Source organism: Alsobacter ponti (assembly GCF_024294805.1).
In the GTDB taxonomy this organism is placed as follows: Bacteria; Pseudomonadota; Alphaproteobacteria; order Rhizobiales; family Beijerinckiaceae; genus Alsobacter; species Alsobacter ponti.
On record NZ_JANCLU010000022.1, the window covers coordinates 1 to 55,559 of the forward strand.

Sequence of the window (55,559 nt, forward strand, 5' to 3'; positions counted from 1 at the left end):
GCTCCCTCGAACCGGCCACCGCCCCCCACCCGCATCGGCCACGCTGCAGACGCCCCTTCCTCGGGTGAGGACGAGAGGAATATAGGCATAAATTCCTTCGCATGTCAAGCGCGGAATTGAGCGCCGGTCGATCTGCATCGCGGGCCTCCGGCCCGCCCGTTCCCGGACCGGTGCAGCGACAGCGGAACCGGAGCCGGGACCCAGCGCAACATGCCGCGCGTCAGCGCGTCCAAATGAAAAGGCCGATGAAGCGCCGCTTCGCGGCAACATCCATGCGCTGGCTCCCGGATACCCCTCCGCTACGCTGCGGGGTTCCGGGAACGGGCGGACGTCGTCCGCCTTTGCGCTCACGCCGCGGGGCTGGGGGGATGGGTGGACTGGCGTCCGCCCTTTGGGGCGATTGGGGCGCGGTCGCGGAGTTCGCGGCGGATGATCTTGCCGGTCGTGGTCAGCGGCAGCTCGGGGACGAACTCGATCTCGCGCGGATATTCGTGGGCCGAGAGGCGGGCGCGGACGAAGGCGCCGATGTCGGCGGCGAGCGCATCCCCCGGCGCGTAGCCGGCGTTGAGCACGATGAAGGCCTTGACGATCTCGGTGCGCAGCGCGTCCGGCTTGCCGACCGCCGCCGCCATCTTCACCGCCGCGTGGCGCAGCAGGCAGTCCTCGATCTCGACGGGACCGATCCGGTAGCCGGAGGAAGTGATCACGTCGTCGTCGCGGCCGAGGAAGCGGACATAGCCCTCCTCGTCCGCCACGCCCTGGTCGCCGGTCGTCATCCAGTCGCCGAGGAACTTGGCCCGGGTCGCCTCCTCGCGCCCCCAATAGCCGAGAAACATCACCGGGTCCGGCCGGCGCACCGCGATCTGACCCGTCTCGCCCGGCTCGCACAACGCGCCGTCGGGCCGGATGATGCCGACCGCATGGCCCGGCACGGCGCGCCCGATCGCGCCCGGCCTGACGACGCCGATGGCGGCGCAGGAGGCGAGCACGAGATTGCATTCGGTCTGGCCGAACGCCTCGTTGATGGTGAGGCCGAGCGCCTCGCGGCCCCAGGCCAGCGTCTCGGCCCCCAGCGCCTCCCCGGCCGAGGCGACGGTGCGCAGATCGAGGTCGAAGCGCTCGCGCGGTGACTTGACGGCGCGCAGCATGCGCAACGCCGTGGGCGGCGCGAAGACGTTGCGCACGCCGTGGTCCTGCAGCAGCCGAAAGGCCTCCTCGGGATCGAACTTCTCGAACTTCCGGGCCACCACCGTCACGCCGAAGTGCAGCGAGGGCAGCATGGCGTTGAGCAGGCCCCCGGCCCAGGCCCAGTCGGCGGGCGTCCACATGCGGTCGCCCGGCTGCGGGTAGAACTCGTGCACCATCCCGAAGCCAGGCAGGTGCCCCGGCAGCACGCGATGGGCGTGCAGCGCGCCCTTGGGCGCGCCGGTGGTGCCGGAGGTGTAGATCATCATCGCCGGATCGTCGGCGAGCGTGTCGACCGGCGCGAAATCGTCGCTCTCGCGCTCCATCGCCTCCCGGAAGCCGGCGGCGCTTCCCTCCGGCCCGTCGACGCTGAACACGGCGCGAAGATCCGGCAGCGCCGCGCCCGAGGCGGCGACCTTGGCGAGCCCGGCAGCGTTGGCGACAAGGCAGGACGCGCCGGCGTCCTCCAGCCGGTAGGCCAGCGCGTCGACGCCGAACAGCACGGCCAGCGGCAACGCCACCGCGCCGAGCTTGTAGACGGCGATGTGCGCGATGGCGAGGTCGAGCGATTGCGGCAGCAGCAGCGCCACGCGGTCGCCCCGGCCGACGCCGGCGCGGCGCAGCGCGTTGGCGAAGCGGTTCGACGCGGCGCGCAACTCCGCGAAACTCGTCGCCGTCGCCGCGCCGGAAGCATCGACCTCGAGGATGGCGATGCGAGCGGGATCGGTCGCGGCCCAGCGGTCGCAGACGTCGACGCCAATGTTGTAGCGGCGCGGAATCGACCAGCGGAACTCGCGCATCAGCGCGTCGTAATCGCGAACGGGGGGAAGCATGGCGTTGCGCATCTCGGAATAACGGGGCGAACCCTACGCTTGTTGCAGTGCAAACCCAAGTCCGCCTTCCGAGGGATGGTCCGCCTTGCGAAGGATGCTCCGCCTTGCGAGGGAGGACTTCCGCCTTTCGACGGGCGGAGACCGCGTCGCTTACGCTTTTTTCGGGCGGGCCCCTTGACGGCGAGCGCGGCCGTCACGATCTCCGCCGAGGCGACCGGGCCCCTCTGGCGGAAGCGAAGGCTTCCGCGATGTCGGCGCCATTGTTCCGGCAATGACGAGGGAGCCCTGGATGCCCGATTTCCTGACCATCGACCTGTTGGCGAAGCCGCTGTGGATGTGGCTCGTCTTCGGCGGCGTCGTGTCCGCCCTGCTCGCCTTCGATCTCGGCGTGCTGCACCGCGGCTCCAAGGAGATCTCGACGCGCGAGAGCCTGCTGCTGTCGGCCTTCTACATCACCATGGGCCTCGCCTTCGGCGGCTGGGTGTGGTGGTCGGTGTCGCCGCAGGCTGGCGTCGAGTACCTGACGGGGTTCGTCATCGAGAAAAGCCTCTCGATGGACAACATCTTCGTCATCGCCATGATCTTCGGCTATTTCGGCATTCCGCGCGCCTACCAGTACCGCGTGCTGTTCTGGGGCGTGCTGGCGGTCATCGTCATGCGCGGCGTGATGATCGGCGTCGGCGCGGCCCTGGTGTCGCAGTTCGGCTGGCTCCTGTGGCTGTTCGCGGCATTCCTGATCGCCACCGGCGTGAAGATGCTGCTGGCCGCCGACAAGGCCTACGATGTCTCCACCAACCCGGTGCTGAAGTTCATGCGCCGGCGCTTCCGCGTCACCGACGGCCTGCGCGGCGAGGCGTTCGTGGTGCGCGAGCGCGACCCGCGCACCGGCAGGCTCGCGACCGCCGTGACGCCGCTGTTCCTGGTGCTGGTGCTGGTGAACATCGCCGACGCGGTGTTCGCGGTCGACTCGGTGCCGGCCATCTTCGCGGTGACGACCGACACCTACATCGTCTTCACCTCCAACATCTTCGCCATCCTCGGCCTGCGGGCGCTGTACTTCGCGCTCTCGGCGATGATCGACCGCTTCGCCTACCTGAAATACGCGCTGGCCTCGGTGCTGATCTTCATCGGCGGCAAGATCGTCGTGGCCGACATGCTCGGCATCGCCAAGGTGCCGCCGGCGATCTCGCTGGGCGCGACCTTCGCCATCCTCGCCGCCGGCGTCGCGGTCTCGCTGTGGAAGACGCGCCACGAGCCGGAGGCGGCGCTGCCCGCCCCCGCCAAGGACTGAGGCGTCAGACCGGCAGCAGCCCGTCGGTCTTCACCTCCTCCATCACCGCGTAGGTGCGCGTCTCCTTGACGCCGGGCAGGGAGAGGAGGATTTCGCCAAGGAAATGGCGGTACGCCGCCATGTCCGCCACGCGGGTCTTGACCAGGTAGTCGAACCCGCCGGCCACCATGTGGCACTCCAGCACCTCCGGCGAACGGCGCACGGCGGTCGAGAACAGCTCGAAGACGTCGGGGGTGGTCTTGTCGAGGCTGACCTCGACGAACACCAGCAGGCCGCGCCCCAGCTTCACCGGGTCCAGCGTGGCGCGAAAGCCGGTGACGTAGCCCTCGCGAAACAGGCGCTTGACGCGCTCGCTGGTCGCGGTGGGAGATAGACCGATCCTGTCGGCGAGGTCGACGGTGGTGATCCTGCCGTCGCCCTGCAGCAGGTTGAGGATCTTGCGGTCGGTGCGATCGAGCTGATCCATGCGGCGATTTCGCTATCAAGAGGCTTCAACATAGGGAAAGACGCGGTCGTCTAGCACAAATCGGCATCGAAACGCCACCGCATTCCTTGTATTTTCCGCGAGTTCGCCTTCGCGCCGACGCCTTCCTGGAAACGTCCGAGGATTCGCCCCATGCCGACGCAGCCGTCCATCGCCCCGTTCCGCGCCGCCTACGCCCCGGACGACGCCGAGATCGCCCGCGTTTTGATGTTCGCCCCGGCGCCGACGCCGGAGGCCGAGGAGCGGATCGACCGGCGCGCGACGCGGCTGATCGAGGCGATCCGCGACCGCTCCGGCGGGCTCGGCGGGGTGGAGGAATTGCTGCGCGCCTACTCGCTCTCGAGCCGCGAGGGCTTGGCGCTGATGGTGCTGGCCGAGGCGTTGCTGCGCGTGCCGGACGCCGCCACCGCCGACCGGCTGATCGAGGACAAGATCGGCCAGGGCGACTTCCGCCGCCACGAGACGCGCTCCGACGCGCTGCTGGTCTCCGCCTCGGCCTGGGCGCTCGGCATCACGGCCCGCCTGATCCAGCCGGGCGAGACGCCGGAGGGCATCGTCGCCTCGCTCGCCAAGCGCCTCGGCGTGCCCACGGTGCGCACGGCGACGCGCCAGGCGATGCGCGTGCTCGGCAACCATTTCGTGCTCGGCCAGTCGATCGGCGAGGCTCTGGACCGCGCCCGCTCCGGGGAAGGCCGGCTGTTCCGCTACTCGTTCGACATGCTCGGCGAGGGCGCGCGCACGCAGGAGGACGCCGAGCGCTACGCGCGCAGCTACGCCGACGCGATCGAGGCGATCGGCAAGCGGGCCGGGAACGAGCGCCTGCCGAACCGCCCCGGCATCTCGGTGAAGCTGTCGGCGCTGCACCCGCGCTACGACGCCCTGTCGCGCGAGCGCGTGATGCGCGAGCTGACGCCCGTGGTGCTCGGCCTCGCCCGCAAGGCCAAGGAGCACGACCTCAATTTCACCGTCGACGCCGAGGAGGCGGACCGGCTGGAGCTGTCGCTGGACGTCGTCGCCGCCGTGCTCGCCGACCCGTCGCTGGCCGGCTGGGACGGGTTCGGCCTCGCCATCCAGGCCTACCAGAAGCGCGCCGCCGCGACGATCGACTGGGTCGTCGACCTCGCGACGCGGCTCGACCGCCGGCTGATGGTGCGCCTCGTCAAGGGCGCGTACTGGGACACCGAGGTGAAGCGCGCGCAGGAGCGCGGGCTGGACGCCTACCCGGTGTTCACCCGCAAGGCGATGACCGACCTCAACTACGTGGCCTGCGCCGGCAAGCTGCTCGCCGCCCGCCCGCGCATCTACCCGCAATTCGCCACGCACAACGCGCTGACCGTCGCTTCCATCCTGGAGCGCGCCGGCGACACCGAGGGCTACGAGTTCCAGCGCCTGCACGGCATGGGCGACGCGCTCTACCAGACGCTGATCGAGGACGAGCCGGGGCTTGCCTGCCGCACCTACGCGCCGGTGGGCGGCCACCGCGACCTGCTCGCCTATCTCGTGCGCCGCCTGTTGGAGAACGGCGCGAACTCCTCCTTCGTCTCGGTGGCCGCCGACCCCGCCGTTCCCGTGGCTGCGCTGCTGCAGCGGCCCGCCGACATCGTCGGCCGGCCCGAGGCGGCGCGCAACGTGCGCGTGCCGCTGCCGCGCGACCTCTACGGTCCGAAGCGGCGCAATTCGCGCGGCGTCGAGCTGGGACATCGCGACAGCCTGGACGCCCTGATGGCCGAAATCCGTGCCCAGCGCCGGGACGTGCTGGCCTCCTCGCTGGTCGACGGGGCTCCGCGCGGCGGCGCCGCCCGGCCCGTGCTCTCCCCCGCCGACGCGCGCACCGCAGTTGGCGACGTGGCTGAGGCCGACGCTTCGCTGGCCGTCGAAGCCATCGAGGCGGCGCGGCGCGGCTTCCGCGCCTGGGAGCGCACGCCCGCCCACGACCGCGCCGACGCGCTGCTGCGCGCCAGCGTGGCGCTGGAGGACCGCCGCGGCCTGCTGCTCGACCTGCTCCAGCGCGAGGCGGGCAAGACGCTCGACGACGCCGTCGCCGAACTGCGCGAGGCGGTCGACTTCCTGCGCTATTACGCGGCGCAGGCGCGCGAGCTGTTCGGCGAGGGCGAAGCGCTGCCCGGGCCGACCGGCGAGGACAACCGGCTGCTGCATCGCGGGCGCGGCGTATTCGTCTGCATCAGCCCCTGGAACTTCCCCCTCGCCATCTTCCTCGGCCAGGTCTCGGCCGCGCTGGCGGCGGGCAACGCCGTGGTGGCCAAGCCCGCCGAGCAGACACCGCTCATCGCCTTCGAGGCGGTGAAGGCGCTGCACGAATCCGGCGTGCCGTCCTCCGCGCTGCAGCTCGTGCTCGGGGACGGCGCTGTCGGCGCGGCGCTGGTCGGCGCGCCGGGGGTGGCGGGCGTCGCCTTCACCGGCTCCACCGAGACGGCGCGGCGCATCAACCAAACGCTCGCCGGCAAGGACGGGCCCATCGTGCCGCTGATCGCCGAGACGGGGGGCATCAACGCCATGATCGTCGACGCCACCGCCCTGCCCGAGCAGGTCGCGGACGACGTCGTCACCTCCGCCTTCCGCTCCGCCGGCCAGCGCTGCTCGGCGCTGCGGCTGCTGTGCGTGCAGGAGGACGTCGCCGACCGCATGATCGAGATGATCGCCGGAGCCGCCGCCGAGCTGAAGCTCGGCGATCCGACCGCGATTGACGTCCATGTCGGGCCGGTGATCGACGCCGAGGCCAAGGAACGCCTCGACGCGCACGTGGCCCGGCTGCGCCGTGACGCGATCACGCGCTACGCCGGCGACGCCCCTGCGCAGGGCTATTTCGTCGCGCCGCACATCTTCGAGCTCTCCGCTCCCGCCGAGCTGAAAGAGGAGATCTTCGGTCCCGTGCTGCACGTCGTGCGCTGGAAGGCGAACGAGCTGGACGGGGTGCTCGACGCCATCGAGGCGAGCGGCTACGGGCTGACGCTGGGCGTCCACTCGCGCATCGACACCACGGTGGCGCGCGTGCTGTCGCGGCTCGATGTCGGCAATTGCTACGTCAACCGCAACATGATCGGCGCGGTGGTCGGCACGCAGCCCTTCGGCGGCTCGGGCCTGTCGGGCACCGGCCCCAAGGCCGGCGGCCCCAACTACCTCAAGCGCTTCGCGCTGGAGCAGACGGTGACGGTCAACACGGCGGCCGCCGGCGGCAACGCCAGCCTGATCGCCATGGGTGAGTGAGGCGGGCGAGTGAAGCGGCGGGCTTCGCCCGCCGTCATGCGCGTTAAGCCGCTCCGTTCCAAACAAAAAGCCCGGCCTGTGGCCGGGCTTTCGCATGTCTCGACGGCGCGGCGGGAGAGCCCGCCGGCGGCCGGCCTACTGGACGTGGGTGCGCGACAGGAACTGGTCGCGCAGCGCCAGCACCTGGGCGAGGCGCTCCTGCGAGACGCGGCGCTCGTCCTCGGTGGAGGCGGCGGCGAACTCGTCCTCGGCGGCCTTCACCTCGACGGCGATGAACTCGTCCGTGATCTCCTGCACCGGTACGGCCTGCTCGGCCAGGATGGTGAGGCCCGACGGCGACACGTCGGCGAAGCCGCCGCGCACGAATAGGCGTTGCGTCTGGTTCTTGTCGTCGGTGACGACGATGACGCCCGGACGCAGCGACGACATCAGCGGCGCGTGGTCCTTCAGCACGGCGAAATCGCCCTCGGCGCCCGGCACCACCACCTGCTCCACCGGACCGGCGAACAGCAGCCTTTCGGGCGAAACCAGCTCGAAATTGAACGTGGCCATCAGGGTCTCCGACCGGAGCCGCGCGGCCCGACGCGCGGTCGGCCCTGCGGCTCGCTACAGCAAGGGGCCTCCCGCGCGGCGGCCGCGCGGGAGGGAACGGTTGCGATCAGGCGGCCTCGGCGGCCAGGCGCTGCGCCTTCTCGACCGCTTCCTCGATGGTGCCGACCATGTAGAAGGCGGCCTCGGGGAGGTGGTCGTACTTGCCCTCGACCAGGCCCTTGAAGCCCTTGATCGTGTCGGAGATCGAGACGAGCTTGCCGGGCGAGCCGGTGAACACCTCGGCGACGTGGAAGGGCTGCGACAGGAAGCGCTCGATCTTGCGGGCGCGGGCGACGGTGAGCTTGTCCTCTTCCGAGAGCTCGTCCATGCCCAGGATCGCGATGATGTCCTGCAGGGCCTTGTAGCGCTGCAGAGTCTGCTGCACGGCGCGGGCCACCCCGTAGTGCTCCTCGCCGACGATCATCGGCGACAGCATGCGCGAGGTCGAGTCGAGCGGGTCCACCGCCGGGTAGATGCCCTTCTCGGCGATCGAGCGCGACAGCACGGTCGTCGCGTCCAGATGCGCGAAGGACGTCGCCGGGGCCGGGTCGGTCAGGTCGTCGGCCGGCACGTAGATGGCCTGCACCGAGGTGATCGAGCCCTTGGTCGTCGTCGTGATGCGCTCCTGCAGCGCGCCCATGTCGGTGGCCAGCGTCGGCTGGTAGCCCACCGCGGAGGGGATGCGGCCGAGCAGCGCCGACACCTCGGAGCCCGCCTGCGTGAAGCGGAAGATGTTGTCGACGAAGAACAGCACGTCCTGGCCCTGGTCGCGGAAGTGCTCGGCGACCGTCAGGCCGGTCAGCGCGACGCGGGCGCGCGCGCCCGGCGGCTCGTTCATCTGGCCGTACACGAGGGCGCACTTGGAGCCCTCGCCGCCGCCCTTCTTGTTCACGCCGGACTCGATCATCTCGTGATAGAGGTCGTTGCCCTCGCGCGTGCGCTCGCCGACGCCGGCGAACACCGAGTATCCGCCGTGCGCCTTCGCGACGTTGTTGATCAGCTCCATGATCAGCACGGTCTTGCCGACGCCCGCGCCGCCGAACAGGCCGATCTTGCCGCCCTTGGCGTACGGAGCCAGCAGGTCGACGACCTTGATGCCCGTCTCGAGGATCTGCGCCTCGGTGGACTGCTCGGCGTAGGTCGGGGCCGCCTGGTGGATGGCGCGCTTCGCCTCGGCGGGCACCGGGCCGGCCTCGTCCACCGGCTCGCCGATGACGTTGATGATGCGGCCGAGCGTGCCCGCGCCGACCGGCACGGCGATCGGGGCGCCGGTGTCGGTCACCGGCTGCCCGCGCACCAGGCCCTCGCTGGTGTCCATGGCGATGGTGCGCACGGAGTTCTCGCCGAGGTGCTGGGCGACCTCGAGCACGAGGCGGTTGCCGCCGTTGGTGGTCTCGAGCGCGTTCAGGATCTCGGGCAGGTGCCCGTCGAACTGCACGTCGACGACGGCGCCGATCACCTGCGTGACGCGCCCGGTGGCGACGCCTGCCTGGAAGCTGTTGGCCATGGTCTCTGTCCCCGTCTGCTCAGAGCGCTTCCGCGCCCGAGATGATTTCAATGAGTTCCTTGGTGATCATCGCCTGACGCGTGCGGTTGTACTGCATCGTCTGCTTGCGGATCATCTCGCCGGCGTTGCGCGTCGCGCTGTCCATCGCGCTCATGCGCGCGCCCTGTTCGGAGGCGGCGTTCTCGAGCAGCGCCCGGAACACCTGCACCGCGATGTTGCGCGGCAGCAGCGCCTCCAGGATGTCGCTCTCCTCGGGCTCGTACTCGTACGACACCGAGGCGCCGCCGGCGGCGGCCGCGGGAATCTCGGCCGGGATGATCTGCTGCGCCGTCGGGATCTGCTGGATCACCGAGCGGAAGCGGGCGAAGAAGATCGTCGCGACGTCGAACTCGCCGGCGTCGAACAGGGCCGTGATCTTGCGGGCGACCATGTCGCCGTGCTCGAAGGCCAGCGTGCGGACGCTGCGCAGCTCGACCACCTCGATGATGTGCTTTGCGAACTGCCGGCGCAGAAGGTCGTAGCCCTTCTTGCCGACGCACAGGATCTTCACCGTCTTGCCCTGCGCCAGCAACGTGTTGGCGCGGTCGCGGGCGAGACGGGTGATGGAGGAGTTGAACGCGCCGCACAGGCCGCGCTCGGCGGTGAAGACGACGAGCAGGTGCACGTCGTCCTTGCCGGTGCCGGCCAGGAGGCGCGGGGCGCTGCTGGCGGTGACGCCGGACGCCACGTTGGCGAGCACCACGCCCATGCGCTCGGCATAGGGACGCGCCGCCTCGGCCGCCGACTGGGCGCGGCGGAGCTTCGCCGCCGCGACCATCTGCATGGCCTTGGTGATCTTCTGCGTCGCCTTCACCGAAGCGATGCGGTTACGCAGGTCCTTGAGAGACGCCATGGCTCGCCCCTACCTCTCCGGATCAGGCGAAGGATTTCGCGAAGGCGTCGACGACGTCCTTCAGCTTCTTGGCCGAGTCGTCCGAGAGGTCCTTCGACGTCCGGATGGCGGTCAGCAGGTCGGCGTGGTTGGCGTGCAGCGTCGCCAGCAGGCCGTCCTGGAAGGCGCGGACGCGGTTCACCGGCAGCGGATCGAGGTAGCCGTTGACGCCGGCGTAGATCACGCAGACCTGCTCCTCCATCTGCATCGGCGAGAACTGAGACTGCTTCAGCAGCTCGGTCAGCCGCGCGCCGCGGTTCAGCAGGCGCTGCGTGGTGGCGTCGAGGTCGCCGCCGAACTGCGCGAAGGCGGCCATCTCGCGGTACTGCGCGAGCTCGCCCTTGATCTTGCCGGCGACCTTCTTCATCGCCTTGGTCTGCGCCGACGAACCGACGCGCGACACCGAGAGGCCGACGTTCACCGCGGGGCGCACGCCCTGGTAGAACAGGTCCGTCTCCAGGAAGATCTGGCCGTCGGTGATCGAGATCACGTTGGTCGGGATGTAGGCCGACACGTCGTTGGCCTGCGTCTCGATGACCGGCAGCGCCGTCAGCGAGCCCGAGCCGTTGTCCTTGTTGAGCTTGGCGGCGCGCTCGAGCAGGCGGGAGTGCAGGTAGAACACGTCGCCCGGATAGGCTTCGCGGCCCGGCGGGCGGCGCAGCAGCAGCGACATCTGGCGGTAGGCGACGGCCTGCTTCGACAGGTCGTCGTAGATGATGACCGCGTGCATGCCGTTGTCGCGGAAATACTCGCCCATGGTGCAGCCGGTGAACGGCGCCAGGAACTGCATCGGAGCCGGATCCGACGCCGTGGCGGCGACGATGATCGAGTACTCCAGCGCACCCTGCTCCTCGAGCACCTTGACGAACTGCGCGACGGTGGAGCGCTTCTGGCCGACCGCGACATACACGCAGTACAGCTTCTGGCTCTCGTCGTCGCCCTGGTTCAGGGGCTTCTGGTTGAGGATGGTGTCGAGGGCGATGGCGGTCTTGCCGGTCTGGCGGTCGCCGATGATCAGCTCGCGCTGGCCGCGGCCGATCGGGATCAGCGCGTCGACCGACTTGAGGCCGGTCGCCATCGGCTCGTGCACCGACTGCCGCGGAATGATGCCGGGCGCCTTGACGTCGACGCGCATGCGCTTGTCGGCGACGATCGGGCCCTTGCCGTCGATGGGGTTGCCGAGCGCGTCGACAACGCGGCCCAGCAGGCCCTTGCCGACCGGGGCGTCGACGATGGCGCCGGTGCGCTTGACCGTCTGGCCTTCCTTGATGTCGCGGTCCGAGCCGAAGATCACGATGCCGACGTTGTCGGTCTCGAGGTTCAGCGCCATGCCGCGGACGCCGTTCTCGAACTCGACCATCTCGCCCGCCTGGACGTTGTCGAGCCCGTAGGCGCGGGCGATACCGTCACCGACGGACAGCACCTGCCCGACTTCGGTGACCTCGGCCTCAGAACCGAAATTCTTGATCTGGTCCTTGAGGATCGCGGAGATTTCTGCGGCGCGGATATCCATCAGCCGACCTCTTTCATCGCGGTTCGAATGCCATTGAGTTTGGTGCGGAGCGAAGCGTCGACCATGCGGGAGCCGAGCTTCACGACGATTCCGCCGATGATCGCGGGGTCGATCTTCACATCGACCGCCACGTTGGCACCGGCGAGGTCCTTGAGAGCCTGCTGGACGTCGGCCAGCACGCGGGCGGAGGGCGTCTCGGCCAGCGTCACCTCGGCGCGCGAGACGCCGCGGGACTTGTCGACCAGCGCGTTGAAGCCGCGAACCATGTCGCGGACCGCGAACAGCCGACGCTTGGCGGCGACGAGCCGCAGGAAATTGGCCGCCAGGCCGGAAATGCCCAGGGCGGCGAGAATGGGAACCAGCGCCTTCTCCTGCTCCTCGGCCGAGAAGACGGGGCTGCGCACGAAGCGCTCGACGTCGGGCTGGGTCGCGATGAGCTGGTCGAAGCGCGCCAGGTCCGCCGCGACGGCGTCGACCGCGCCGGCGTCGCGCGCCAGCTCGAACAGGGCGGTGGCGTAGCGCCCCGCAACGGCTGAAACGATCGTGTTCTCTTGAGCCACCGGCCGTCTCTCAGATGCCCCGAAGGTCGCGCCACGCCGCCGGACTCGCCTGATGCGAGGGGAACCGCAAACGCCGCCATCGGGAGTGGAACCGGGCCCCCGTCTCGGCATCGGCTCGCGCACGCGCAAGACCGCTCCCGGACGAAGCCCTGAAGGCGGGGGTGAACTAGCATGAGTGCCGGGGGCGCGCAACCCGACGCGGACGGAGCAGGGCCGCGACTTTCGGACGGACGCCGGCGCGCCGCGCGGGCGCAAAATCCAGGGCCGCCGGCACGGCGATTCGTCGAAGGCGGGCCGGGGGATGCGCCGCTCGCACCCCCCGGGGTCGTCAGTTTCAGCCGCCGAGCGCCTTGGCGGCCGCCTCCATCGCCTTGGTGTTCGGGTTCTTGGTGCAATAGTCCTTCATCTTGGTCTCGAGCTCGGCGGCCATCTTGTCCATGGTGGCGTCGCCGGTCTTCGGCGTCGGCCCCGCGGCCGCTGAGATCTTGAGATATTCAGCGCAGCTCATGTTGGGATCGGTGACCTGGGCCGAGGCGGACGAGGCCACGGCGATGCAGCCGGCCAAAACGGCCGCGCGGAAAAGCAGCATAAGCAACTCCTTGAAAATTAAGTAAAAAAAGCCGGAATCGTTCGGCGGGCCAGCGTGACGCAATCGGAGCCGCCGCACAAGCCCTGGGAGCCGATCCGGGCTACAGAAAGCTCATCGGGTCGACGTCCACGATGACCCGCGTGTTGCCGGTGAGCTTGGGCGCGCGGATCAGCCACTGGCGCAGCCAGGTCTGCATGTCGAACTCGCGCGGCGTCTTCACCAGCAGGCGGAAGCGGTGGCGGCCGCGCACCACGGCGATCGGCGCCTCGGCCGGGCCGAGCACCATCACCTCGGGCGGCGGCTCGGCGACGCGCGCCAGGCCGCGCGCCCATGATTCGGCGGCGGCGCGGTCGGCCGCCGAGACGACCAGCGCCGCCAGCCGGCCGAAAGGCGGCAGCCCCGCCGCCTGCCGCAGGCGGATCTCCTCGGCGTAGAATCGCTCGCTGTCGCCGGAGAGCAGCGCCCGCAGCACCGGATGGCCGGGCTGGAAGCTCTGCAGCAGCGCCCGGCCCGGCGCGTCGCCGCGCCCGGCGCGCCCCGTCACCTGCTGCAGGATCTGGAAGGTGCGCTCGGCCGCGCGCGGATCGCCCGAGGCGAGGCCGAGATCGGCGTCGACGACGCCGACCAGCGACAGGAACGGGAAATTGTGCCCCTTCGCCACCAGCTGCGTGCCGATGACGATGGCGAACTCGCCCTGCGCCACCGCCTCCATCTCGCGCCGCAGCCGTTCCGTGCCGCCCGGGAAGTCGGAGGAGAGCACCAGCGCGCGGAAGCCGGGGAAGAGCTCCGCCACCTCCTCCGCCAGCCGCTCGACGCCGGGACCGCACGCGGTGAGGCTGTCGGCCGCGCCGCATTCCGGGCACGTCTCGGGCCGCCGCTCGACATGGCCGCAATGGTGGCAGACGAGGGCGCGGCGAAAGCGATGCTCCACCAGCCAGGCCGTGCAGTTGGGGCACTGGAAGCGGTGCCCGCAGGCGCGGCACAGCGTCAGCGGGGCGTAGCCGCGCCGGTTGAGGTAGAGCAGGGTCTGCTCGCCGCGCTCCAGGGTGGCGCGCATCTCGGCGATCAGCCGGGGCGACAGCCAGCGCCCGCGCGGCGGCCCCTCGACGCGCATGTCGATGGCCTCGAGGCGCGGCATGGCGCGCCCCCCGAAACGGCTCTCCAGGCGCAGGTGCTTGTAGCGCCCGCGCTGGGCGTTGACGCGCGTCTCGACGGAGGGCGTCGCCGAGGCCAGCACCACCGGCGCGGCCTCGGCCTGGCCGCGCACCACCGCCATGTCGCGGGCGTGGTAGTGGACGCCGTCGTCCTGCTTGTAGGCGGCCTCGTGCTCCTCGTCGACGACGATCAGGCCGAGGTCGCGATAGGGCAGGAACAGCGCCGAGCGCGCGCCGGCGACGACCAGCGCCTCGCCGCTCGCCAGCGCCGCGAAGGTGCGCTCGCGCCGCCGCCCCGCCACGCCCGAGTGCCACTCCGCCGGCCGCACCCCGAAGCGGCGCTCGAACCGCTCCAGGAACTGCCCGGTCAGCGCGATCTCCGGCATCAGGATCAGGCTCTGGCGGCCCTGCCGCACGGCCTCCGCCACCGCCTCGAAATAGACCTCGGTCTTGCCCGAGCCGGTGACGCCCTCCAGCAGCGTCACCGAGAAGGCGCGCGCGGCGACGTCGGCGACGAGGCTGGCGGCCGCCGCCGCCTGGCCCGGCTCCAGGCTGGCGTGGCGGTGCGCGGGGTCGGGGCGCGGCGCGATCGGCGGCGGCGCGATGCCCACCGCCTCCAGCGCGCCCTCGTCGACGAGCCCGTCGATCACCGAGGCGCTGACGCCCGCGGCCTCCGCCAGCGCCCGCTTGGCGTGGACCAGCCCGCCCTCGGCGGCGGCGAGCACGCGGGCGCGCGCCGGCGTCAGCCGCGCCGGCGGCGGCCCGGCGATCCTCACGCCCGTCTGGATGCGCTCGGGCCGGTCGGCGTCGGGCAGGCGCAGGGCCATGCGCAGCACCGCGCCGCGCGGGGCCAGCGTGTAGCGCGCCACCCAGTCGACGAAGCGGCGCAGCGCCGGCGACAGGCGGGGCGCGTCGAGGAGGCCGGCGACGCTCTTCAGGTTCGCGCCGCCCGCGCCCTCGCGCAGCTCCCACACCACCCCCGCCGTCTCGCGCGGCCCGAACGGCACGCGCACGACGTCGCCCTCCGCCAGCGCGAGCCCGTCGGGGACGTGGTAGGAATAGGTCTGGTCCAGCGCCACCGGCGTCAGGATCTCGGCGATCATGGCGGCAGGGATAGCACCGATTCGCGCCGGGGCCTCGCCCGCCGTAAACGCGGCGTTCACCACGCGGGCGCACGCTGCCGGCATGCACGCCGCGCCCGACCTCGCCTCCGCCCTCGCCGATTGGCGCCGCCACCTCGACAGCGAACGGCGAATGTCGCCGAAGACGCTGGAGGCCTACGAGCGCGACGTGCGGCAGTTCCTCGCCTTCCTGACGGAGCGCAACGGCCGCGCCGCCTCGCTCGCCTGCGTCGACGCGCTGAAGCCGGCGGACCTGCGCGCCTACATGGCCGGCCGCCGCATGGACGGCGCGGGCAGCCGGACGCTGATGCGCAACCTCGCGGGCGTGCGCTCGGCGCTGCGTTTCCTGGAGCGCGAGGGGCTGGCCAAGGCCTCGGCGCTTTCGGCCATCCGCGGCCCGCGCATCGCGCGCGGCCTGCCCCGGCCGCTGCCGGCGGGCGCGGCGCGGCGGCTGACCGATCCCGACGCGCGCGCCGGCGAGGACCGCGAGACCTGGGTGCTGGTGCGCGACGCCGCCGTGCTGGCGCTGCTCTACGGCGGCGGCCTGCGTATCTCCGAGGCGCTGTCGATCAAGGCGAAGGACGCGCCGGTGGAGAGCGATGCGCTGACGGTCACCGGCAAGGGCGGCAAGACGCGCATGGTGCCCGTCATCGCACCGGTGCGGCAGGCGGTGCGCGACTATGTCGAGATGTGCCCCTATCCGCTGGCTCCCGAGGAGCCGCTGTTCCGGGGCGCGAAGGGCGGCCCGCTCAACCCGCGCATCGTGCAGCTCGCCATGGAGCGGCTGCGCGGCGCGCTCGGCCTGCCGGACAGCGCGACGCCGCACGCGCTGCGCCACAGCTTCGCCACCCACCTGCTGGCGCGCGGCGGCGATTTGCGGGCGATCCAGGACCTGCTCGGCCACGCCTCGCTGTCGACGACGCAGATCTACACGGAGGTCGACACGTCGCGCCTGCTCGCCGCCTACGAGGCGGCGCACCCGCGCGCCCGCTGAGGCTCAGCGCGGCGCGGCCCGCCGCCGGGCCTGCACCGTGCGCCGCCAGCGCCGTAGCTGCCGGCGCCAGCGCGGATCGGCCGCGAACCGGGCCCGCAGCCGCGCCATCGCGGCGCGCAGCCTGACGCGGAACGGCTCGACCTGCCGATGCGCCCAGGCGCGCACGCGCACGGCCAGATCGTAGACGCGCACGAACCAGGCGAGCCGCATCAGGTTGGGCCGGCACACCTCGAACAGGAAGGCGGCCGAGCCGAGCCCGGCCGTCTTGGCGACGAAGAAAGTGGCGACGCCGAGGATCGGGCGTCCCGTGCCGATCAGCCACAGCCCGAGCAGCTTGAACGGAAACACCACCAGCGCGGGGATGACGAATACGAACAGCGTCAGCCACGGCGGCAGGCGGGCGACGCCGCGCGCGATGGCCTCGCGCACGGGCTTCCACGGCAGCACGGCCAGCACGCGGTCGGCGAGCGCGGCGAAGATGTCCCACAGCCACGCCTCGAAGAGGAACAGCGCGGCGAGGACGAACCACAACGGGCGGAGCAGGCGTTGCATGGGCTCACCAAGCGCCGACATCGCGGCGAGAACATGCCGGACCCGCCCAAACGCGAAAGGCCGCCGGCCCGGTTCCCGAGCGGCGGCCTCGAACGAAGGACGGCCCGGCCGTCAGATGTGGATCGAGCGCTTCTCGACGCCCATGGCGGCTTCCTTCACCGCCTCGCTCATCGTCGGGTGGGCGTGGCAGGTGCGGGCGAGGTCCTCCGACGAGCCGCCGAACTCCATCAGCACGGCCGCCTCGTGGATCATCTCGCCGACGCCCGCGCCGATCATGTGGACGCCGAGCACGCGATCGGTGTTGGCGTCGGCCAGCACCTTCACGAAGCCGTCCGACTGGCGCATGGCGCGGGCGCGGCCGTTCGCTGTGAAGGGGAACTTGCCGACCGCGTAGGCGACGCCCTCGGCCTTCAGCTCCTCCTCCGTCTTTCCGACCGAAGCGACCTCCGGCATCGTGTAGACCACGCCGGGGATGACGTCGTAGTTGACGTGGCCGGCCTTGCCGGCCAGCAGCTCGGCCACCGCCACGCCCTCGTCCTCGGCCTTATGGGCGAGCATCGGCCCGCGCACCACGTCGCCGATGGCGAAGATGCCGGGGACGCTGGTCTGGAAATGGTTGTCGATGACGACGCGGCCGCGGTCGAGCGCCACGCCGGCCTGCTCCAGGCCGAGCCCGTCCGTGTAGGGCCGCCGTCCGGTGGCGACCAGCACCACCTCGGCGGTCAGCGTCGTCGGCTCGCCGCCGGCGACCGGCTCGAAGGTGACGCTCGCCCCGCCCTTGGCCTTCTCGACCTTGGTGACCTTGGAGGAGAGCAGGAACTTGACGCCCTGCTTCTCCATCAGGCGCTGGAACTGCTTCGCCACCTCGCCGTCCATGCCCGGCAGGATGCGGTCGAGATACTCGACCACGGTGACCTGCGCGCCGACGCGCCGCCACACCGAGCCGAGCTCCAGGCCGATGACGCCGGCGCCGATCACCACCATGGTGGCGGGGGCCTTTTCGAGGGCGATGGCGCCAGTGGAGGAGACGATGGTCTTCTCGTCGAACGCCACGGGGACGCCGGGCGGCGTCGCCACGTCGGAGCCGGTGGCGATGACGATGGCCTTGGTGTCGAGGGTCTGGACCTTGCCGTCCTCGCCCGTCACCCGCACCTTGCCGGGGGCCTCGATGAAGCCGACGCCGTGGAAGGCGTCGATCTTGTTCTTCTTGAGCAGGAAGCCGACGCCGGTGACGTTGGCCGCCACCGTGTCGTCCTTGTGCTTCATCATCGCCGGCAGGTCGAGCTGCGGCTTGCCGACCTTGACGCCGAGCGCCGGCAGGTCGTGCCCGGCCTGCTCGAACATCTCCGAGGCGTGCAGCAGCGCCTTGGACGGAATGCAGCCGACGTTCAGGCAGGTGCCGCCGTGCGTCTTGCGCTTCTCGACCACGGCGGTCTTGAGGCCGAGCTGCGCCGCCCGGATGGCGCACACATAGCCGCCGGGGCCGGTGCCGATGACGATCAGGTCGTAGGACATGGAGTTCATCCCCTCGGCGCGGCCGTCGGCTGACGCCGCCGTCGCGCTGCAATGTTCGGCGGAGAGCGACCCGGCGGACGCCGGCTCGCGAGGCACCTCAGAGATCCAGCACGAGGCGCGCCGGGTCCTCCAGCTCCTCCTTGACGCGGACGAGGAAGGTCACCGCCTCCTTGCCGTCCACGATGCGGTGGTCGTAGCTGAGCGCGAGGTACATCATCGGCCGGATCTCGATCTTGCCGCCGACGACCATCGGGCGCTCCTGGATCTTGTGCATGCCCAGGATGCCCGACTGCGGGGCGTTGAGGATCGGCGTCGACATCAGCGAGCCGTAGATGCCGCCATTGGTGATGGTGAACGTGCCGCCCTGCATCTCGTCGATCTTGAGCTGGCCGTCGCGGGCGCGCTTGCCGAAGTCGGCGATGGTCTTCTCGACGCCGGCGATGGAGAGGCGGTCGGCGTCGCGCACCACCGGCACGACGAGGCCCTTGTCGGTGCCCACCGCGATGCCGACGTGGTAGTAGTTCTTGTAGACGAGGTCCTGCCCGTCGATCTCGGCGTTGACCGCCGGCAGCTCCTTCAACGCCTGCACGCAGGCCTTCACGAAGAAGCCCATGAAGCCGAGCTTGGTGCCGTGCTTCTTCTCGAAGATGTCCTTGTACTTCGACCGCAAGGCCATCACCTCGGTCATGTCGACCTCGTTGAAGGTCGTCAGCATGGCGGCGGTGTTCTGGGCGTCCTTGAGGCGGCGCGCGATGGTCTGGCGCAGCTTGGTCATGCGCACCCGCTCCTCGCGGGAGGCGTCGTCCGGCGCGGAGGGCGCGCGGGCGGCGGCGGGCGCGGCCGGGGCCGCCGGGGCGGAGGCCGCGGTCGCCACGGCGGCCAGCATGTCGCCCTTGGTCACGCGACCGGCCTTGCCGGTGCCCGCCACGCCGGCGGGGTCGACGCCGGTCTCGGCGGCGATGCGGTTGACGGAGGGCGCGTTCGGCGCGCCGGCCGTCAGCGGCTTGGCGGCCGGGGCGGCGGCGGGGGCCGGAGAGGCGACGGCGGGAGCGGCGGCCGCGCCGGCGCCGGCGCCGATGGAGCCGAGCAGCGCGCCGACCCCGACCGTCTCGCCGTTCTTGGCGACGATCTCGGACAGCACGCCCGAGGCCGGGGCGTTGACCTCGAGGGTCACCTTGTCCGTCTCCAGCTCGACGATCGGCTCATCGGCCTTCACGGCGTCGCCGGGCTTCTTGAACCACTTGCCGATGGTGGCCTCGGTCACCGATTCGCCGAGGGTCGGAACGCGGATGTCTGTCGCCATGGTCGGACGAACCTCTTCTGGTCTGGGCTGATCCCGGCGGGAAGGTCGGGCGAGGGCCGGGATCGAGCCGCAACGCCGAGGGGAAGGGAGCGGACCGGGCGCGCCGGTCCGCGAAAGGACGCCGTCAGTCGGCGAAGCATTCCTCGAGGAAGGCCTGCAGCTGGGCGAGGTGCTTGGACATCAGGCCGGTCGCGGTGGCGGCCGACGCCGGACGCCCGGCGTAGCGCGCCCGCTTCACCTTGGAGCCGGCATGGCCGAGCACCCACTCCAGATACGGCTCGACGAAGCTCCACGAGCCCATGTTCTTGGGCTCTTCCTGGCACCACACCACGTCGGCGTTCTTGAAGCGCGCCAGTTCGGCGGCCAGCGCCTTCACCGGGAACGGATAGAGCTGCTCGACGCGCAGCAGGTAGACGTCGTCGACGCCGCGCTTCTCGCGCTCCTCGTAGAGGTCGTAATAGACCTTGCCCGAGCACAGCACGACCCGGCGGATCTTGTTGTCCTTGACGAGCTTGATCTTCTCGCCCTTCAGCGCCTGCGCGTCGTCCCATAGGATGCGGTGGAACGAGGAGCCCGCGCCCATCTCGTCGAGCCGCGACACGGCGCGCTTGTGGCGCAGCAGCGACTTCGGCGTCATCAGCACCAGCGGCTTGCGGAACTCGCGCTTGAGCTGCCGGCGCAGGATGTGGAAGTAGTTCGCCGGCGTCGTGCAGTTGGCGACCTGCATGTTGTCCTCGGCGCACATCTGCAGGAAGCGCTCCAGGCGGGCGGAGGAGTGCTCCGGCCCCTGGCCCTCGTAGCCGTGCGGCAGCAGGCAGACGAGGCCCGACATGCGCAGCCACTTGCGCTCGCCCGACGAGATGAACTGGTCGAACACCACCTGCGCGCCGTTGGCGAAGTCGCCGAACTGCGCTTCCCACATGGTCAGCGCGTTGGGCTCCGACAGCGAGTAGCCGTACTCGAAGCCCAGCACCGCCTCCTCCGAGAGCATCGAGTTGATGACCTCGTACTTGGCCTGGCCTTCCTGAATGTTGTTGAGCGGCGTGTAGCGCGCCTCGGTCTCCTGGTCGATCAGCACCGAGTGGCGCTGCGAGAACGTGCCGCGCTCGCAGTCCTGGCCCGACAGGCGGACGGGGTGGCCCTCGGCCACCAGCGTCGCGAACGCCAGCGCCTCGCCGGTCGCCCAGTCGATGCCCTCGCCCGCCTCGATCGCCTTGCGGCGGTTGTCGAGGAAGCGCTGGATCGTGCGGTGGACGTTGAAGCCCTCCGGCGGCGTGGTCATGCGCTCGCCGAGGCGGCGAAGCTCGGCCACGTCGACGCCGGTCTGGCCGCGCCGCGCGTCGTCGTCGCTCTCCTTCATCGCCTTCAGGCCGGCCCAGCGGCCGTCGAGCCAGTCGGCCTTGTTGGGCTTGTAGGCCTGGCCGGCCTCGTGTTCGGCCTCGAGGCGCTGGCGCCAGTCGGCCTTCATCTTGTCGACCTCGCCCTCGGTGACGACGCCCTCGGCGACAAGCTTGCGGGCGTAGATCTCCAGCGTGGTCTGCTGCTGGCGGATCTTCTTGTACATCACCGGCTGGGTGAAGCCGGGCTCGTCGCCCTCGTTGTGGCCGTAGCGGCGGTAGCAGAACATGTCGACGACCACCGGCTTGTGGAACTTCTGCCGGAACTCGGTCGCCACCTTGCAGGCGAACACCACCGCCTCGGGGTCGTCGCCGTTCACGTGGAAGATCGGCGCCTCGATCATCTTCGCCACGTCGGACGGATAGGGCGAGGAGCGCGAATAGCGCGGATAGGTGGTGAAGCCGATCTGGTTGTTGATGATGACGTGCACCGAGCCGCCGGTGCGGTGCCCCTTGAGGCCCGACAGCCCCAGGCACTCGGCCACGACGCCCTGGCCGGCGAAGGCGGCGTCGCCGTGGATCAGCAACGGCATCACCTGCGAGCGCTCGACCACGTCCTTGAGCTGGTCCTGCTTGGCGCGGACCTTGCCGAGCACGACGGGGTCGACGATCTCGAGGTGCGACGGGTTGGCGGTCAGCGACAGGTGCACCGTGTTGCCGTCGAACACGCGGTCCGACGACGCGCCGAGGTGATACTTCACGTCGCCCGAGCCCTCGACGTCGTCGGGGGCGTAGGAGCCGCCCTTGAACTCGTGGAACAAAGCGCGGTGCGGCTTGCCCATCACCTGGGTCAGCACGTTGAGGCGGCCGCGATGGGCCATGCCCAGCACGATCTGCTTCACGCCGAGATTGCCGCCGCGCTTGATGATCTGCTCCAGCGCCGGGATCAGCGCCTCGCCGCCGTCGAGCCCGAACCGCTTGGTGCCGGTGTACTTGACGTCGATGAACTTCTCGAAGCCCTCGGCCTCGACCAGCTTGTTGAGGATGGCGCGCTTGCCCTCGCGGGTGAAGGCGATCTCCTTGTGCGGCCCCTCGATGCGCTCCTGGATCCAGGCCTTCTCGGCCGGATTGGAGATGTGCATGAACTCGTAGCCGATGGTCGAGCAATAGGTGCGCTTCAGGATCGCCAGCATCTCGCGGATGGTGGCGAACTCCAGGCCGAGCACGTGGTCGATGAAGATCCTGCGGTCCCAGTCGGCCTCGGTGAAGCCGTAGGAGGAGGGGTCCAGCTCCTCGTGGTCGGTGCGCGTGGCGATGCCGAGCGGGTCGAGATCGGCGTGCAAATGGCCGCGCATGCGGAAGGCGCGGATCATCATCAGGGCGCGCACGCTGTCGCGCGTCGCCTGCATGATGTCGTCCGCCGACACGGCCGGGCCGCCCGCCTTGGCCGCCGCCTCCGCCTTGCCCTTCAGCTTGTCGCCGATGATCTTGTCGACGACGCCCCAGTTGCCGTCCAGCGCCGAAACCAGCTCGCCATTGGCGTGGATCGGCCAGTTCGGCTTGCGCCACGAGGCGCCGCGCGCCGACTTGGCGACCGCGGCCGAGTCGTCCTTCAGCGCGCCGAAGAAGGCCTGCCACTCGGCGTCGACCGACGAGGGATTCTCGAGGAAGCGGGCGTAGAGATCCTCGATATAGGCGGCGTTGCCGCCATAGAGGAAGGAGGTTTGCAGGAACGCGTCGTTCTGGTCCTGGCGTGCCATGTCGTTTCCTCGATGGGTGTTGTCGGTGGGCCGGGGCGGCGGCGCCGCCCCGCGCCGGACGCTTAGCCCTTCAGAACTTCGGACAGCGTCTTGCCGAGCCGCGCGGGCGACGGCGAGACGCGGATGCCGGCGGCCTCCATGGCCGCGATCTTGTCCTCGGCGCCGCCCTTGCCGCCCGAGATGATCGCGCCGGCGTGGCCCATGCGGCGGCCGGGAGGCGCCGTGCGGCCGGCGATGAAGCCGACCATCGGCTTGCCGCGGCCGCGCTTGGCCTCGTCGCGGATGAACTGCGCGGCGTCCTCCTCGGCCGAGCCGCCGATCTCGCCGATCATGATGATCGACTCGGTCTTCGGGTCGGCGAGGAACATCTCCAGCACGTCGATGAACTCGGTGCCCTTGACGGGGTCGCCGCCGATGCCGACGGCCGTCGTCTGGCCCAGGCCCTCGCGGGTGGTCTGGAACACCGCCTCGTAGGTCAGCGTGCCGGAGCGCGACACGATGCCGACATTGCCCGGCTTGAAGATGTTGCCCGGCATGATGCCGATCTTGCACGCGCCGGCGGTCATGACGCCGGGGCAGTTGGGGCCGATCAGGCGCGACTTCGAGCCGGACAGAGCACGCTTGACGCGCACCATGTCGAGCACCGGAATGCCCTCGGTGATGCAGACGATGAGCGGCACCTCGGCCTGAATCGCCTCGCAGATGGCGTCGGCCGCGCCGGCCGGCGGCACGTAGATGACCGAGGCGTCAGCCCCGGTCGCCTCGCGCGCCTCGGCGACCGTGTCGAACACGGGCAGGCCGAGATGGGTGGAGCCGCCCTTCCCCGGGGACGTGCCGCCGACCATCTTCGTGCCGTAGGCGATAGCCTGCTCGGAGTGGAAGGTGCCGTTCTTGCCGGTGAAGCCCTGGCAAATGACCTTGGTGTTGGCGTCGATGAGAACGGACATCAGTCCTCCGCAAGCTTGCGTGTGTGGGCGACCAGCGCGCCGGAGTGTCCCCAGTTCTCGTCGTCGACGGCGTCGATGACGATGTGGATGTTCTCCGGCTTCTTTCCAAGAACGCGAACGAGAGTCTCGCTGAACTCCCGCACGATCTGCGCCTTCGCCTCGCGGGTGAGGTTGGTCTTTGTGGTCTTCAGGTTGACGAAGGGCATCTCAGCCCCGCACGGCCTTGACGATCTTCTGCGCCGCGTCGTCGAGGTCGTCGGCGGAAATCACGTTGAGGCCGGACTCGGCGATGATCTTCTTGCCGAGGTCGACGTTGGTGCCCTCGAGGCGCACCACCAGCGGAACCTGCAGCCCGACATCCTTGACCGCGGCGATGACGCCCTCGGCGATCACATCGCAGCGCATGATGCCGCCGAAGATGTTGATCAGGATGCCCTTCACGTTCGGGTCGGCGGTGATGATCTTGAACGCCGCCGTCACCTTCTCCTTGCTCGCGCCGCCGCCGACATCGAGGAAGTTGGCCGGGCTCTCGCCGTACAGCTTGATGATGTCCATCGTCGCCATGGCGAGGCCGGCGCCGTTGACCATGCAGCCGATCGTGCCGTCCAGCGTGATGTAGTTGAGGTCGTACTTGGAGGCCTCGATCTCCTTGGCGTCCTCCTCCGTCTCGTCGCGCAGGGCGGCGATGTCGGGGTGGCGGTAGAGCGCGTTGCCGTCGAAGGAGATCTTGGCGTCGAGCGCCTTCAGCTTGCCGTCGGTGGTGACGATCAGCGGGTTAATCTCCAGCATCTCCATGTCCTTCGCGACGAAGGCGGCGTAGAGCTGGGCGGCAAGCTTCTCGGCCTGCTTGGCGAGGTCGCCGGTGAGCCCGAGCGCCTGGGCGACGCGGCGGCCGTGATGTGGCATGACGCCGGTGGCCGGGTCGACCGAGAAGGTGACGATCTTCTCGGGCGTGTCGTGGGCGACGTCCTCGATGTTCATGCCGCCCTCGGTGGAGACCACGAAGGCGATGCGCGAGGTACCGCGGTCGACCAGCATCGACAGGTAGAATTCCTTGGCGATGTCGGAGCCGTCCTCGATGTAGAGGCGGTTGACCTGCTTGCCGGCCGGGCCGGTCTGGATCGTCACCAGCGTCGCGCCGAGCATCTGACCGGCGAAGGCCTCGACCTCCTCGATCGACCGGGCGAGGCGGACGCCGCCCTTCTCGCCGGCCGAGGCTTCCTTGAACTTGCCCTTGCCGCGGCCGCCGGCGTGGATCTGCGACTTCACCACCCACAGCGGCCCGCCCAGCTCGCGCGCGGCGGCGGCGGCCTCGTCGGCGCGGAAGATGGCGCGTCCGTTGGAGACGGGCACGCCGAATTCCTTCAGCACCGCCTTGCCCTGGTATTCGTGGATGTTCATGAGGACTCTCCGGTGGGTCGGCTTGCGCGGCGTCGCGCGCCGGGGATGGCGCGACGCCGGGAATGGACGGCGGGCCGCTGCGGCCCGCCCGCGATCAGGCGAAGGCGGGGTTGATCTGCTTGCAGGCGTCGACCAGGCCCTGCACGGCGGCGACCGACTTGGCGAACATCGCCTTCTCGCCCGCGTCGAAGGCGATCTCGACGACCTTCTCGACGCCGTTCTCGCCGATCAGCACCGGCACGCCGACATACATGTCCTTCACGCCGTACTCGCCGTTGAGGTAGGCGGCGCAGGGCAGCACGCGCTTCTGGTCGCGCAAATAGCTCTCGGCCATGGCGATGGCGGAGGCGGCCGGGGCGTAGAAGGCCGAGCCGGTCTTGAGCAGCGCGACGATCTCGCCGCCGCCCTTGCGGGTGCGCTCGACGATGGCGTCCAGCTTCTCCTGCGTCAGCCAGCCCATCTTCACCAGGTCGGGAAGCGGCACGCCGCCGACGGTGGAGTAGCGGATCAGCGGCACCATGTCGTCGCCGTGGCCGCCCAGCGTCATGGCGTGGACGTCGCGCACCGACACGCCGAGCTCCTCGGCCAGGAAGTAGCGGAAGCGCGCCGAGTCGAGCACGCCGGCCATGCCGACGACCTTGTTCTTCGGCAGGCCCGAGGCCTTCTGCAGCGCCCACACCATCGCGTCGAGCGGGTTGGTGATGCAGATGACGAAGGCGTTGGGGGCGTGCTGCTTGAGGCCCTGGCCGACCTGCTCCATCACCTTGAGGTTGATGCCCAGCAGGTCGTCGCGGCTCATGCCCGGCTTGCGCGGCACGCCGGCGGTGACGATCACCACGTCGGCCCCGGCGATCGCCTCGTAGGAGTTGGCGCCCGAGAACTTCGCGTCGAAGCCGTCGACCGGCGACGACTCGGCGATGTCCAGGCCCTTGCCCTGGGGAACGCCCTCCGCGATGTCGAAGAGGACGACGTCGCCGAGTTCCTTGAGGCCAGCGAGATGAGCGAGGGTGCCGCCAATCTGCCCGGAGCCGATCAGAGCGATCTTCTTGCGCGCCATGGGTAAGGTGTTCCTTGGAGGCGTGGATTCCAGCGGGCCCGGGCGGGCCTCCCCCATCCGGACGCGAACCCCATAGACGCAAGCTGTGGCCGCTTCAAGTCACGCGAAAGGCTTACGACGGCGGGAGCCCAGGGCCTCGACGGCAACGGCGTAGCTCCAGACAAGTTCCTGACCAGGCAACAGAAAACGGAAAATCCGCTACGCCGGACCGACCAGGGGTTGCGGCGGTTGCAGCCTGTTACAATTTTCAAATTTTGTTAGTTGTAACGGGTTTTTCGTCCCATGAAGCCGACCTGCGGGTGGGTTCGCAGCCGGACCTCGCGCCACTGTCGCGGCCGGGCGGCGCGGGCGGCGGCTCACACGATGCCGCCCTTCAGCCCGCGCAGGACCAGCTTGACCGTGGCGGCGAGGCGCTCGTCGACGACGCGGCGCGGCAGCTCGCGGTCGAGCCGCACGGCGGGGGGATGGATGAAGCGGAACGTCGCGTCGAGCACCAGTGCGACGCCGCGCTCGAGGCGGCGCACCTGGAACAGCTCGGCGGCAATGCCCTCCTCGACGGCGCGCTCGATGAGCGTGCGCACGCGCTGGCGATGCTTGCGCACGGCCGGCTGGTTGGCCTCGTGCGCCGCGATGAAGAGGTCGAACAGGTTGGGGTCGGTCTCCAGCCGGTCGCGGCGCGAACCGGCGAGCGCCAGCAGCATGCGCTCCAGCTTGTCGTCGGCCGGGTCCGGAGCGTCGGCGATCTGCGCCAGCTCGGACTCCAGCGGCCTCAGCCAGTCCGCCGTGACGGCGTCGGCCAGCGCCGCCTTGGACGGGAAGTAGCGGTAGACGTTGGCGTGCGTCATCCCCGCCTCGCGGGCCACCGAAACCACGGTGGTGCGGCCGATGCCGTGCCGCCGCACGTGGTCGGCGGCGATGGCGAGGATGCGCTCGTCCTGGGAGAGCGGCGCGGCGGCGAAGGGCGGCGATGACGGCACGGCGTGTCCCGAAGGTTTCGGCGCATCCTAGCGCACGCGCCGCCGGCGCGCGCGCCCCGCGCCGCTCAGGTCTCGACGAGGCCCGTGGTGTCGCCCGAAGCGCGCGAGTCGGTGCGCCCGTGCGGCAGAGCGAGATAGTCCTCCGAGCGCATCTCGATCAGCCGCGACACGGTGCGGTCGAACTCGAACGCCTCGCGCCCGTCCGTCGCGGTGTAGAGCAGATGCGGCTCCGCCGCCGCGCTGGCCAGCAGCTTGACGCGCGCGTCGTACAGCGCGTCGATCAGCGTGATGAAGCGCTTGGCCGCGTTGCGCTGCTCAAAGCCCATCGTCGGCACTCCTTCCAGCACCAGCGTGTGGAAGCGTTCGGCCAGCGCCAGGTAGTCGGAGGCGCCGAGGGGCCTTTCGCACAATTCCGCGAAGCCCAGCCACGCGACGCCCTGCGCGGCGCGCGCCACCACCAGCTCCCGGCCCTTGACGTGCAGGGTCACGGCGTGCGGCTCCGCGCCGCCGGTGAGCGCGCGGAAGGACTCGGCGAGCCGCGCGTGCGCCGCCGCGTCGGCCGGCGCGTGCCACACCCTCGCGCCGCGCAGCTTCTCCATGCGGAAGTCGGTGCGCGCGTCGAGCCGCACCACGTCCATGCGCGTCAGCAGCAGGTCGATGAACGGCGTGAACAGCGCGCGGTTGAGCCCGCCTTCGTAGAGAAGCTGCGGCTCGACGTTGGAGGTCGCGACCACGGTCACGCCTTCGGCGAACAGCGCCTTGAACAGCCGCCCGAGGATCATCGCGTCGGCGATATCGGTGACGGTGAACTCGTCGAAGCACAGCAGCATCGCCTCGTGCGCCAGCGCGGCGGCGACAGCGGGGATCGGATCGGGATCCTTCGCCTCGCCGCTCTTCACGCGTTGGCGGTAGTCGTGGATGCGCTCGTGGACGTCCGCCATGAACTCGTGGAAATGCGCGCGGCGCTTGCTCTCGATCGGCACGGTGTCGACGAAGAGGTCCATCAGCATCGTCTTGCCGCGGCCCACCGAGCCCCAGATGTAAAGGCCGCGCACCGGGGGCGCCGGCGGCCGCTTGCCGAACAGCCAGCCAAGCGCGCTCTTCTTGCGCGCCAGCCCGCGCTCGGACAGCGCCGCGCCGAGGTCGGCCAGCCTGCGCACCACCTCCTTCTGCGCGGCGTCCTCCTCGATGGCCCCCTGCGCGACGAGCGCGCGATAGGTCTGTGCAAGGGTCGAGGGCACGCGGGGCGATCTCCGGGCAGGGCGCGCAGGCTTATCGCGCCCCACGCCGGCGGGCAACGCCCACCAACGGCGGAGCGTTGCGCGGGCCGCGTCCGCCACCGGATGAGACGAAAGACGGCCGACCAAAGAACGGCGCGGCGCGCCATCAACGGGCCATGCTTTGTGTGGCACAGTGGGTGCGTCACAGAAGCCGAATCGACGTGGAGCGGGACGCCTCGGGTTTCGGTGCTCGTGCATCTCCAGAGGACGCCATGGGACAGGCCAGCTTTCCAGCCGGCATGATTCGCGCGCTGACAATCGCCGACCTTCCATGCTTTCGCGACCACCTCCTGCGCCTCGACGAGGAGGGGCGGCGCGGCCGCTTCGGGATGGGCGCGACGGACGCCTTCCTGCGCCGCTACGCGGAGACCGCCTTCACGCTCGGCGCGGTCATCTTCGGCTATTTCGAGAACGGCCTTCTGCGGGCCGTCGGCGAGCTGCGCCCGGTTTCCGAACACGAGGCCGAGGCGGCCTTCAACGTCGAGCACGATCTGCGTCGGCGCGGCATCGCGACGGCTTTGTTCGCGCACGTGCTGGAAGCGGCGAAACAGCGTCGCATGCGGCGTCTCTACATGAGCTGCCTCACCTACAACGAGGCGATGCAGGCGCTCGCCCGCAAGTTCTCGGCGGACCTCGTCTTCGAGCGCTCGGACGTGCTGACGATCGAGACGTGCGAGGCGGACAACGAGCCGCGCGCGGGAGCTTCCGGCGCGGCCGGCGACGCGCGTTTCGCGACGGCGATCCTGACGCTGCGCAAGGGCTGGTTCGGACGCCGTCCGCGCTGACGCGCGACCCTCCCGACATCGCCCGGCGTGGGCCGCCGCGGCCCCTCTTGACGAGACTTCGCGGCAACATGGAACCGCAAATCGTCTCCGACACTTGTGCGAGAGGCGGATAAACTTGAAAATTTTGTGACGACTAGCTTTTTTTCAGGTTTATTCCGCAGGCTATCCGCGTGTCGCCTGATTCGGAGGGTGTCCATGGCGAAGTCAGCGAAGTCAACCGGTAGCGTGAAAGCGTCGAAGGCTCCGGCGAAAGCCGAAGCAAAACCTGCCGCGAAGGCGGCCACCAAGACGGCCTCCAAGGCCGCCGCACCGAAGCCGGCCGCCGCGAAGGCGTCGGCCGCGAAGGCCCCGGCCAAGAGCGCTGCGAAAGCCGCCGCTCCCAAGCCCGCCGCCGCGAAGGCAGCCGCTCCCAAGGCAGCCGCTTCCAAGGCCGCTGCTCCCAAGGCCGCTGCTCCCAAGGCCGCCGCGAAGTCCGCGGCCAAGCCCGCAGCTGCTGCGAAGGCCGCCGCCCCGAAGGCGCCCGCAAAGGCAGCCGCGAAGGCTCCCGCCAAGTCCGCCGCCAAGCCCGCCGCCGCCAAGGCGAGCGCGTCGAAGGCGAACGGCGCCGGCAAGTCGGCTGCGAAGCCCGCCGCCGCGAAGTCCGCCGCCAAGCCCGCAGCAGCGAAAGCCGCCGCGAAGCCGGCGGCCGCGAAGGCCGCGACGAAGTCGGCCGCGAAACCGGCCGCGAAGGGCGGCGCGAAGGCGAAGTGAAACGGCGCGGGAGGCGCGACAGCGCCGGCCCGCGCGAGCGAGCGACGCTCGCGCCGCACCGGCGCGGGCGCTGAAACTGAAACGCGTTACGACCTGGCGGAAAGCAAAACGGCGTCCTCACGGACGCCGCTTTTTTTCGTGCGGTGAGCCGCCTCGGCGGCGCGTCCTCACACCTGGCGCATCACCATCATCTTCTTGATCTCGGCGATGGCCTTGGCCGGGTTCAGGCCCTTCGGGCACACCTGCGCGCAGTTCATGATGGTGTGGCAGCGATAGAGGCGGAACGGGTCCTCGAGCGCGTCGAGACGCTCGCCGGTCGCCTCGTCGCGCGAGTCGATCAGCCAGCGATAGGCCTGCAGCAGCGCGGCCGGTCCGAGGTAGCGGTCGCCGTTCCACCAGTAGCTCGGGCAGCTCGTGGAGCAGCACGCGCACAGGATGCATTCGTAGAGCCCGTCGAGCTTGAGACGATCCTCCGGCGACTGCTTCCACTCCTTCTCCGGCGACGGCGTCTCGGTGTGCAGCCACGGCTCGATGAAGGCGTGCTGCGCGTAGAAGCGCGTGAGGTCGGGAACGAGGTCCTTCACCACCGGCATGTGCGGCAGCGGGTAGATCTTGATGGCGCCCTTCACGTCGTCCATCGCCTTGGTGCAGGCGAGCGTGTTGAGGCCGTCGATGTTCATCGCGCACGATCCGCAGATGCCCTCGCGGCAGGAGCGGCGGAAGGTCAGCGTCGGGTCGATCTTGTTCTTGATCCAGATGATGCCGTCCAGGATCATCGGGCCGCAGTCGTCGCGGTCCACCCAGTACGTGTCCGTGCGCGGGTTGCTCTCGCCGTCCGGATCGTAGCGGTAGATCTTGAACTCGGTCAGCCGCGTCGCCCCCGCGGGCTTCGGCCACGCCTTGCCCTCGACGACGCGGGAGTTCTTCGGAAGTGCGATCTGGGCCATCTGCCGTTCCTCTCAGTACACCCGCGCCTTGGGCTCGATGTACTGGATCTCGTTGGTCATCGTGTAGGTGTGGACGGGCCGGTAGTCGAGCGTGACGGCGTGGCGCGCCTCGTCGATCCAGGCCAGCGTGTGCTTCATCCAGTTCTTGTCGTCGCGCTCGGGGAAGTCCTCGCGCGCCTGGGCGCCGCGGCTCTCCTGCCGGTTGAGCGCGCCTTCCATCGTCACCACCGCCTGGGTGATGAGGTTGTCGAACTCCAGCGTCTCGACGAGGTCGGAGTTCCAGATCAGCGAGCGGTCCGTCACCTTCACGTCGGCCGTGCCGCGCCACACGTCGTGGATGAGCTTCTGGCCCTCGGCCAGCACGTCGCCGGTGCGGTAGACGGCGCAGTTGCTCTGCATCGTGCGCTGCATGCGGTCGCGCAGCTCGGCGGTCGGCGTGCCGCCGGAGGCATGGCGGAAGCGGTCGAGCCGCGACAGCGACAGGTCGGCCGAGCCGGCGGGCAGCTCGGCGTGGGACTCGCCCGGCTTGACGAGGTCGGCGGCGCGCAGGCCGGCGGCGCGGCCGAACACCACGAGGTCGATGAGCGAGTTGGAGCCGAGCCGGTTGGCGCCGTGCACCGACACGCAGGCCGCCTCGCCGATCGCCATCAGGCCGGGGACCACCGTGTCGGGGTCGCCGTCGCGCTTGGTCAGCACCTCACCGTGATAGTTCGTGGGGATGCCGCCCATGTTGTAGTGGACGGTCGGCAGCACCGGGATCGGCTCGCGCGTCACGTCGACGCCGGCGAAGATCTTGGCGCTCTCCGAGATGCCGGGCAGGCGCTCGTGCAGGATCTTCGGGTCGAGGTGGTCGAGGTGCAGGTAGATGTGGTCCTTGCCACGCCCCACGCCGCGGCCGCCGCGGATCTCCATCGTCATGGCGCGCGACACCACGTCGCGCGAGGCGAGGTCCTTGGCCGACGGGGCGTAGCGCTCCATGAAGCGCTCGCCTTCGGAGTTGGTGAGGTAGCCGCCCTCGCCGCGCGCGCCCTCGGTGATCAGGCATCCCGCGCCGTAGATGCCGGTGGGATGGAACTGCACGAACTCCATGTCCTGCAGCGGCAGGCCGGCGCGCAGCACCATGGCGTTGCCATCGCCGGTGCAGGTGTGGGCGGAGGTGGCCGAGAAATAGGCGCGCCCGTAGCCGCCCGTCGCCAGGATGGTCTGGTGGGCGCGGAAGCGGTGGATGGTGCCGTCGTCCATCTTCAGGGCGACCACGCCGCGGCAGCGGCCGTGCTCGTCCATGATGAGGTCGATGGCGAAGTACTCGATGAAGAACTCGGTCGAGTTGCGCAGCGCCTGGCCGTACAGCGTGTGCAGGATGGCGTGGCCGGTGCGGTCGGCCGCCGCGCAGGTGCGCTGGGCGATGCCCTTGCCGTAGTCGGTGGTCATGCCGCCGAACGGGCGCTGGTAGATCTTGCCCGCCTCGGTGCGCGAGAACGGCACGCCCCAGTGCTCCAGCTCGTACACCGCCGCCGGGGCGTTCTTGCACAGGTACTCGATGGCGTCCTGGTCGCCGAGCCAGTCGGAGCCCTTGACGGTGTCGTACATGTGCCAGCGCCAGTCGTCCGGCCCCATGTTGCCGAGCGAGGCGGAGATGCCGCCCTGCGCCGCGACGGTGTGCGAGCGCGTCGGGAACACCTTGGAGATGCACGCCGTGCGCAGCCCGGCCTGCGAGCAGCCGACCGTGGCGCGGAGCCCCGCGCCGCCCGCGCCCACCACCACCACGTCGAACGTGTGGTCGGTGATCGGATAGGCCCGGCCGTTCACCGCCGGGGCGGCGCCGGAGTTGGCGTTTGCGTTGGCGGCCATGGTTTCAGGCTCCGAAGCTCAGCTTGAGGATCGCGACGACGCAGGCGAGGCCCACGAGGATGGCGAAGAAATTGTTGAGAATGAGCCACGCGAACTTGGGGCCTTCCTCGTGCGCGTAGTCCTCGATGATCACCTGCATGCCGATGCGCATGTGCATGACGCCGGTGACGACGAAGAGCAGCATCAGCACCGCCCAGAGCGGGTTGGCGAGCGTCGCGGCCAGCGCGTCGTAGCCGCCGCCCAGCGTCTTCAGCACCAGCACGACGAAGGCGATGGTGAGCGGGATCTGGGCGATCGCGGTCAGGCGCTGCCGCCAGAAATGCTCGGTGCCCGACCGGGCGGACCCCAGTCCGCGCACCCGCTTCAGGGGAGTCTCGATGCGGTTGTGAAGCTCGGCCATCGGGGCCCCCTCAGCGAATGACGTAGGCGGCGATCCAGACCAGCAGCGTCAGCGCGACGGAGCCGATCGGCGTCAGCCAGGTGAGTTGCTCGCGGCCGATCGCGCCCATGCCGTGGCCGGTGTCCCAGATCAGGTGGCGCACGCCGCCGATCATGTGGTGGAACAGCGCCCAGGTGTAGCCGAACAGCACGAGCCGGCCGAGGAAGCTGCCGAGCGCCCACTCCACCGTCGCGAACGCGTCCGGGCTCGTCGCGCCGGCGATCAGCCAGGCGGCGAGGATCAGCGTGCCGACATAGAGCGCCGCGCCGGTGATCCGGTGCAGGATCGACATGACCATGTTGGGCAGCGGCCGAAAAATCTGCAGGTGCGGCGAAAGGGGACGTTCGATCCGGGGCTTGGAGTCGGCCATTGCCTTCTCTTTCGGATGAAAGTTGCGCAAGGAATTGCGAAACAAGGGGAGTTGTGCGGCCTTTCAGTACCGAATGTCGCCTCCCCGCGCAATGCGCTAGCATCGCGACATTAGGCGGAGATTCGGCGCGGGAGCGATGACGGGGGCGACGGTCGGAGAGGCGCGGGGCCGGGGCGCGGCGCAAGCGGGGCGGGTCCGCGCGCCGCGCATGAGCGCGCTGGAGCGGCGCGAGGACATCGTCGCCCAGGCGGTGCGCTTCTTCGCCGCCGAGGGCTTCGCCGGCACCACCCACGACCTCGCCGCCCGCATGGGCGTGCGACAGGCGCTGATCTACCGCTACTTTCCTTCCAAGGAGGCGCTGATCGAGGCGGCGTTCCGCCGCGTCACCGACAGCCGCTGGACGCGCGACCTCGCCGGCCTGATGGCCGACCGCTCAGCGCCGCTGGAGCAGCGGCTCGCCGACGTCTACTGCGCCTACGCGGCGCAGGACGACGGCGCCGGCATCCGCCTTCTCCTGCGCGCCGCGCTCGACCGAATGACGCTGCCGCCGCCGCGCGGCGCCACCCTGACGACGCAGATCCTCGACCCGCTGCTCGCTGAACTCCGCCACGGCCTCGGCCTGCCCGACCCGGCGCGCCTGCCGCCCTTGACCGAAGAGCGCGAGCTGCTGATGACGCTGCACGGCGCGATGGTGCAGCAGGCGGTGCGCGAGCACGTCTACGGCCAGCCGCCGCCGCTCGGGCGCGAGGCGGCGATCCGGCTCGCCGTGGCGGCGTTCCTGCCCGGCGCGCGCGAGGCGATCGCCCGGCTGCACGGCCGGCGCGCCGCCCCGCCCTCCGGCCGCGCCGCCCTCGACCGGCTGGCCCGCCGGGTCTGAACGACGCGCCCCTTCCCGACCGGCCGCCGCCGCGCCATCTTGGCGGGCATGACGCGAAAATCCCGCAACGCCTACTACCAGGGCCCGCCGTCGGATCACTTCGACGGCGAGTTGTTCTTCAACCCCGGCCGGCCGTGGAACAAGGGCGTCGCCGACCTGATCCGCTGGAACTTCAAGCGCGACGGCAAGGAGAGCTGGCCCGACACCTTCCCCGCGCCGGCCCGCGACGTTCCGCCGCGCCGCGTCGAGGGGGCCGGGCTCCGCGTCACGCTGATCGGGCACGCGAGCTTCCTCATCCAGACCGCCGGCCGCAACATGCTCGTCGACCCCGTGTGGTCGGAGCGCGCCTCGCCGTTCAGCTTCGCCGGCCCGAAGCGCGTCAACCCGCCGGGCGTCGCCTTCGACGACCTGCCTCGCATCGATGTCGTGCTGGTCACGCACAACCACTACGACCACCTCGACGTCGCCACGCTGCGCCGTCTCGCCGCCGCGCACCGCCCCCGCATCGTGACGCCGCTCGGCAACGACACGATCATGCGCGAGGCCGGCGTCGGCGCCGAGTTCGAGGCGCTCGACTGGGGGGACGTGGCGCGGCTCGGCGACGGGCTGCGCGTCCACGCCGAGCCGGCGCAGCACTGGTCGGCGCGCGGCCTGTTCGACCGCCGCCACGCGCTGTGGGCGGCCTTCGTGATCGACGGGCCGGGCGGCGCCATCTACCACGTCGGCGACACCGGCTTTCACGCGCCGCAATTCTCCGAGATCCGCCGCAAGCACGGGCCGCCGCGCCTCGCCATCCTGCCCATCGGCGCCTACGAGCCGCGCTGGTTCATGCGCGAGCAGCACATCGACCCGGACGAGGCGGTGCGCGGCTTCAAGCTCACCGGCGCGGCGCGCGCGGTCGGCCACCACTGGGGCACCTTCAAGCTCACCGACGAGGGGATCGAGAGGCCGCGCGAGGCGCTCGAAGCGGCATTGCGCGCGCACGACGTGCCGGCCCACCGCTTCGTCGCGCTGCGGCCGGGCGAGGTGTGGACAGACGAGGGCTGAACGCCGCCCGGCCGGCGCTCAGGCGAGCGCCGCGCGGGCCTCGGGCAGGCCGGCGAGACGGCCGATCTCGGCCGGCCGGTCGACCAGCGCGGCGACGCCCGCCGCCATCAGCTCGGCGTCGCTGCCATAGCCCCAGCGCACGCCGATGGTGCCGATGCCGACGCTGCCCGCGCCGATGACGTCGTGCTCGCGGTCGCCGATCATTACCGTCGCCGCCGGCGTCAGCCGCTCCTGGGCCACCGCGTAGGCGATGAGGTCGCGCTTGTCGGCGCGCGTGCCGTCGAGCTCCGAGCCGTGAACGTGCTGGAAGCGGTCGGCCAGCCCGAAATGATCGAGGATGCGCTCCGCGAAGACGCGCGGCTTGGAGGTGGCGACGAAGAGCCGCCGCCCGTCGGCCAGCAGGTCGTCGAGCAGGGCCGGGATGCCGGGCACGATCTCGTTCTCGAACAGGCCGGTGACGGCGTAGCGCTCGCGATAGAGCCGCACGCCCTCGGCGGGGTCGCCGCCCGGGCCGAGCAGCACGGCGAAGGACTGCGCCAGCGGCGGGCCGATCACCCATTCCAGGTCGTCGGCCGGCGGCGGCGTCAGGCCGAGCCGCTCCAGCGCGTACTGGACGCTGCGGGTGATGCCCGGCTTGGGGTCGGTGAGCGTGCCGTCGAGGTCGAAAAGCAGCGCCTCGGGACGCGGCGGAATCGCATGAACCATGGCGGGCGAAAGCCTATTTCGGCTGCACGTAGATGTTCAGCTCCAGCGCGGCGTCGCCCGCGTTGGCGCCGAGCTGGACGTATTCTTCGGTGAACACGTCCTTCGCCTCGATGCCCTTGGAGTCGAGATAGGCGGAGATCGCCTCGTAGGTGGAGTCGATCTCCTCGTAGGGCGCGCGGTGGACGAAGCGGATGGCGCGGCCGGAGGGCGTCGCGCCGAAGCCGATGTCCGCGGACAGACCGGCCGGCCGGCCGGAGGGCGCGGCCTCGATGGGCAGCTGCCCCTCGAAGCGGAAGCCCATGTCATCGGTTTCCAGGAACTGCGCCAGCGGCGCGCCGGTGACGCGGATGCCCGCCTTGTCCATCTCGCTGCGCAGCCGCGCGAAGGTGGAGGTCAGCACGTCGTAGCCGTCGTCCCAGCTCGACTGGCCGCGCAGCGTCGCGGCGGGGCGGGAGGCCAGCGTCACCTCGTCGGGCGTGGTCGGGTCCGCCGGCGCGGGGGCGAGCGTCGTGACCCCCGGCGAGGCCTGCTGCGCGCCGGCCGGCGCGGCCGCGAGCCCCAGCGCGGCGGCGAACGCCAGCCCCGCGACGAAGAGTGTTCCGGTTCTGGAGCGGTCACGGGTCATGGTCAGCCTCATGCTCCCTGCCGCGATTCGCGGCGGGGCCGACAGGATAAGCCCGCGTGGCCCCGCTTTCGAGTGCCAAAAGCCCGCAGGCCGTGACGGACTCGCGGAGCCGGGCCACGCGCGCTATATCACCCGCCTCGGGGTTCCGGCGAACGGGACCCGGATTCCTCCGCGAGACGAACGCCATGAGCGCGCTGGTCGGCCACCGCTACGCCAAGATGAACGGCATCGGCAACGAGATCGTCGTGCTGGACCTGCGCGCCACGCAGGCCGTCGTCACCCCCGCCGAGGCGCGCGCCATCGCCCGCGCGCCGGGGCTCGCCTTCGACCAGCTGATGGTGCTGCACGCGCCGACCACGACCGGCGTCGACGCCTATATGCGCATCTACAACAACGACGGCTCGGAGTCGGGGGCGTGCGGCAACGGCACGCGCTGCGTCGCCTGGATGTTGCTGCAGGGCTCGCGCGAGCGCGCGGTGACGCTGGCCACCAAGGCCGGCCTGCTGCCGACGACCCGCGACGGCGACGTCACCTTCACCGTCGACATGGGCCCGCCGCGCCTGCGCTGGGACGAGATTCCGCTGTCGGAGCCCTTCGCCGACACCACCGGCGTCGAGCTGCAGGTCGGGCCCATCGACGCGCCGCTGCTGCACACGCCCTCGGTCGTCAACATGGGCAACCCGCACGCGATCTTCTGGGTCGACGACGTGAAGGCCTACGACCTGTCGCGCATCGGCCCGCTGCTCGAGCATCACCCGCTGTTTCCCGAGCGCGCCAACATCTCGCTCGCCCACATCGTCTCGCCCGAGGCGGTGACGCTGCGCACCTGGGAGCGCGGCGCGGGGCTGACGCGCGCCTGCGGCTCGGCCGCCTGCGCCACGGCCGTCGCCGCCGCGCGGCTCGGCAAGACCGGGCGGCGCGTGCGGGTCGCGCAGGCCGGCGGCGAACTGGTGATTTCCTGGCGCGAGAGCGACGGGCACGTGCTGATGACCGGCCCCGTCGAGCTGGAGCACGAGGGCGTCCTGCCCGCCTCGGTGTTCGCCGGGGCGGCCTGAATGGGCGTCGAGGTCGTCACCTTCGGCTGCCGGCTCAACACGGTCGAGTCGGAAGCGATGCGCAGGGCCGCCGAGGCGGCCGGCCACGACGATCTCGTCATCGTCAACAGCTGCGCCGTCACCGCCGAGGCGACGCGCCAGGCGCGCCAGGCGATCCGCCGCATCGGCCGCGAGCGGCCGGGCCGGCGCATCGTCGTCACCGGCTGCGGCGCGCAGGTGGAGCCGGAGCGCTTCGCCGGCATGGACGAGGTCGACATCGTGCTCGGCAACGAGGCCAAGACCTCGCCGCGGGTGTGGGCCGAGCTCGCCGCGCCGGACGACGGCGGCGAGCGCGTGCGGGTGAGCGACATCATGGCCGCGAAAGGCGCGCCCGACGCCGCCATCGCCGCCTTCCCCGGCCAGACGCGCGCCTTCGTGCAGGTGCAGACCGGCTGCGACCATCGCTGCACGTTCTGCGTCATTCCCTTCGGGCGCGGCGGGTCGCGCTCGACGCCGGTCGAGGACGTGGTCGCGCAGGCGCGCCGCCTCGTCGAGGCCGGCCACGCCGAAATCGTGCTGACAGGCGTCGACATCACCGGCTACGGGGCCGACCTGCCCGGAACGCCGCGCCTGGGCGCGCTGGTCAAGGCGGTGCTGCGCGGCGCGCCGGAGCTGGCGCGGCTTCGCCTCTCCTCCATCGATTCGGTGGAGGCCGACGACGACCTGCTCGACGCGCTGGCCACGGAGGAGCGGTTGATGCCGCATCTCCACCTCTCGCTGCAGGCGGGCGACGACATCATCCTCAAGCGCATGAAGCGGCGGCACAGCCGCGCCGACGCCATCGCCTTCTGCCGCCGCGCGCGGGAGCTGCGCCCCGGGCTCACTTTGGCCGCCGACCTCATCGCCGGCTTCCCGACCGAGACCGACGCCATGTTCGCCCGCTCGCTCGACCTCGTCGGCGAATGCGGGCTCGACGCGCTGCACGTCTTCCCCTTCTCGCCGCGTCCGGGCACCCCGGCGGCGCGCATGCCGGCGGTGCCGGGGCCGGTGGTGCGCGAGCGCGCCGGGAGACTGCGCGCCGAAGGAGCGGCGGCGTGGCGACGCCACCTCGACGCCCAGGCCGGCCGCACGCACCTTGTGCTCACCGAACGCGGCGGCATCGGCCGCACGCCGGGCTTCACGCCGGTGCGCTTCGCCTCGCCGCCGCCGCCGGGCCGTCTGCTCGACGTCGCCGTGCGCGGCCATGACGGGCGGGCGCTTCAGGCCGGCTGATCCTCGCGCCAGCCGCAGGCGGCGAGGCGCTCGCGCATATGCGCCGGCGGCGGCGCCTCGACGCGCACCGGGTCCTTGTTCTTGTAGAGCGGCACGACGATGGAGCGCGCGTGCAGGTGCAGCGGCGTTCCGCCCTGTCGCGGGGCCGAGCCGTAGATCGGGTCGCCGAGGATCGGCCAACCCTCGCCGGCGCAGTGGACGCGCAGCTGGTGCGTGCGGCCGGTCAGCGGCTCCAGCGCCAGCCACGTCAGCGCCTTGCCGGCGGCGTCCACGCTCCGCCCCGCCACGCGCCAGCGCGTCTGGCTCGGCAGGCCGTTCTCGTCGTGCTTCATCCACCAGCCGCGCTGGGCGTCGCGGCGGCCGAGCGGCTTGTCGATCAGCCCCTCCTCGGCATCCGGGCCGCCTTCCACCACGGCCCAGTAGGTCTTGTCGACGCGGCCGCGCTTGAACAGCTCGCCCAGCGTCTCCAGCGCCTTGCGGTGACGGCCGAGCACCAGGCAGCCGGACGTGTCCTTGTCGAGGCGGTGCGCCAGCGAGGGTGGCCGCGGCAGGCCGAAGGCGAGCTGGCCGAAGAACTGCTCGAGGTTGATCTCGCCCGGCCGGTCGCCCTTCGGGCCGCGATGCACGGCCACGCCGGCGGGCTTGTCGAGCACCAGCATCAGCGCGTCGCGGTAGAGCAGGCGGGATTGCAGGTCGAGCGGGGCGGGAACCGGATCCATGCCCTTCGCATAGAGCTTCCCGGCGTCCGGCGAAACCGTTATCGAAGGGGCCGCAACGAGGATCGGGCGGAGCGATGGCCAGCAGCGACGACGACAGGAAGCCCGGTTTGCTCTCGCGCCTGTTCGGGCGCGGGACGCAGGCCGGCGAGGCCGGGACGCCGGAGGCCGCCCCCGCCGATGCGGCGGCGGAGCCCGCCGCCAAGCCGGACGCCGAGGCGGCCGGGCCGCGCCTGACCTGGTGGCGACGCCTGCGCGAGGGCCTGTCGCGCTCCTCCTCGGCGCTCGGCACCGGCATCACCGACCTGTTCACCAAGCGCAAGCTGGACCAGGACACGCTGGACGGGCTGGAGGACGTGCTGGTGCAGGCCGACCTCGGCATCGACGTCGCGACCCGCATCGTCGAGGCGGTGGGCCGCAACCGCGTCGGCAAGGACATCGCGCCGGAGGAGGTGAAGGCCATTCTGGCGCGGGAGGTGGAGCGCGCGCTCGTCCCCGTCGCCACGCCGCTGGTGCTGGACGAGGCGCGCAAGCCTTTCGTCATCCTGATGGTCGGCGTCAACGGGGCCGGCAAGACGACCACGATCGGCAAGCTCGCGGCCAAGTTCCGCGCCGACGGCCGCTCGGTGATGCTGGCGGCCGGCGACACGTTCCGCGCCGCCGCCATCGACCAGCTGCGCGTCTGGGGCGAGCGGGCCGGCGCGCCGGTCGTGACCCGCCCGCAGGGCTCGGACGCCGCCTCCCTTGCTTACGACGCGCTGACGCAGGCCCGCCAGGAAGGCCGCGACGTGCTGCTGATCGACACGGCGGGCCGGCTGCAGAACCGCAACGAGCTGATGGCCGAGCTGGAGAAGGTGGTGCGCGTCATCCGCAAGGTCGACGCCAGCGCCCCGCACGCCGTGCTGCTGGTGCTCGACGCCACGGTCGGCCAGAACGCCATTTCGCAGGTCGAGATCTTCGGCAAGGTGGCCGGCATCACCGGCCTGGTGATGACCAAGCTCGACGGCACGGCGCGCGGCGGCATCCTGGTGGCGCTGGCCGCCCGCTTCGGCCTGCCGATTCACTTCATCGGAGTCGGCGAGGGCGTCGACGATCTCGAGCCCTTCGCCGCTGCGGATTTCGCCAGGGCCATCGCAGGCCTGGACTGATCGGGCTCAGACCACCTTGAGGCGGATCGCGCCCAGGCCTTCGATCTCGCCGACCATCTCGTCGCCGCGCTCGACGCGGCCGACGCCTTCCGGCGTGCCGGAGAAGATGACGTCGCCGGCCTTCAGCTCGTAGAACCGCGACAGGATGGAGATCTGCTCGGCGACCGACCAGATCATGTCGGCTAGGTCGGCGCGCTGGCGCGTCTGCCCGTTGACGTCGAGCCGGATGACGCCGCCGGCCGGATGGCCGACCTCCGCCACCGTGTGGATCGGCCCGACGGGGCCGGACGAATCGGCGCTCTTGCCGGTCTCCCACGGGCGGCGCAGCTTCTTGGCCTCGTCCTGGAGGTCGCGGCGCGTCATGTCGAGGCCGACCGCGTAGCCGAACACGCAATCGAGGGCGCGTTCGACCGGGATGTCCCGCCCGCCGGCCTTCAGCGCGACCACCATCTCGATCTCGTGGTGATAGTCGCCCGTCTGCGGCGGATAGGGGTGCGCCGCCGTCTCGCCGGTGGCGACCGGCTGCAGCGCGTCGGCGGCCTTGGCGAAGAAGAAGGGCGGCTCGCGCGTCGGGTCGCCGCCCATCTCGCGCGCATGCGCGGCGTAGTTGCGCCCGATGCAGTAGACGCGGCGGACCGGAAAGAGCAGGTCGGAGCCGGCCACCGGCAGCGCGGGGCGGGGCTCGATGTCGATGGCGTAGGCGGTCATGGTCCTGATCGTTCCCCGATCGTCGCCGCCGGGATGGCGCGCGCGAGCCGGCTTCTGCTAGAGCATGGCGCATCCGGCGAAAACCGCACGCGGCTTTTCGCCCAGTCGACGCGGGAACACAAGCCGTGGCGCGCCCGCGCACGGCGGAGCAAGGAGACGTCATGACGCAGGACGCGGGAGCCGACGGCAATGGCGGGCTGATCGAGGGACGCAGCATCCGCGCCCTTCACCCGCTGCTGAAGCTGACGCTGGAGATCGGGCCGCTGGTCGTGTTCTTCGTGGCCAACCAGCGCGCCGGCATCTTCATGGCGACCGGCCTGTTCATGGCCACGGTGTGCGTGTCGCTCGTCGTGTCCTACGCGCTGACGCGCCACCTGCCGCTGATGCCGCTGGTGACGGCGGCCGTGGTGCTGGTGTTCGGCGGGCTCACCATCTGGCTGCACGACGACCTGTTCATCAAGCTCAAGCCCACCATCGTCAACTCGCTGTTCGGCGCGACGCTGCTGATCGGGCTCGCCTTCGGCCGGCCGCTGCTGCCCTACGTGCTCGACACCGTGTTCCAGCTCACCGACGAGGGCTGGCGCAAGCTCACCTTCCGCTGGGGCCTGTTCTTCTTCGTGCTCGCCGCGCTCAACGAGATCGTCTGGCGGACGCAGGCCACCGACGTGTGGGTGAACTTCAAGGTGTTCGGCATCATGCCGCTGACCATGGTGTTCGCGCTGGCGCAGACGCCGCTGATCCTGCGGCACGACGCCTCGAAGGGCGCGGACGAAGCCTGAGCGCGCGGGCCGCGACGCCTCAGCGCGCGGCGGCCTTGGCCATCTCCTCGGCGAAGCGGCCCTTCAGCGCCTCCGGCGACAGCGGGCCGACATGCTTGTAGGCGATGGTGCCGTCCTTCGCGACGATGAACGTCTCCGGCACGCCGTAGACGCCCCAGTCGATCGCCGCGCGGCCGGCCGTATCGGCGCCCACCGCCGAGAACGGGTTGCCGAGCGCGCCGAGGAAGCGGCGGGCGTTCTCCGCCTGGTCCTTGTAGTTGATGCCGACCAGCCGGACGCCCGGCTTGGCCGCCAACTCGACGAGCAGCGGGTGCTCGTCGCGGCACGGCACGCACCACGAGGCCCACACGTTCACCACCGTCACGCCGCCCTTCAGGTCGGCGCTGGAGAGGCCGGGCGTCGGCTTGCCGTCGCGCGCGAGCCCGGCGACGGGCGGCAGCGTAAATTCGGGAACGGGCCGGCCGATCAGCGCCGAGGGCAACCGTGACGGATCGCCGCCGAACAGCCGGAACAGGAACAGCAGCGCCAGTGCCGCGAACACCAGGAGCGGCAGCGCGACGGCCAGACGGCGGCGCGACGGCGCGGCGGGCGGGGACTGGACGTCGTCGCTCATGTCCGCCCCTCCGGGCCGGCGGAGCGCCGGCGCACGCCGCGTTCCTCCAGCCGCGCCAGCGTGGCGCGCTGCACGCGGTAGTCGAGCCAGGCGCGCAGGGAGAGGCCTGCGAAGACGAGCGCCGCCATGGCGTAGGCGGCGAGGATGAAGCCGGCGTGGGTTCCCAATCCGCTCATCGCGCCGTCGCCTCCGCCGCCGCGCCTCGCCGGTCGCCCTGCTGCGCCGCCATCAGCCCGAGCGTGCGGGCGCGCCGGCGCATGATCTCGTTGCGCATCCCCGCCAGATGCAGCGCCAGGAAGGCGAAGGTGAAGGCGACGGCCATCACGAGCAGCGGCCACAGCATGGAGGGGTCGATGGTCGGCCCCCCGAGGCGCAGCACGCTGGCGGGCTGGTGCAGCGTGTTCCACCAGTCGACCGAGAACTTGACGACCGGGATGTTGATGAAGCCGACCAGCGTGAGGATCGCCACCGAGCGCCCGGCGCGGTTGGGATCCTCGATGGCGTTCCACAGTGCGATGACGCCGCAATACATCAGGAACAGCACGAGCACCGAGGTCAGGCGCGCGTCCCACACCCACCACGTGCCCCACATCGGCTTGCCCCACAGCGAGCCGGTGACGAGGCACAGCGCCGTGAAGGCCGCGCCGAGTGGGGCGGCCGCCTTGGCCGAGACGTCGGCCAGCGGGTGCCGCCACACCAGCGTGCCGATGGAGGAGATCGCCATCAGCGTGTAGCAGCCCATGGAAAGCCACGCCGACGGCACGTGGATATACATGATCGTCACCGTCTCGCCCTGCTGGTAGTCGGCGGGGGCGACGGCGAAGACCAGCCACAGGCCGACCGCGCCGATGACGGCGGCCAGCGCCGACAGGATCGGAATCAGCCTGCCGGCGAGGGCGAGGAAGAAGGTCGGGTTGGCGTAGCGCAGCATGGCGCCCTTTTACTGGCGCGCCATCGCGCCCGCAATGCGGCGGAAGTCGCGCGCGTCGTCCGCGCGCAAGGCCGTTGTCGTTTACCTGGCCGTAAGAAAACTGCGCATCCCCGACACGGATTGCGCGAGCGCGATAGCGAACGCGATTCCGGCCCAGTAGAACCGGTTCGTTAGCAAGTCATGAATTTTCAGTGACAGCAAAAAGTGAGTACACATTTTTCGAAACGCGATTTCGACGTTCTATTTTGAGTTTTACTTTCGAGCACGCGGTCATATTCTCCACGTTTGACTTGGGCATTTGCCACTCTTGACGGCCGCGGTCTTGCCCAGATCCGCGGCCGTTCTCTTTTTCGTGAAGACGCGCGGCGTCGCTCAGCCGCGCCGGCGGCGCGTTTCGGAGGGCGCCTCGCCGAAGCGGCGCGCATAGGCGCGGGAAAACTCGCCGAGGTGATTGAAGCCGCAGGCCAGGGCGACCTCGGTCACGCTCTCCTCACAGCCCGGCCGGCTCAGCGCCTCTCGCGCCTTGTCCAGCCGAATCGTCTTGAGGAACGCCGTTGGGGTGGTGTCGAGCGCGGTGCGGAAGGCGTATTGCAGCATCCGCACGCTCGCGCCGGCCGCCGCCGCCACCTGGGCCGACCCGATCTCCTCGCCGTAATGCGCCTCCATGAAGGCGATGGCCCGCTCGACCGCCCGGTTTGGGAGCCTGCTGGACTGCGTCGTGGGCCCGGCGACCAGCGCGGCGGTTTCGGCCAGCATCAGCTCGTCGTAGAGCGCCATCAGCCGCGGCACGGCCCGGGGCTCGTGGATGGGGGTCGAGAACGCCGCGAAGGCGGCGCTGGCCAGCCGCGCGAAATGGCAGCGAGCGAACGGCATCAGCCTCGGCTCGCGTCGGACCGTCGCCCAGGCCTCCTCGCCGAAGATCGTCTCCACCGTCGCCTTGAGCGCCGCGCCGTCGATGCGCGCCCACAGGAATTCCCCCGCCTCGAACACGCAGTCGGCCCGGGACGGGGGACACAGGATCGCGTAGCTGCGGTCCGTCACGAGCTGCATTGCGCCGAAATCGACGGAGACCCGCGCGTCCAGGCTGGCGACGACGGCCCAGTCGTCGTTTTGTCCCCGGGTCAAGCGCCTGGCCACGCCGAGGCCGCGAATCAGCGTCACGCCGCCGAGCCGCAGCGTGTCGATGTCGCAAAGGAAGTCGGACGACAGAGGCTCGATGTTCACGATCGAGGGCAGCAGCGACAGCAACCGCGCCCGCACCTCTTCCAGATCGCTGGTGCGGAACCGCTCGATCGGGCAGCCGGCCCAGTCCGGCACGGGCTGACGTTCAAACATGGGTGTTCATGGTGGCGAAGGGAGGTGGAGGACGGCGCAACGGGAGGGGCCTCCAAAACGTCAGCAATATTAAGTCTGCAACTTCCGGTTATCCCTAGAACATCCCGGCTGTCGACTCCATCCGTAGGCTTGCGGATAAGCGGCTGGATATTTGCGCGATCCCGACAAGGTCTTGCGCCCGCCCGATAGAATCAATTGGCGGGCCGATGCACTCTGCTCAGCGTCGGGAGACCGGAACCATGGAGCCGATTTCTCGCGAGATGGGTGACATTTTCAAGAACTTATATTTCCGACTTATTTCAGTATGACTAGGCGTCGGTTTTCAGGACGCCTCCCCGCCCAGCGGAAACCGACGCAATACGAACGCGGCCGCGCCTGGACACCAGGTCGCGGCCGTTTTCGTCTCAACCGCCGCGGCGCAAGGTTTCGGACGGGCGTTCGCCGAAGCGCGCCCGGTAGGCCGCGCCGAACTCACCCAGATGGTGCAGCCCGCAGGCGCGTGCGACGTCGGCGACGGAGCTCTCGTCGCCGAGGTCGAGCAGCAGGGCGCGGGCGCGCTCAAGCCGCAAATTGCGCAAATAGACGCCCGGCGTGACGCCATGCACGGCCCGGAACACGTATTGCAGCGCCCGGATGCTGAGCCCGGCGCCCCGGGCGATCTGGCTGGGGCCGATCGGCGCGGCGATGTTGGCCAGCATGAAGGCGACGGCGCGCTCCGCCTTGGCGCGATCCGCCGCGGCCCGATCCGCCATCTCTTCCGCGGCGCGAATCAGGGATGCGGCGGCCTCGGCCAGCAGCAGGTCCTCGTGAAGCTGATCGATGCGCGCCCGCGCCGGCTCGGGGATGGCGTTGTCGGCGGAGCGCTCCAGCCACAGCCGGGCTACGCGCGACACGCCGCAGGCCGGGACCAGGAACGTCAGCGGCTCGCCCCGGCTTTCGACCCGGGCGAGGGCGTCCGGCGCGCCGAGGGCCTCGCACGTTTCGGCCAGCGCCGCCGTCATGAAGCGGGCGCCGAGCAGTTCGCTCCCCCCGTAATAGTCGATCTCGTAAGGATTCGGCGGCAGGAATATGCCATGGCCGGTCCGCAGCCGCGTTTCACGACCGTTCTGGCGGCAGACGGCGTGAGCGTCGAGACAGACCACCACCGTCCACTCGGAGCCCGGCTCGGACGCGATCCTCACGCCTTCGATCCGCCCGTTCCCCACCGAGACGCGTTCCCGATCGATCAGGCGAATGTCGTAGCGGAAATCCGTATTCGGCAGGCGCTCCGCATGCCGCACCAGAGACCCTCGGCGGGCGACCTGCCCATGCGCAAGCAGTTCCTCGAACCTGTTACTCCGAAAACGATGCATTGCCCCATCTCATGAGCACTCCCCCCAAACGTCATTTCGACGTGGATATAATGCGCATGCGCGGGGATAAAGATGTCATATCTGCCGTAAGGTCGCTTCGTACATAAACGCACGTCGAGGTTGAAGCGCCGCGCGGTCGGCGACCGCCCGCCGTCGCGGCTCAGTGGCGGAAGTGGCGGTGGCCGGTGAACACCATGGCGAGTCCCGCCTCGTCGGCGGCGGCGATCACGTCCGCGTCGCGCATCGAGCCGCCCGGCTGGATCACCGCCGTCGCGCCCGCGGCGGCGGCGGCGATGAGCCCGTCGGCGAACGGGAAGAACGCGTCGGAGGCGACCACCGAGCCCTTGGCCAGGCTCTCCGGCAGTCCCGCCTCGCGCGCCGCCTCGCCGGCCTTCCAGGCGGCGATGCGCGAGGAATCGACGCGGCTCATCTGCCCCGCCCCGACGCCGACCGTCGCGCCGTCCCGGGCGTAGACGATGGCGTTCGACTTGACGTGCTTGGCGACGCGGAAGGCGAAGCGCAGGTCCGCCAGCTCGCGCGCGTCAGGCGCGCGCTTCGTCACCACGCGCAGGTCCATGTCGTCGACCACGGCGTTGTCGCGCGACTGGGCGAGGAAGCCGCCCGCCACGGTGCGCAGCGTCAGGCCGGGGGCGCGCGGGTCCGGCAGGCCGCCGGTCACCAGCAGGCGCAGGTTCTTCTTGGCGGCGACCAGCGCCACCGCCTCGTCGTCGGCCTCGGGCGCGATGATGACCTCGGTAAAGATCTCCACGATGGCGCGCGCCGCCTCGGCGTCCAGCCGGCGGTTCAGCGCCACGATGCCGCCGAAGGCGGAGACGGGGTCGCAGCGCAGCGCCTTGGCGTAGGCCTCGGCCAGCGTCGCGCCTTCCGCCACCCCGCACGGATTGGCGTGCTTGACGATCACCACCGCCGCCGTCCGGGCCGGATCGAACTCCGCGACGCACTCGAAGGCGGCGTCGGTGTCGTTGATGTTGTTGTAGGAGAGCTGCTTGCCCTGCAGCTGCCGCGCGGTGGCGACGCCGGCCCGCTTCTCCGGCGTGCGGTAGAAGGCGGCCGCCTGGTGCGGGTTCTCGCCGTAGCGCATCGGCTCGGCCAGCACGCCGCCCAGCGCGCGGTATTTCGGCGTCGTCTCGCCCAGCTCGGCCATGAACCAGTTCGAGATGGCCGCGTCGTAGGCGGCGGTGCGCGAATAGGCCTTGGCGGCGAGCCGGCGGCGCGTGGCGAGGCGGGTCGCCCCGCCGGTCTCGGCGAGTTCGGCGAGCAGCGTCGCGTAGTCGTCGGCGTCGACGACCACGGCCACGTCGCCGTGGTTCTTGGCGGCGGCGCGGATCATCGCCGGCCCGCCGATGTCGATGTTCTCGATGCAGTCGTCGTAGGGCTTGCCGGCCGCCACGGTGCTCTCGAACGGGTAGAGGTTGACCACCAGCAGGTCGATGGGCCCGATGCCGTGGGCGAGCATGGCCGCCTCGTGCTCGGGGTTCTCGCGGATGGCCAGCAGCCCGCCGTGGACCTTCGGATGCAGCGTCTTCACCCGCCCGTCCATCATCTCGGGGAAGCCGGTGAGGTCGGAGACGTCGAGCACGGGCAGGCCGGCGTCGGCCAGCGCCTTGCGCGTGCCGCCGGTCGACACCAGCTCGACGCCGGCGGCGTGCAGCGCGGCGGCGAGGTCGATCAGCCCGGTCTTGTCCGACACCGACAGAAGCGCGCGCGTCACGCGGCGGAGATCGCTGGCCATGGAGTCACCTGTGTTGTCGGCGACCGGACCCGGCCGCGCATCGGGGAGCGGGGCGGGCGTCCGCGAACGCCCGTTCGGGCGGGCGCTTAGCACGAAGCGGCTTGCGTGGGTACCGTCCGAAGGAAGGGGCCGCCCGGCGCGCCGCTCAGATCAGCGGCGGCTCGGGCTCCCCGGCCGGCGCGCGCGGCGGCTCGTCGGCCCGCTCGAAGCTCCAGGCGATTTCGGGGGTCTCGCGGAAATCCGCCGCGACGACGATCTGCTCGCAGGCGCGCGGCCCTTCCGCCGTGGCGAAGTAGACGCTCTCCTCGACGGCCAGCGGCAGGCCGCCGGCGCTGAACGTCCAGCCCGCGCCGCCCGGCAGGCGTAAGAACGCCGACCGGCCACCGGCGGCGCGCACGACGCGCACCGAGGGATGCAGGTGGAAGCGGATGGCGTAGTCGGACGGCGCGCGGCGCGCCCGGCCGGAGTGCGAGACGATCAGCCGGTCCTCGCCGCGCACCGCGCCGCCGTCGCCGTCGACCTCGACGCGGCGCTGGTGGACGACGCCGAAGGCGGCGACATAGCCGTCGTGGGAGGCGAGCACCGCGACGCCCCGCCCGTCCGCCCCGCCGGCCTCGCGCTGCACGGCGACGCGCTCCGGCCCGGCGAGCACCGGGGTTCCGAGCAGCGCGCCGATGCCGTCGGCCGCGACGAAGCGGCAGGACGAGGTGTCCGCCAGCGCCAGCGTGGAGTGCGCGGCCGTGGCGCGGGCCGCCTGCCGCCAGTCCTCGTTGCCGGGCGCGGGCGCGCCGCAATTGACGACGACGGGATGCGCGCCGTCCGAGAACTCGAAGGACAGGCAGCCGGCGTGCGCGTCGCCGGACTCGGCGCGAGGCGGCGGCGCGCCGGTGTCCATCACCACCACCGTCGCCTCGCCGCGCAGGCGCTGGTAGCCGGAATGCGGGGCGTTCTCCAGAGCCGCCGCCCGCGCGTGGCTGTAGGCGAGCACCGTCGCCAGCGCGTCGTGCGAGGTCGCTCCCATGCCGTTGAACAGCGCCAGCGAGCCGTCGCCGTGGCGGAACAGCCGCAGCGCCGGCAATATGCGGTCGATGGCGTTGAGCAGGGCGCGCGGCGGCTCGACGCCCTGGCTGGCATAGGCCTGGCGCAGCGGCAGCAGGTCCAGCAGGATGTCGAGCAACGCCTGCGGGTTGCGGCAGACATGGCCGCCGTCCGGCAGGATCTGCGCGTCCAGCTCGGCCGACAGCAGGCGGGCAGCGCGGCGCGCCGACGGGCCGGACGCGCCGGTGCACAGCGCCACCTCGACCAGCGCGATGGCGCAGAGCAGCCGGTCCTGCGCGCGCGCCTCGCCGCCATAGTCGCGGGCGAGGACGCTGGCCTGGCGGGCGAGCGAGCGCATGAAGCGCCGGTAGAAGGCGCGGTCCGCGCCCTCGAGGATCAGGGGCGACTGGCTCAGCCACGAGATCAGCCGGCGCGCCACGACGGCGGGCTGCCAGGCGGGGCCGACGCGCGGCCGGCTGCAATAGGCGATCCAGTCGTCCACCAAAGCGCGCGCATTGGCCCGCGCCAGGGCGGAATCGGCGGCGCGCAAATGGCGCAGCCAGCCGAAGCCCATCAGCGCCTGCGCCCAGGCGGGGGTCGGCGGCATCGCCTGGAATGGCGAGCGCCCGCCCGGCGTCACCACCTTGCCGGCGAACGCGAAATAGCCGGCGTAGATGTCGCTGGCGATGGTGGGATCGGAGGTGCGCAGGTCCTGCGGGGCGATGACCAGCCGCTCGGCGGCGCCGCGCCGCGCGCCGGGCCGGAAGGCCCGCAACGGCCCGGTGAGCGCCCGCCCGAGCCGGCGCATGGCGTGCCCGGCGACCATCCGGGCGAGACGCCAGCGATCCCCGACCGCTCTTGCCGTCACGTGCGCCGACCTCCGGGGCGGCGTCGCCACGCCGCGAACGGCCGCGGCGATGCGCCCCGGCCGCACCAGTTGGCGGCATTATGGTTAATGTTTGCTTGCCGGCGCGCACAAGGTCCCGGCGCGGCCCGGCTCAGCCCTCGCGGATCAGCCTCGCGGCGAAGAAGCCGTCCATGCCGGCCAGGCGCGGCTCCTCGTTCGGCAGCATGAACGGCAGGGTGCGCAGGTCGCCGCGCGCGTCGATGGCCTCGGCGAGGCCGCCGATCTCCCCGGCGCGCACGGGCTCGCGCCGCACGCGGGGCTCGGCGGCGAGCAGGGCGGCGATCTGCTCCTCGCCCTCTTCGGGCTCCAGCGAGCAGGTGCAGTAGACCAGCCGGCCGCCGGGCTTCAGCATGTCGACCGCCTTGCGCAGCAGCCGCCTCTGCAGGCCCGCGAGCCGGGCGATGTCGTCCTCGGACTTGGTCCACGCCACGTCGGGGTGGCGGCGCAGCGTGCCGGTGGCGGAGCACGGCGCGTCGACCAGCACGGCGTCGAAGCCGGTCTCCTCCACCGACAGCGCGTCGTCGACCCGCGCCTCGACCGTGAGCCCCAGCCGCGCCATGTTGCGCTCCAGCCGCTCGAGCCGGGGCCGCGAGCGGTCGACGGCGAGCACCGACGCGCCGGCGGCGGCCAGCTGGGCGGTCTTGCCGCCCGGCGCGGCGCAGAGATCGGCGATGCGCTCGCCGGGGCGCGGGGCGAGCAGGCGGGCCGGCAGCGCCGCCGCCGCATCCTGCACCCACCACGCGCCGTCGTCGAAGCCGGGCAGCGAGGCTATCGCCCCGCGCTGGCGCAGCCGCAGCGAGCCGGTCGGCAGCACCAGCGCGTCGAGCTGCCCGGCCCAACCCTCGGCGTCCGACCGCACGGTGAGGTCGACGGCCGGCTCGGCCTGGTGCGCGGCGGCGATGCGGCGGGCGGCGTCCTCGCCGTAGTGGCGGGTCCAGCGCTCGCGCAGCCAGCCGGGCGTGTCGTGCTGCAGCGGGTCGAGGCCGGCGCGGATCGCCTCCTGCTCGCGCACCACCCGCCGCAGGATCGCGTTGGCGAACTTCGAGTAGCGCGAGGCGCGCCCGTCGGCCTGGATCAGCCGCACCGACAGGTCGACGGCGGCGTGGTCCGGCACATCGAGGAACAGGATCTGCGCCGCCCCGGCCACCATGATGGGCGCGAACGCGCCGGCGCGCTCGGGCATGCCGGTCTCCATGCGCTCCAGCAGCACGCGGCGGATCAGGCCGAAATGGCGCACGGCGCTCATCGCGATGGCGCGGGCGAGGCCGCGGTCGCGCTCGTCCATCTCGCGCGCCGAGGGCGCGGCCAGCAGGCGGTCGAGCGTCTCGTCGAGCGCGCGCTGCTCGTCGATGACGCCGGCGATGGCGGCGACGGCGATGCGGCGGGCCGGCGCGCCGGGGGGATCCGTCGGGACGGGCCGCGCGGGCCGGGTGCCAGGCCGGGGAGTGGTCATGAGGGGTCCTTCCGCGCGACGGCGCGCCGGGCGTCATACCCCGGAAGCGGGCCGGCGTCCAAGCCGGCGCGGCGGGCTTGCAATTCGGCCCCGCCGCGCCTTTATCTGCCGGCGAGGGGCGCAGCGCCGAGGACGACGACATGACCGAACCGCACGAGCCGCCGGCGGCCGAGCCGGACACGCCGGCCGGCGAGCGGCCGCGCCCCCTGAGCGACGCCGCCCGGCGCGCCCTCGCCGAGGCCGAGGCGCGCCGCGCCGAGATCGACGCCCAGGCCGCCCGCATCGCCGCCGAGCGCGAGAAGGACGGGCGCGGCGGGCTGGAGCCCGTGCGCTACGGCGACTGGGAGGTCAAGGGCCTGACCAGCGACTTTTGATCCTGACTCTACCTCGTATTGGGCTTCATTTCCCTTTCTAGGAATTTCGGCTAGAATGACGCCATGCGCGTCGTTCGATTCGCCCCCCTCTCCCGCCGAGGCCAGGTGCTGCTCGCCCTTTTGACCGGGCTGGCGCTCGGGCACGGCGCGGCGCGCTTTGCGGCGGACGCGCCGCCGGCCGGGCCGGCCCAGGCCGCCGCGCACGCCTCCCCGGCGCTGGCGGGGGCCTATCCCGCCGAGGCGCTGCGCGTGATCGACGGCGACACGGTGGAGATGCGCGTCCATGTCTGGCTCGGCCAGGACGTCACGACGCATGTGCGGCTGCGCGGCGTCGACGCGCCCGAGCTGCGCTCGTCCTGCCGCGCCGAGACGGACGCGGCGGCGCGCGCCCACGAGCGGCTGCGGGCGCTGGTGGCGGCGGGCGGGCTGACCGTCGTCGACCCGCGCCCCGACAAGTATTTCGGCCGGGTGGTCGCCGGGCTGCGCCTCGCCGACGGCGACGACGCCGCCGCCGCGCTGCTGCGCGAGGGGCTGGCGCGCCCGTATGACGGCAAGGCCCGCAAGCCCTGGTGCTGAGGCTGCCTATTCGCGGCGCAGCAGGTGGTCGACCACGAAATCGGAGAACGGGTGCGGGCGAAACTCGCGCTCCAGCCGGCGCGGGTCGTAGCTCTCGGCCACCCAGTCGAGGAAAGCGACGCCCTTGGCCAGGCCCTCGGCGCGGTACTGCTCGAAGAAGGCGTCGAGGATGCCGGTCTTGGCGAAGCGGAAATGGCCGTAGCGGGGATGCAGCTGCGCCATCGCCTCGTCGAGCGGACGGTTCTCGTGGACCAGCAGATAGAGCGCCGCCATGAAGCCGGCGCGGTCCGCGCCCGACTTGCAATGCACGAGCACCGGGTACTCGATCCGGTCGAAGAACTCCTTCGCCTGCAGGATCGTCTCCTTTTCGGGGGCGCCGCGCGAGCGCACCACGAAGTCCACGAGCGCGATCCCCGCCGCGTCGCAGGCCTCCTTTTCGAGCGGCCAGGAGCCGTATTCGCGCCCGCCGCGCAGGTTGACGATGGTCTTCACCCCGGCGGCGGCGGCGGCGCGCACGTCGCCCGGCGCCGGCTGGGCGGCGCGCCAGAAGCGGTCGGTGACGCGGTGGCGGTTCAGGTAGACCAGCCGGAACACGCCGTGGTCGGTGAGCAGCATGTTGGCCCACGCGGCGAAGCGCCGCCACGGCGTGGAGATGGGACGGTCCCAGCGCGCGATGCGGGCGAGGCGCGCCTGGTAGCGCTTCTGCGGATGGCTTCGGAACGGAAACAAGGGTGGGCACGGGCTCCAGGGTTGCGGCTGGCCATAGCAGGAGCGCCCCGTCGCGTCCATCGCCCCACCCGCCCGGCCTGACGAGGACGTGAGGGCCCGGCCCTTTACGCCGCCGGGCGGGCGGTCCAAACTCCCAGGCGTGAGCCAGTCCGCGATCACCATCCGCCTCGCGAGGGCGCGCGACGCCGACACCATCGCCTCCGTGCACGACGCGGCCTGGCGCGAGGCCTATCGCGGCATCATCCCCGGGCGTGAGCTTGAGCGCATGGTGCAGCGGCGCGGCCCCGCCTGGTGGGCGGCGCTGCTGGAGCGCGGCGCGCGGGTCGCCGTGGTGGAGTTCGACGAGCGCATTCGCGGCTACGCCAGCTACGGGCGCAACCGGCTCGCCGCCTCGCCCTATCGGGGCGAGATCTTCGAGCTCTACCTCTCCCCCGAGTTCCAGGGCCTCGGCTTCGGCCGGCGCATGTTCGAGGCCGCAAGGCGCGACCTCGCCGGCAACGGGTACGAGGGCCTGATCGTCTGGGCGCTCGCCGACAACGAGCGCGCCTGCGGCTTCTACCGCCATCTCGGCGGCATCCAGGTGCGCGAGATGCGCGAGCGCTTCGGAACGGACACGCGCCAGCGCGTCGCCTTCGGCTGGGTCTGACCCGCCCTCGCGGGCCATGCCCGGAAAGTCGTCCTTGCCGCGCGTCCACCGCGCCCCTAAAACGCGCGGCGACCCGGGCCGCGGCCCGCGCCCATTCTGGAGACCGAGTTCATGCGCATCGACGCCATCCCCGTTGGCAAGAACGTCCCGGACGAGGTCAACGTCATCATCGAGGTGCCGATCGGCGGCGAGCCGATCAAGTACGAGATGGACAAGGAATCCGGCGCGCTGGTGGTGGACCGCTTCCTCTACACCTCGATGCGCTACCCCGGGAACTACGGCTTCATCCCGCACACGCTGTCGGAGGACGGCGACCCGTGCGACGTCATCATCGCCAATACGCGCGCCATCGTGCCCGGCGCGATCATGGCGGTGCGCCCGGTCGGCGTGCTGTTCATGGAGGACGAGGCCGGCGGCGACGAGAAGATCGTGGCGGTTCCCGCCAGCAAGCTGACCAAGCGCTACGACGGCGTCCACAACTACACCGACCTGCCGACCATCACGATCGACCAGATCAAGCACTTCTTCGAGCACTACAAGGATCTCGAGCCCACCAAGTGGGTCAAGGTGCTGCGCTGGGGCGACGCCACCGAGGCGCGCCGCCTGATCCTGGAAGGCGTCGAGCGCCACGCCAAGGCTAAGGCGGCCAAGGCCTGACGCCGGAGCGGCCCGCGCCGCGCGCCTTGATCTTGACGCAACGCGCCGCATCCTCCCGCATACGACGAATCGGCGGCTCCCGGCCGCCGCTGCCGGACGGGACACGATGACGCGCGCTCGCCACTTCCTGCTCGCCGCCGCCTTCGCCGCGCTCGCCTTCGCGGCCGGCCCCGGCGGCGCGCTCGGCCAGAACGCCTCCGCACCGGCGGCCGGCCAGCCCGCGCCGGCGCAGCCGACCGCCGCCACGCCGCCCGCGCTGCCGCCGGCGCAGACGCAGACCCAGCCCCCCGCGACGCCCGTCTCCCCCGCCGTCGCCGCGCAGAAGGTCAAGCTCGACGCCGCGCGCATCCAGGTCGGGCAGATCGAGGCCGGGCTGGAGCGGCGCGACCTCTCCGACCAGGCGCTGCAGCGCCTGCGCCAGGGGCTCGAGCCGCTCGCCGACGTCACCCGCGCCGCCATCGACGACCTGTCGCCGCGCGCCGACGCGGTGCGGCTGCGCCTCAAGGAGCTCGGGCCCAAGCCGGACGACAAGGCCGCGCCCGAGGGCCAGGAGGTGACGCGCGAGCGCGAGGAGCGCCAGGCCGCCCTCAACGAGATCGACGAGACGGTGCGCATCGGCCGCGCTTTGCTGGTGCAGATCGAGCAGGTGTCGCAGGAGATCGCCGACCGCCGCCGCGACCTGTTCGCCCGGCGGCTGTTCGAGCCGTCGTTCAGCGTGCTCTCGCCGCAGCTCTGGTACCAGATCGGCCGGGACATCCCGTCCGATCTGAGGGCCATGCGCGTGGTCGCCGGCGACATCGTCGACCGCGCCGTGCAGCGGCTCACCGTGGGCGGCGCGTTCGCCGTTCTTGCCGGGCTGTTGCTGACGCTGGTGTTGATGCTGCCGGTGCGGCGCTACGCCCGCGCCTTCCTGCTGCGCGAGAGGCAGATCGGCGACCCCACCCGCCTGCAGAAGGCGACGGCCGCGGCGCTCATCACCTTCGTCAGCGCCGTCGCGCCGACGGCGGCGGCGTGGCTGCTGGTGCAGATCATCGG

Annotated in this window: 52 protein-coding genes (1 of these 52 running past the window's edge); 16 read left to right on the forward strand and 36 right to left on the reverse strand. The window is 71.2% G+C overall.

The window, feature by feature from the left end:
- Positions 1-347: 347 nt before the first annotated feature.
- A complete protein-coding gene (locus tag NK718_RS18305) occupies positions 348-2,018 on the reverse strand; it encodes an AMP-binding protein (protein ID WP_254745262.1) in 1,671 nt (556 codons plus the stop codon).
- A 289-nt stretch (positions 2,019-2,307) separates the two neighbouring features.
- On the opposite strand from NK718_RS18305, the gene NK718_RS18310 reads away from it, so the two are divergent.
- On the forward strand, positions 2,308-3,309 hold the full coding sequence (locus NK718_RS18310; RefSeq protein WP_254745264.1) for a TerC family protein: 1,002 nt from the start codon (positions 2,308-2,310) through the stop codon (positions 3,307-3,309).
- Between the two features lie 4 nt (positions 3,310-3,313).
- Here NK718_RS18310 and NK718_RS18315 read toward each other — a convergent pair whose 3' ends face one another.
- Positions 3,314-3,775 carry an Lrp/AsnC ligand binding domain-containing protein gene (locus tag NK718_RS18315; RefSeq protein WP_254745266.1) on the reverse strand — a complete coding sequence of 154 codons (462 nt, stop codon included), beginning with the start codon at positions 3,773-3,775 and terminating at the stop codon, positions 3,314-3,316.
- A gap of 150 nt (positions 3,776-3,925) precedes the next feature.
- Between NK718_RS18315 and putA the strand changes: the two genes are divergently transcribed.
- A complete protein-coding gene (gene putA, locus NK718_RS18320) occupies positions 3,926-7,018 on the forward strand; it encodes a bifunctional proline dehydrogenase/L-glutamate gamma-semialdehyde dehydrogenase PutA (protein WP_254745268.1) in 3,093 nt (1,030 codons plus the stop codon).
- A 135-nt stretch (positions 7,019-7,153) separates the two neighbouring features.
- Here the strand turns inward: putA and NK718_RS18325 are convergent, their stop codons facing one another.
- The 7 genes from NK718_RS18325 to NK718_RS18355 all read right to left on the reverse strand — a co-directional run bounded on the left by NK718_RS18325 (position 7,154) and on the right by NK718_RS18355 (position 14,966).
- A complete protein-coding gene (locus tag NK718_RS18325) occupies positions 7,154-7,570 on the reverse strand; it encodes a F0F1 ATP synthase subunit epsilon (protein ID WP_254745269.1) in 417 nt (138 codons plus the stop codon).
- 106 nt (positions 7,571-7,676) lie between these two features.
- Entirely contained in the window at positions 7,677-9,116 is a 1,440-nt protein-coding gene (atpD, locus tag NK718_RS18330) for a F0F1 ATP synthase subunit beta (protein WP_254745270.1), read from the reverse strand.
- Between the two features lie 19 nt (positions 9,117-9,135).
- On the reverse strand, positions 9,136-10,008 hold the full coding sequence (locus tag NK718_RS18335) for a F0F1 ATP synthase subunit gamma (protein WP_254745271.1): 873 nt from the start codon (positions 10,006-10,008) through the stop codon (positions 9,136-9,138).
- A gap of 22 nt (positions 10,009-10,030) precedes the next feature.
- Positions 10,031-11,560, reverse strand: coding sequence for a F0F1 ATP synthase subunit alpha (gene atpA / locus NK718_RS18340; RefSeq protein ID WP_254745273.1), 1,530 nt, complete (start codon positions 11,558-11,560; stop codon positions 10,031-10,033).
- Entirely contained in the window at positions 11,560-12,120 is a 561-nt protein-coding gene (locus tag NK718_RS18345; protein ID WP_254745275.1) for a F0F1 ATP synthase subunit delta, read from the reverse strand. Before NK718_RS18345 ends, atpA begins: the two co-directional genes overlap by 1 nt.
- 334 nt (positions 12,121-12,454) lie before the next feature.
- Positions 12,455-12,709 carry an HdeA family protein gene (locus NK718_RS18350; RefSeq protein ID WP_254745286.1) on the reverse strand — a complete coding sequence of 85 codons (255 nt, stop codon included), beginning with the start codon at positions 12,707-12,709 and terminating at the stop codon, positions 12,455-12,457.
- Between the two features lie 100 nt (positions 12,710-12,809).
- Positions 12,810-14,966, reverse strand: coding sequence for a primosomal protein N' (locus NK718_RS18355; RefSeq protein ID WP_254745288.1), 2,157 nt, complete (start codon positions 14,964-14,966; stop codon positions 12,810-12,812).
- Positions 14,967-15,048: 82 nt separating this feature from the next.
- Here NK718_RS18355 and NK718_RS18360 point away from each other — a divergent pair, with 82 nt between their 5' ends.
- The gene (locus tag NK718_RS18360) at positions 15,049-15,978 is read left to right on the forward strand and encodes a tyrosine recombinase XerC (protein WP_254745413.1); all 930 of its coding nucleotides are present in this window, start codon (positions 15,049-15,051) and stop codon (positions 15,976-15,978) included.
- A 3-nt stretch (positions 15,979-15,981) separates the two neighbouring features.
- Here the strand turns inward: NK718_RS18360 and NK718_RS18365 are convergent, their stop codons facing one another.
- From NK718_RS18365 to zapE, 10 genes are all read right to left on the reverse strand, one after another.
- Positions 15,982-16,530: a hypothetical protein gene (locus NK718_RS18365; protein WP_254745290.1), complete on the reverse strand. Its 549-nt coding sequence runs from the start codon at positions 16,528-16,530 to the stop codon at positions 15,982-15,984.
- A gap of 111 nt (positions 16,531-16,641) precedes the next feature.
- Entirely contained in the window at positions 16,642-18,045 is a 1,404-nt protein-coding gene (gene lpdA, locus NK718_RS18370; RefSeq protein WP_254745292.1) for a dihydrolipoyl dehydrogenase, read from the reverse strand.
- A gap of 97 nt (positions 18,046-18,142) precedes the next feature.
- Entirely contained in the window at positions 18,143-19,348 is a 1,206-nt protein-coding gene (gene odhB / locus NK718_RS18375; protein ID WP_254745294.1) for a 2-oxoglutarate dehydrogenase complex dihydrolipoyllysine-residue succinyltransferase, read from the reverse strand.
- 124 nt (positions 19,349-19,472) lie between these two features.
- On the reverse strand, positions 19,473-22,445 hold the full coding sequence (locus NK718_RS18380) for a 2-oxoglutarate dehydrogenase E1 component (protein ID WP_254745296.1): 2,973 nt from the start codon (positions 22,443-22,445) through the stop codon (positions 19,473-19,475).
- A 62-nt stretch (positions 22,446-22,507) separates the two neighbouring features.
- The gene (gene sucD, locus NK718_RS18385; protein ID WP_254745298.1) at positions 22,508-23,392 is read right to left on the reverse strand and encodes a succinate--CoA ligase subunit alpha; all 885 of its coding nucleotides are present in this window, start codon (positions 23,390-23,392) and stop codon (positions 22,508-22,510) included.
- Entirely contained in the window at positions 23,392-23,598 is a 207-nt protein-coding gene (locus NK718_RS18390; RefSeq protein WP_254745300.1) for a tautomerase family protein, read from the reverse strand. The genes sucD and NK718_RS18390 overlap by 1 nt, the downstream gene beginning before the upstream one ends.
- A 1-nt stretch (position 23,599) precedes the next feature.
- A complete protein-coding gene (sucC, locus tag NK718_RS18395; RefSeq protein ID WP_254745302.1) occupies positions 23,600-24,793 on the reverse strand; it encodes an ADP-forming succinate--CoA ligase subunit beta in 1,194 nt (397 codons plus the stop codon).
- Positions 24,794-24,887: 94 nt separating this feature from the next.
- On the reverse strand, positions 24,888-25,850 hold the full coding sequence (gene mdh, locus NK718_RS18400) for a malate dehydrogenase (RefSeq protein ID WP_254745304.1): 963 nt from the start codon (positions 25,848-25,850) through the stop codon (positions 24,888-24,890).
- Positions 25,851-26,206: 356 nt separating this feature from the next.
- A complete protein-coding gene (locus NK718_RS18405) occupies positions 26,207-26,827 on the reverse strand; it encodes a TetR/AcrR family transcriptional regulator (RefSeq protein WP_254745306.1) in 621 nt (206 codons plus the stop codon).
- Between the two features lie 65 nt (positions 26,828-26,892).
- Positions 26,893-28,068, reverse strand: a complete 1,176-nt coding sequence (gene zapE, locus NK718_RS18410) for a cell division protein ZapE (protein WP_254745308.1) — start codon at positions 28,066-28,068, stop codon at positions 26,893-26,895.
- A gap of 251 nt (positions 28,069-28,319) precedes the next feature.
- Here zapE and NK718_RS18415 point away from each other — a divergent pair, with 251 nt between their 5' ends.
- A complete protein-coding gene (locus NK718_RS18415; protein ID WP_254745310.1) occupies positions 28,320-28,892 on the forward strand; it encodes a GNAT family N-acetyltransferase in 573 nt (190 codons plus the stop codon).
- A 195-nt stretch (positions 28,893-29,087) separates the two neighbouring features.
- Positions 29,088-29,642, forward strand: a complete 555-nt coding sequence (locus tag NK718_RS18420) for a hypothetical protein (protein ID WP_254745312.1) — start codon at positions 29,088-29,090, stop codon at positions 29,640-29,642.
- 167 nt (positions 29,643-29,809) lie between these two features.
- On the opposite strand, the gene NK718_RS18425 is transcribed toward NK718_RS18420, so the two are convergent.
- The 4 genes from NK718_RS18425 to sdhC are packed head-to-tail and all read right to left on the reverse strand — an operon-like array spanning position 29,810 to position 33,249.
- Entirely contained in the window at positions 29,810-30,589 is a 780-nt protein-coding gene (locus tag NK718_RS18425) for a succinate dehydrogenase iron-sulfur subunit (protein WP_254745314.1), read from the reverse strand.
- Positions 30,590-30,601: 12 nt separating this feature from the next.
- Entirely contained in the window at positions 30,602-32,440 is a 1,839-nt protein-coding gene (gene sdhA / locus NK718_RS18430) for a succinate dehydrogenase flavoprotein subunit (protein ID WP_254745316.1), read from the reverse strand.
- 4 nt (positions 32,441-32,444) lie between these two features.
- Entirely contained in the window at positions 32,445-32,840 is a 396-nt protein-coding gene (sdhD, locus tag NK718_RS18435; RefSeq protein ID WP_254745318.1) for a succinate dehydrogenase, hydrophobic membrane anchor protein, read from the reverse strand.
- 10 nt (positions 32,841-32,850) lie between these two features.
- A complete protein-coding gene (gene sdhC, locus NK718_RS18440; RefSeq protein WP_254745320.1) occupies positions 32,851-33,249 on the reverse strand; it encodes a succinate dehydrogenase, cytochrome b556 subunit in 399 nt (132 codons plus the stop codon).
- Positions 33,250-33,385: 136 nt separating this feature from the next.
- Between sdhC and NK718_RS18445 the strand changes: the two genes are divergently transcribed.
- Both NK718_RS18445 and NK718_RS18450 read left to right on the forward strand, forming a co-directional pair.
- Positions 33,386-34,126 carry a TetR/AcrR family transcriptional regulator gene (locus NK718_RS18445; RefSeq protein ID WP_254745322.1) on the forward strand — a complete coding sequence of 247 codons (741 nt, stop codon included), beginning with the start codon at positions 33,386-33,388 and terminating at the stop codon, positions 34,124-34,126.
- A gap of 48 nt (positions 34,127-34,174) precedes the next feature.
- Positions 34,175-35,173, forward strand: a complete 999-nt coding sequence (locus NK718_RS18450; protein ID WP_254745324.1) for an MBL fold metallo-hydrolase — start codon at positions 34,175-34,177, stop codon at positions 35,171-35,173.
- 18 nt (positions 35,174-35,191) lie between these two features.
- Here NK718_RS18450 and NK718_RS18455 read toward each other — a convergent pair whose 3' ends face one another.
- Positions 35,192-35,878 (reverse strand): HAD hydrolase-like protein, encoded by a 687-nt coding sequence (locus tag NK718_RS18455; RefSeq protein ID WP_254745337.1) that lies wholly within the window; start codon positions 35,876-35,878, stop codon positions 35,192-35,194.
- Positions 35,879-35,891: 13 nt separating this feature from the next.
- Positions 35,892-36,503 (reverse strand): GyrI-like domain-containing protein, encoded by a 612-nt coding sequence (locus NK718_RS18460; RefSeq protein WP_254745339.1) that lies wholly within the window; start codon positions 36,501-36,503, stop codon positions 35,892-35,894.
- A 185-nt stretch (positions 36,504-36,688) separates the two neighbouring features.
- Between NK718_RS18460 and dapF the strand changes: the two genes are divergently transcribed.
- Together dapF and mtaB are read left to right on the forward strand one after the other, a co-directional pair.
- Positions 36,689-37,558 carry a diaminopimelate epimerase gene (gene dapF / locus NK718_RS18465; protein WP_254745341.1) on the forward strand — a complete coding sequence of 290 codons (870 nt, stop codon included), beginning with the start codon at positions 36,689-36,691 and terminating at the stop codon, positions 37,556-37,558.
- Positions 37,559-38,809 (forward strand): tRNA (N(6)-L-threonylcarbamoyladenosine(37)-C(2))-methylthiotransferase MtaB, encoded by a 1,251-nt coding sequence (gene mtaB, locus NK718_RS18470; protein ID WP_254745343.1) that lies wholly within the window; start codon positions 37,559-37,561, stop codon positions 38,807-38,809.
- Here the strand turns inward: mtaB and NK718_RS18475 are convergent.
- Positions 38,797-39,528 carry an RluA family pseudouridine synthase gene (locus NK718_RS18475; protein ID WP_254745345.1) on the reverse strand — a complete coding sequence of 244 codons (732 nt, stop codon included), beginning with the start codon at positions 39,526-39,528 and terminating at the stop codon, positions 38,797-38,799. The genes mtaB and NK718_RS18475 overlap by 13 nt on opposite strands.
- Between NK718_RS18475 and ftsY the strand changes: the two genes are divergently transcribed.
- The gene (ftsY, locus tag NK718_RS18480; RefSeq protein ID WP_371877324.1) at positions 39,495-40,673 is read left to right on the forward strand and encodes a signal recognition particle-docking protein FtsY; all 1,179 of its coding nucleotides are present in this window, start codon (positions 39,495-39,497) and stop codon (positions 40,671-40,673) included. The genes NK718_RS18475 and ftsY overlap by 34 nt on opposite strands.
- A 6-nt stretch (positions 40,674-40,679) precedes the next feature.
- Here ftsY and NK718_RS18485 read toward each other — a convergent pair whose 3' ends face one another.
- The gene (locus NK718_RS18485; RefSeq protein WP_254745349.1) at positions 40,680-41,381 is read right to left on the reverse strand and encodes a fumarylacetoacetate hydrolase family protein; all 702 of its coding nucleotides are present in this window, start codon (positions 41,379-41,381) and stop codon (positions 40,680-40,682) included.
- A 161-nt stretch (positions 41,382-41,542) separates the two neighbouring features.
- Here NK718_RS18485 and NK718_RS18490 point away from each other — a divergent pair, with 161 nt between their 5' ends.
- The gene (locus tag NK718_RS18490) at positions 41,543-42,160 is read left to right on the forward strand and encodes a septation protein A (RefSeq protein WP_254745351.1); all 618 of its coding nucleotides are present in this window, start codon (positions 41,543-41,545) and stop codon (positions 42,158-42,160) included.
- Between the two features lie 19 nt (positions 42,161-42,179).
- Here the strand turns inward: NK718_RS18490 and NK718_RS18495 are convergent, their stop codons facing one another.
- The 8 genes from NK718_RS18495 to NK718_RS18530 form a co-directional block, all read right to left on the reverse strand.
- Entirely contained in the window at positions 42,180-42,773 is a 594-nt protein-coding gene (locus NK718_RS18495) for a DsbE family thiol:disulfide interchange protein (protein WP_254745353.1), read from the reverse strand.
- Positions 42,770-42,949, reverse strand: coding sequence for a heme exporter protein CcmD (gene ccmD, locus NK718_RS18500; protein ID WP_254745355.1), 180 nt, complete (start codon positions 42,947-42,949; stop codon positions 42,770-42,772). The genes NK718_RS18495 and ccmD overlap by 4 nt, the downstream gene beginning before the upstream one ends.
- Positions 42,946-43,704: a heme ABC transporter permease gene (locus NK718_RS18505; RefSeq protein WP_254745357.1), complete on the reverse strand. Its 759-nt coding sequence runs from the start codon at positions 43,702-43,704 to the stop codon at positions 42,946-42,948. The genes ccmD and NK718_RS18505 overlap by 4 nt, the downstream gene beginning before the upstream one ends.
- Positions 43,705-44,076: 372 nt before the next feature.
- Positions 44,077-45,039 (reverse strand): helix-turn-helix domain-containing protein, encoded by a 963-nt coding sequence (locus NK718_RS18510; protein WP_254745359.1) that lies wholly within the window; start codon positions 45,037-45,039, stop codon positions 44,077-44,079.
- A 404-nt stretch (positions 45,040-45,443) separates the two neighbouring features.
- Positions 45,444-46,319: an AraC family transcriptional regulator gene (locus tag NK718_RS22110; protein WP_254745361.1), complete on the reverse strand. Its 876-nt coding sequence runs from the start codon at positions 46,317-46,319 to the stop codon at positions 45,444-45,446.
- A 232-nt stretch (positions 46,320-46,551) separates the two neighbouring features.
- Positions 46,552-48,144 (reverse strand): bifunctional phosphoribosylaminoimidazolecarboxamide formyltransferase/IMP cyclohydrolase, encoded by a 1,593-nt coding sequence (gene purH / locus NK718_RS18520; protein WP_254745363.1) that lies wholly within the window; start codon positions 48,142-48,144, stop codon positions 46,552-46,554.
- Positions 48,145-48,289: 145 nt separating this feature from the next.
- Positions 48,290-50,050 carry a heparinase II/III family protein gene (locus tag NK718_RS22115; RefSeq protein WP_254745365.1) on the reverse strand — a complete coding sequence of 587 codons (1,761 nt, stop codon included), beginning with the start codon at positions 50,048-50,050 and terminating at the stop codon, positions 48,290-48,292.
- 130 nt (positions 50,051-50,180) lie between these two features.
- A complete protein-coding gene (locus NK718_RS18530; RefSeq protein ID WP_254745367.1) occupies positions 50,181-51,542 on the reverse strand; it encodes an RsmB/NOP family class I SAM-dependent RNA methyltransferase in 1,362 nt (453 codons plus the stop codon).
- 140 nt (positions 51,543-51,682) lie between these two features.
- On the opposite strand from NK718_RS18530, the gene NK718_RS18535 reads away from it, so the two are divergent.
- Both NK718_RS18535 and NK718_RS18540 read left to right on the forward strand, forming a co-directional pair.
- Complete coding sequence (locus NK718_RS18535; protein ID WP_254745381.1) at positions 51,683-51,916, forward strand: DUF1674 domain-containing protein; 234 nt, start codon at positions 51,683-51,685, stop codon at positions 51,914-51,916.
- Between the two features lie 63 nt (positions 51,917-51,979).
- Positions 51,980-52,492 carry a thermonuclease family protein gene (locus NK718_RS18540; RefSeq protein WP_254745383.1) on the forward strand — a complete coding sequence of 171 codons (513 nt, stop codon included), beginning with the start codon at positions 51,980-51,982 and terminating at the stop codon, positions 52,490-52,492.
- A 6-nt stretch (positions 52,493-52,498) separates the two neighbouring features.
- Here the strand turns inward: NK718_RS18540 and NK718_RS18545 are convergent, their stop codons facing one another.
- On the reverse strand, positions 52,499-53,221 hold the full coding sequence (locus NK718_RS18545) for a protein tyrosine phosphatase family protein (RefSeq protein ID WP_254745395.1): 723 nt from the start codon (positions 53,219-53,221) through the stop codon (positions 52,499-52,501).
- Positions 53,222-53,360: 139 nt separating this feature from the next.
- On the opposite strand from NK718_RS18545, the gene NK718_RS18550 reads away from it, so the two are divergent.
- The 3 genes from NK718_RS18550 to NK718_RS18560 form a co-directional block, all read left to right on the forward strand.
- Positions 53,361-53,867 carry a GNAT family N-acetyltransferase gene (locus NK718_RS18550; protein ID WP_254745396.1) on the forward strand — a complete coding sequence of 169 codons (507 nt, stop codon included), beginning with the start codon at positions 53,361-53,363 and terminating at the stop codon, positions 53,865-53,867.
- Positions 53,868-53,978: 111 nt separating this feature from the next.
- Positions 53,979-54,524 (forward strand): inorganic diphosphatase, encoded by a 546-nt coding sequence (ppa, locus tag NK718_RS18555; protein ID WP_254745397.1) that lies wholly within the window; start codon positions 53,979-53,981, stop codon positions 54,522-54,524.
- Between the two features lie 106 nt (positions 54,525-54,630).
- On the forward strand, positions 54,631-55,559 hold the start of the coding sequence (locus NK718_RS18560) for a DUF3772 domain-containing protein (RefSeq protein WP_254745398.1). It continues 1,672 nt past the right edge of the window; the window shows 929 of its 2,601 coding nt (coding positions 1-929); its start codon is at positions 54,631-54,633; its stop codon lies off the right edge, out of view.

Excerpts from the sequence above, each read along its gene's own strand:
- NK718_RS18305 (WP_254745262.1), bottom strand. The coding sequence starts at position 2,018 with ATGCTTCCCCCCGTTCGCGATTACGACGCGCTGATGCGCGAGTTCCGC.
- NK718_RS18310 (WP_254745264.1), top strand. The coding sequence starts at position 2,308 with ATGCCCGATTTCCTGACCATCGACCTGTTGGCGAAGCCGCTGTGGATG.
- NK718_RS18315 (WP_254745266.1), bottom strand. The coding sequence starts at position 3,775 with ATGGATCAGCTCGATCGCACCGACCGCAAGATCCTCAACCTGCTGCAG.
- putA (WP_254745268.1), top strand. The coding sequence starts at position 3,926 with ATGCCGACGCAGCCGTCCATCGCCCCGTTCCGCGCCGCCTACGCCCCG.
- NK718_RS18325 (WP_254745269.1), bottom strand. The coding sequence starts at position 7,570 with ATGGCCACGTTCAATTTCGAGCTGGTTTCGCCCGAAAGGCTGCTGTTC.
- atpD (WP_254745270.1), bottom strand. The coding sequence starts at position 9,116 with ATGGCCAACAGCTTCCAGGCAGGCGTCGCCACCGGGCGCGTCACGCAG.
- NK718_RS18335 (WP_254745271.1), bottom strand. The coding sequence starts at position 10,008 with ATGGCGTCTCTCAAGGACCTGCGTAACCGCATCGCTTCGGTGAAGGCG.
- atpA (WP_254745273.1), bottom strand. The coding sequence starts at position 11,560 with ATGGATATCCGCGCCGCAGAAATCTCCGCGATCCTCAAGGACCAGATC.
- NK718_RS18350 (WP_254745286.1), bottom strand. The coding sequence starts at position 12,709 with ATGCTGCTTTTCCGCGCGGCCGTTTTGGCCGGCTGCATCGCCGTGGCC.
- NK718_RS18355 (WP_254745288.1), bottom strand. The coding sequence starts at position 14,966 with ATGATCGCCGAGATCCTGACGCCGGTGGCGCTGGACCAGACCTATTCC.
- NK718_RS18360 (WP_254745413.1), top strand. The coding sequence starts at position 15,049 with ATGCACGCCGCGCCCGACCTCGCCTCCGCCCTCGCCGATTGGCGCCGC.
- NK718_RS18365 (WP_254745290.1), bottom strand. The coding sequence starts at position 16,530 with ATGCAACGCCTGCTCCGCCCGTTGTGGTTCGTCCTCGCCGCGCTGTTC.
- lpdA (WP_254745292.1), bottom strand. The coding sequence starts at position 18,045 with ATGTCCTACGACCTGATCGTCATCGGCACCGGCCCCGGCGGCTATGTG.
- odhB (WP_254745294.1), bottom strand. The coding sequence starts at position 19,348 with ATGGCGACAGACATCCGCGTTCCGACCCTCGGCGAATCGGTGACCGAG.
- NK718_RS18380 (WP_254745296.1), bottom strand. The coding sequence starts at position 22,445 with ATGGCACGCCAGGACCAGAACGACGCGTTCCTGCAAACCTCCTTCCTC.
- sucD (WP_254745298.1), bottom strand. The coding sequence starts at position 23,392 with ATGTCCGTTCTCATCGACGCCAACACCAAGGTCATTTGCCAGGGCTTC.
- NK718_RS18390 (WP_254745300.1), bottom strand. The coding sequence starts at position 23,598 with ATGCCCTTCGTCAACCTGAAGACCACAAAGACCAACCTCACCCGCGAG.
- sucC (WP_254745302.1), bottom strand. The coding sequence starts at position 24,793 with ATGAACATCCACGAATACCAGGGCAAGGCGGTGCTGAAGGAATTCGGC.
- mdh (WP_254745304.1), bottom strand. The coding sequence starts at position 25,850 with ATGGCGCGCAAGAAGATCGCTCTGATCGGCTCCGGGCAGATTGGCGGC.
- NK718_RS18415 (WP_254745310.1), top strand. The coding sequence starts at position 28,320 with ATGGGACAGGCCAGCTTTCCAGCCGGCATGATTCGCGCGCTGACAATC.
- NK718_RS18420 (WP_254745312.1), top strand. The coding sequence starts at position 29,088 with ATGGCGAAGTCAGCGAAGTCAACCGGTAGCGTGAAAGCGTCGAAGGCT.
- NK718_RS18425 (WP_254745314.1), bottom strand. The coding sequence starts at position 30,589 with ATGGCCCAGATCGCACTTCCGAAGAACTCCCGCGTCGTCGAGGGCAAG.
- sdhA (WP_254745316.1), bottom strand. The coding sequence starts at position 32,440 with ATGGCCGCCAACGCAAACGCCAACTCCGGCGCCGCCCCGGCGGTGAAC.
- sdhD (WP_254745318.1), bottom strand. The coding sequence starts at position 32,840 with ATGGCCGAGCTTCACAACCGCATCGAGACTCCCCTGAAGCGGGTGCGC.
- sdhC (WP_254745320.1), bottom strand. The coding sequence starts at position 33,249 with ATGGCCGACTCCAAGCCCCGGATCGAACGTCCCCTTTCGCCGCACCTG.
- NK718_RS18445 (WP_254745322.1), top strand. The coding sequence starts at position 33,386 with ATGACGGGGGCGACGGTCGGAGAGGCGCGGGGCCGGGGCGCGGCGCAA.
- NK718_RS18450 (WP_254745324.1), top strand. The coding sequence starts at position 34,175 with ATGACGCGAAAATCCCGCAACGCCTACTACCAGGGCCCGCCGTCGGAT.
- NK718_RS18455 (WP_254745337.1), bottom strand. The coding sequence starts at position 35,878 with ATGGTTCATGCGATTCCGCCGCGTCCCGAGGCGCTGCTTTTCGACCTC.
- NK718_RS18460 (WP_254745339.1), bottom strand. The coding sequence starts at position 36,503 with ATGACCCGTGACCGCTCCAGAACCGGAACACTCTTCGTCGCGGGGCTG.
- dapF (WP_254745341.1), top strand. The coding sequence starts at position 36,689 with ATGAGCGCGCTGGTCGGCCACCGCTACGCCAAGATGAACGGCATCGGC.
- mtaB (WP_254745343.1), top strand. The coding sequence starts at position 37,559 with ATGGGCGTCGAGGTCGTCACCTTCGGCTGCCGGCTCAACACGGTCGAG.
- NK718_RS18475 (WP_254745345.1), bottom strand. The coding sequence starts at position 39,528 with ATGGATCCGGTTCCCGCCCCGCTCGACCTGCAATCCCGCCTGCTCTAC.
- NK718_RS18485 (WP_254745349.1), bottom strand. The coding sequence starts at position 41,381 with ATGACCGCCTACGCCATCGACATCGAGCCCCGCCCCGCGCTGCCGGTG.
- NK718_RS18490 (WP_254745351.1), top strand. The coding sequence starts at position 41,543 with ATGACGCAGGACGCGGGAGCCGACGGCAATGGCGGGCTGATCGAGGGA.
- NK718_RS18495 (WP_254745353.1), bottom strand. The coding sequence starts at position 42,773 with ATGAGCGACGACGTCCAGTCCCCGCCCGCCGCGCCGTCGCGCCGCCGT.
- ccmD (WP_254745355.1), bottom strand. The coding sequence starts at position 42,949 with ATGAGCGGATTGGGAACCCACGCCGGCTTCATCCTCGCCGCCTACGCC.
- NK718_RS18505 (WP_254745357.1), bottom strand. The coding sequence starts at position 43,704 with ATGCTGCGCTACGCCAACCCGACCTTCTTCCTCGCCCTCGCCGGCAGG.
- NK718_RS18510 (WP_254745359.1), bottom strand. The coding sequence starts at position 45,039 with ATGTTTGAACGTCAGCCCGTGCCGGACTGGGCCGGCTGCCCGATCGAG.
- purH (WP_254745363.1), bottom strand. The coding sequence starts at position 48,144 with ATGGCCAGCGATCTCCGCCGCGTGACGCGCGCGCTTCTGTCGGTGTCG.
- NK718_RS18530 (WP_254745367.1), bottom strand. The coding sequence starts at position 51,542 with ATGACCACTCCCCGGCCTGGCACCCGGCCCGCGCGGCCCGTCCCGACG.
- NK718_RS18535 (WP_254745381.1), top strand. The coding sequence starts at position 51,683 with ATGACCGAACCGCACGAGCCGCCGGCGGCCGAGCCGGACACGCCGGCC.
- NK718_RS18540 (WP_254745383.1), top strand. The coding sequence starts at position 51,980 with ATGCGCGTCGTTCGATTCGCCCCCCTCTCCCGCCGAGGCCAGGTGCTG.
- ppa (WP_254745397.1), top strand. The coding sequence starts at position 53,979 with ATGCGCATCGACGCCATCCCCGTTGGCAAGAACGTCCCGGACGAGGTC.